The sequence below is a fragment of the Saccharothrix sp. ALI-22-I genome (genome assembly GCF_001984175.1).
In the GTDB taxonomy this organism is placed as follows: Bacteria; Actinomycetota; Actinomycetes; order Mycobacteriales; family Pseudonocardiaceae; genus Actinosynnema.
Genome location: NZ_MTQP01000055.1, coordinates 1 through 57,671 on the forward strand (window position 1 = coordinate 1; position 57,671 = coordinate 57,671).

Sequence of the window (57,671 nt, forward strand, 5' to 3'; positions counted from 1 at the left end):
GGACGTGTCGTTCGAGTCGCAGAACGTCCCCGGCCGGTACATCCGCCACAACGGGACGACCGTCAACCTCACCACCACACCCGACACCGTCGCCCGCGCCGACGCGACCTTCATCCTGGAGTGACGTCCCAAAGTGACACCGCCCCGATCACCGCGCCCAGTGAGAGGAACTCCATGACGTCGACCAAGCGGACACCACGTGTGCGTCGCAGGTGTGCGATGGTCGCCATCGCCGCTGTCGTCGGCCTGATCGGGGCGGTCGGGTGCGGCACGGCCGACACCGGTTCGGCCGGCCGTGTGGTCCGGTTGTCGTTCTGGAGCGGTTACGCCGGTCCGGTCCCGGAGGCGTTCGAGACCATCGTGGCCGAGTTCAACGCGGACAACCCGGACGTCCGGGTCGAGATGAACTTCATGCCCTGGGACGTCTTCTTCGGCAAGCTGCTGCCGGCGTACGGCTCCGGGGGCGGTCCGGACCTCGCCGCCTTCGACAGCACGCACCTGGCCCAGTACGCGAAGAAGGGCGTGCTGGCCCCGGTGGACGACTGGTTCGAGTCCGACCCGGCGTCGAACGTCCTCGTCACGGCCGCCACGGAGGCCGTCACGTACGACGACACCAAGTACGCCGTGCCGATGACGTTCAGCAGCCTCAAGCTGTTCTACAACCGCGCGATGTTCGTGGAGGCCGGTCTCGACCCGGACCGGCCGCCCACCACGTGGGACGAGTGGCGGAACGCGATGGTCAAGTTGACCAAGGACGAGGATCGCGACGGCACGCCCGAACAGCACGGCATGGCGCTGCCCGACCACGACGCGATCCCGGTGTGGCCGATCCTGTTGTGGGGCAACGGCGGGGACGTGCTGGAACCCGACGGCTCGAAGTCCGCGCTCACCCGCCCGGAGACGATCCACGCGGTCCGGAGCTGGATCGACCTCGTGCACAAGAAGAAGGTCTCACCGGTCGGCCTCACGGGTGCGGACGCGGACGAGCTGTTCCAGACCGGCAAGGCCGCGATGACGATCGCCGGCCCGTGGGTGACCACCGGTCTGGACGGCGTCGACTTCGACGTCGCACCGGTTCCGTCCGGCCCCACTCGGCAGGCGACCTTGGGTTCGACCACTTCCGTCGCGCTCAACGCCAAGGTGACCCCGGAGAAGAAGCAGGCCGCGCACCGGTTCCTGTCCTACTGGGTCAGCGAGGAGGCCCAGGAGAACTGGATGAAGGGCTCCGGTCACCCATCGATCCGCGTCGACCAGAACGCGTTGGCGGACAACCCGTTCGTCGCCGAGTTCGCCGCGGACGCGCGCATCGCGCAGCCGCTCATGCCCGGCGTGGTCGAGTTCGACAAGATCTACAACGACGTGTTCGAGTCCGTGATCCAGGACATCGGTGCCGGCGAGGTCGGCGTGGACGAGGGCTTGGCGAACGCGGCCCGCCGGACGGACGAGATCCTCGCCGGGTCACGATGAGCACCGAATCACGATGAGCCCCGGACACCCGGGTTCCACCGTCATCACATCGAGAGGTCGTCAGAAGTGCTGCGCTACCCCTTGCTGCACCCGCCGCTGCTCCACGCCCTGGCCACGGCAGGCCACGGGTCGAAGGTCCTGATCGCGGACTCCAACTACGCGCACCGCACCAACGTCCACCACCGGGCCGAGGTGATCCACCTCAACCTGCGCCCCGGCCTGGTCACGGTGGACGAGGTGCTGGAACCGGTGCTGTCGGCGATCCCGGTCGAGGCCGTGCACACCATGCGGCCGGACGACGGGAGCACCCCGGAGGTCTGGACGGACTACGCCCGCCTCCTCGGCCCGGACCTGCCGTTGCAGCCGTTGGCGCGCCAGGACTTCTACACGGCGTGCCGGGAGCCCGAGCTCGCGGTCTGCGTGGCCACCGGCGACGGCCGGCTCTACGCGAACCTGCTGCTGACCGTCGGTTTCGTGGCCTGACCTGTCGGCTCCGACCCGCACGGACCACGTGCGGGTCGGAGCCGGTCTCACCGCCGTGCGGACTCCGTGGACAGCCACTCCGCGACCAGGTCGGCGATGATGGCTCCACCCCGGTCGCTGAGGTGGATGTGGTCCACCAACAGGTCGAGGCCGTTGCCCCGGGCCACCTCGTCCCAGTCCCGCCCGAACAGGTAGTGCTCGGACGCCGCGCCGAACGCCGGCGCGAAACCGAACCCGAACGGCGTCGGCTCCGTGCGCTGACCCCGCCGGTCCACCGGTTGGTTTTCGCGGCCGTTACCGCTGCTGTTTACCGGGTTTCGTCGGTCGGTGTGATCTCGTCGTCCGTCGGCGACTCGGGGTCGCGCCACTCCTCGGCCCGACTGGGGCCGTTGCCGCGCAGGGTTCCTTGCAGTTCGTGCTTGAGTTCGTCGTCCTTGAGCGGGCCGTGCTTGCTGCTCTCGCGGTGCATGGGCGGGTCCTCCTCCATGCTCCTCGGGGATCTCGGTACTTGCCCGGATGGAGTACCCGTGGGCGGTTCGGCCGAATCACGCTCGGCGGCGGACGCCGTCGTGGACGCAGTGCGTTCACCCGTTCGCCGGAGAGTGAGCCTCCGTGGCCAGGGTACTTCCCAGTGAGACGTCCGGCTAAACGGAAAGGGTGACGTCGTGGTCGAGCGGCTGACGGTGCGGCGGCGGAATCCTTGCCCGGGCACGGAGTCCGGCCCGGGGACGGACCCGGTGGGCGAGATGGACGTGTGGTGGGACCGGATAGGCAAGACGTTGGGGCGGGAGTGGGACCTGACCACCGCCGACGACCGCCCGCTGTTCGTGGACGTCGCGGTGACCGAGCAGGCCTACTTCTTCGCCACGCTGCTGGAGGACGTGCGCCGCGAGGACGTCCGGGTGGAGATCCGCGACCACGACGTGCGTCCCGACGGCACACCGGTCAGACGCGACCGCGTCGGCATCACGGTCCGCCCGACCAAGTCCCTGCGCACTTTCTACTACTGCGCGACCGTCCCGGCCCTGGTGGACGTCGAGCGGATCGACGCCTGGCTGCTCGACGGCATGGTCATCGTCCGCGTGCCGATCTGGTAGGTCGGGGGCCGGGTCGTGTTGTTGTCGCGCGGCGTTTTGCGGCCCTGGTCGCGGGTATCGCACCGACAGCCGAGAGAACTGGAGGAGCCATGGCCTCGACGCTGACTCGGGATCACCTGAAGGAGTGCCTGAAAGAGATCGACTACCCCGCGAGCAAGGAAGACCTGGTCGACGCGGCGATCCGCAAGAGCGATGGCCTTGCGCTCAAGGCGCTGCGGGCCATCCCGCCGGCCGACTACGCGAACCTCGCCGAGGTGTTCGGCGCGGTCAAGTTCGAGGACGACAACAAGCCCGGGTAACGGGACGGCGTCTTCCACCGATGCCGCCGATGCGTCGGACATGCCGGGGAGCACGTCGAGGCCTACCGTGGGGACTCGCCGGTCCGGCTGGGTCCTCGACGTCCCCCGAGGAGGTCATCGACCGATGATGAAGCTCCGGGTCGCTGTCGTGGTGGACAGCGATACATTCGGCGGCGCGGAGGCGTGGTGGCGCAGCTGACCAGGCAGAGGGCCTGGATCTGCTGCTGGAGTCCGTGCGTCACCTGATAGTGGAGGGGTGGCCACTGAGGGTGCTCATCACGGTCAGGCGTCGGTCGTGCCGATCAGCTCCAGCACGTCGTCGCGCACCGGCCCCACCCGCACGTCGGTCAGGAACGACACGTCGTGCGGGCAACGCGGCGCGTCGAGGCCGCTGCAGTCCGCGCCGCACACCGGGCACGCCACCGTGGTGGACACGTGCACCCGGTGCCGTGCCCGGACGAACGGCGCCGCCGTGATCACGTTGCCGATCCAGAACACGCTCACCGTCGGCGTGCCGACCGCCTGCGCCAGGTGACGGGGTCCGCTGTCGTTGGCCAGCAGCACGGCACTGCGCGACAGCACGCCCAGCACACCGGACAACGCCAGCCGCCCGGCCAGCGAGCGGATCGCCGAACGCCGCCCACGAGCCGCCCGCACCACCTCGTCCGCGAGCTCGCCATCGCCCGGCGAACCGAGCACCACCGCACTCGCGCCCGCCGACACCGCCTCGCCCACGACCTCCCCGAATCGAGAAGTGGGCCACCGTCGTCGTGGATCGCGCGCACCGGGGTGCACGGCGAGCACCGGCGGCTCCAGCCCCTCCAGTGCGGCATCCGCGGCGGCCAGGTCGGTCTCGGTCACGTCGAGGGCGGGTAGTCGCCGGGTCGGCGCCGCGCCCGCCTGCCCGACCACCTCCAACGTCCGGAACACCTCGTGCTGGTACAGCTGGTACGGGATGCTCCGGTCCAGCCGCTCGACCCCGTCGGTGTGCGAACCGACCGTGCACCGCGCCCCGAGCCGTCGCACGAACGGGTTGGACCAGCGCCCACCGCCGTGCAGCTGAACGGCGAGGTCGAACCGGCTCTGCCGGGCCCACGAGAAGAACCGCTCCTCCGCGACGGGGTCGGCGGGCGTGTCGGAGGGCTCGTACACCCCCTTGGCCACCGGCAGCACCCGCACCTCGCTCACCGGACCGGGACGGTCCCGGAACAGCTCCTCGTGCGCCTCCGTGCCGAGCAGCACGATGCCGGCGTCCGGATATGCGTCCGACAGCGACCCGATCGCGGGAAGCGTGGAGACCATGTCGCCGATCCCGCCGCCGCGCAGCACCGCGATGCGACGCACGTCGGGTAGCACCTCGCCCAGCGGGCCGAATTCCTCCACCGCACAACCCTTCCGCCCGCCGACCGGTTCTCCCCGTTCCAAGTACCCGCTCTGCCGCCGGGCATCCCCGTCGTTTGCCGGGGTACCGCTCGGGTATCGCCTCAGGTAGCCGGAACCGCGAGCCGCGCTCCGCGCTCCGACCGGAAAGGACAGACGGGACATGACCGGTGAGCGTCACACCCTCACACCGGAGCTGCCGCACCGGCTGGCCGAGGCGGGACCCGAGGTCGTCGTGATCGGGGACGCGATCCTCGACGAGTGGCTGCACGGTGAATGCCACCGGCTGTGCCGGGAGGCGCCCGCCCCGGTCGTGGACGTCAAGGTTCACCGCAACACAGCCGGTGGCGCGGCGAACACGGCCCGCAACCTGGCCGCTCTCGGTGCACGAGTGCGGTTCGTGTCGGTGGTCGGTGAGGACGACGCGGGCTCGACCGTGCTGGACATGTTGGACACGGCAGGCGTGGACACCAGCGGCGTGGTCCGGGACGCGCACCGCAGGACCACCACCAAGCAACGCGTGGTGGCGGGGGAGCAGGTGCTGGTCCGCATCGACGAGGGCGAACACCGTCCGCTGGACGACCTGACCCAGCGTCGTGTCGTGGACGCCCTGCTTGCCGCCGTCGTCGGTTGCGACGCCGTGCTGGTCTGCGACTACCGCGCCGAAGTGCTCGGCCCAGTCGCCCACCGGGCCCTGCTCGACCTCCGCGCGGACCTCCCGTTGCTCCTGGTCGACGCGCACGACCTGTCCCGCTGGGCGGCCGCGGAACCGGACATCGTCACCCCCAGCGCACTGGAGGCGGAGGCGCTGCTCGGCACTCGATTGGGTGAAAACCGGGCCGCCGCCGTCGACCGGCACCGCGCGGAGCTGCGCGCGGCCACCGGCGCTCGGCACGTCGTCGTCACCCTCGACCGGGACGGTGCCGTGCTGCTGCCGGGGGACCAGCCGTCGCACCGCACGTGGGCGCGGCCGGCACCGGAGAACCGCGCCTGCGGCGCCGGTGACACGTTCATGGCCGCGCTGGCGGTCGGCGCGTCGGTCGGCCTGCCGCTCCAGACCGCGGTGGAACTGGCGCAGACGGCGGCCGACGTCGTCGTGCACGAGCCGGGCACCACGGTGTGCGACACGGACCGGCTCGCCGACCGCCTCGGGCGCTACCGCGACTGCGCCCTGCCGGTCGAGGAGCTGGTGCGACGGGCCGAGGAACACCGCGCGGCCGGCAGGCGGATCGTGTTCACCAACGGCTGCTTCGACGTCCTGCACCGCGGCCACGTCGCCTACCTCAACCAGGCCAAGGACCTGGGTGACGTCCTGGTTGTCGCGGTGAACAGCGACGACAGCGTCCGCAGGCTCAAAGGCTCCGACCGCCCGGTGAACCCCGCCGTCGACCGCGCCGCCGTCCTCGCCGCCCTGAGCTGCGTGGACCACGTGACCGTGTTCGACGACGAGACCCCGATCAGGCTGCTGGAGCTGGTGCGCCCCGAGGTCTACGCCAAGGGCGGTGACTACACCCGCGACATGCTCGCCGAGACCCCCGTGGTGGAGGCGGCGGGTGGGCACGTCCGCATCCTCGACTACGTGCCCGACCACTCCACCTCGGGCGTGATCGAACGCATCCGCGCCGGAACGTAGGCGGACGACCCCGTGAGCGCGGACGAACTGCTGGAACACAAGGGGCGCATACCGCGGCGCAAGTGCCGCTTGGAAGAGCGCCGGATGACTTGAGTGGAGGTCCGATCATGAACCGCGAAGACGACAGCCGGGGGACCAAGCACGTGCGCATGCCCGTCCCGCCCGGCGGCGACGCGGACCGCCACCCCGGCAGCCCGCGCATCGGCAGGCCCGACCCCGACCCGGACCCGTCGGAAGGAACCGAGAGCAGCGGCCTCCCCCACGCCGGCCGTCGCCACGAGGTCGAGGACGACGAGCAGTTGCCGGGCGAATGGCAGCAACACCGGGAGATCAAGCCGCCCGAGGAACACTGACCCCCGCCACCTCCACTCGACCCGGTGGCGGCGCCGGCGGTCGGCGTGCACAGGCTGCCGTGCACGCCGATCGCCGCCACTTCCAGCCTGCCGAGCGCTGATGTCCGGGTGCTGGCGGTGCGGGGAGCAGGGGCGCTGTGCCGTCCGGTTCGGCGTTGGCCTTTCGCGGGGAGGTCGGAGCCGTTGGCGTCCCGGAGCCGTTGGCGTCAGCGAAGAACAGTTTTGTCCTTTCCGGCCGCGTCAGCCGCCCGGTCAGCCGTGGTCCACCCACGTGGCCACGTCGACCTCGTTGCCCTCGGCGTCGGCGAGGGTCCACCACCCGGGCGCGTGCGCGTCGCTGACCAGCCGGCCACCGGCCGCGAGCGCCGCCGCGATCCGCGCCTCGGCCCGGTCGTGCGGTACCCAGACGTCGACGTGGATGCGGTTGCGCTGGGGGCGTGGCGCGTCCATCCGCTGAAACCACAGGTTCGCGCCACGGCCGAGCGGGTCGACCAGGTCCTCCGGGCTGTCACCGCGGTCGACGTACCCGAGCACGGCACGCCAGAACGGCATCACCTCGGGGGCGACGAGCGCGTCGATCGAGATCTGGACGGTCTGCACGGCGGACGGGTCGGCGGCGACACCCAGCCCGCGTGCGACCGCCGAGATCCGCCGGGCCGACTGGAGATCGCGCTCGGTCAGCCCCCAGTAGTCGTCCGCGGTCGTGATCAGCCGCACGTACACGCCCTCGCGCCGCACGTCGACGTCGGGCTGGTGGTCGTCCACCCCGGCCGACTCCCCGATCGCCGCCACCAGCCGCGCACCGGCCGCGAACGACCCGGTGCGGAAGTACGCGCACGCCCCTTCACCCAGCACGCGCCAGTCCTCGACACCGTCGGCCTCGTGGAACTGCCGCGGCGAGATCCGTTCAGTCATGCACGCCAACGTACTGCCGGCCGGTCGTTGGACTGCCCGGATGGAAAGGGCGTGCGGGGACCGGACCTCTCCTCTTTGCCCCAGGCGATTCTCCGGCGTGACGGCCCTCGCCTCGCGCCACGTGCGCTACTCGGTCAGAGGCGTTCGAATCGGAACGCGGCCAAGGCGTCGCTCTGGTCCTCGCCCAGTGCCTCGGCCGCCACCAGGTCGCCGGCGTGCACGCTCAGGGTCGCGCCGCTGTGCGACACGGCGAAGTGGAAGTTGGGCAGGTCGACCACCCGTCCCAGGACCGGCAGGCCGTCGCCGGGGATGGGGCGTTCACCCACCCGGACGCTCTCCACGGTCGCGGACCGCATCCCCGGGTAGAGCGCACGGCCCGCTTCGACCACCCGGTCGACCACCGACTGGTCCACGCTGATCTCACCGGTGTCGGACACGTGGGCCGCGTCGTCGACGTCAGGGGTGTGCAGCAGCAGCCGTCCGGCGCCGTCCGGGCGCAGGTGGACGTGCGGTGCGTGGACGACACGGGACACCGAGACCGCGACCGGCGAGGTGTAGATGAGCACACCGAGGGTGTTGCGCATCGGCAGGGCCAGCCCGGCGAGTTCGGCGATTCGGGCGGCCTGTGGCCCCGCGCAGTTGACCACCGCGTCCACGGAGAGCCGCCGCCCCGAGGCGAGCCGAACAGCGCGCACGACGCCCGCGGTCACCTCAAGGTCGGTGACCGCGTCATCGCGAACCAGCTCGGCACCGCGGGAGACCGCGCCGGAGAGCAGGTGACCGATCAGCCGGGTCGGCTCGATCCACCCTTCGCGCGGGAAGTAGGCGATCTCGTCCGCCGGCAGCCCGCCGGGGTTCATGTCGGGTTCGAGGTCCAGCACCTCCGCCCGGCTGAGCCAACGCGCCTCGTACCCGTAGTCCAGGACGCCGGCGACCTTCTTGCGCAGCTCCTGGCGCCCGGCGTCGTCGGCGGCCCACTCCAGGTTGCCGCCCTCGTGGTACCAGTCGCCGTGGGGCACCTCCGCCGCCAGCCGCCGGTGCGCCTCCATGCTCACGACACTGAAATCGTGGTACGCCCGCGGCTGCTTACCGCAGGAGTTGGTCCACGAGAACGTCGCCCCGGAAGTCCCGCCCGCCGGCGCGCCCGCGTCCACGACGGTGACCCGCGCACCCCGCCGCGTCAGCGAGGCGGCCACCGCCGCACCGTAGACCCCGGCACCGACGACGACGACATGCTCCACCATGCTGACCCCGGCTTCCGTTGTCTCGCAAGGACACATCCACGATCTTCGGAGATACCGCTGGATACACCCGAGTCGCGGAAGCCGTCAACCGGCACTCGGTTCAGCGAGTCGGGCGGGAAGCCGTTGGGCGTCAGTACACTCGGCCAGGTGTGCGCGATGCGCACGCCCTGGGACTCGGAGGGGGAATGGTCGAACCGCCGATCGGGCGACGTGAGGACCACGGACCGCACTTCGTGCAGTCGGTGGCGCGGGCGCTGGCCGTCATGCGCTCCTTCACCGCGGCCCGGCCCAGGCAGACCCTCGCCCAGGTCGCGCGGGAGACCGGGCTGGACCGCGCGACCGCGCGCCGGCTGCTGCTCACCCTCGCGGACCTGGGTTACGTGGCGGGCGACTCCCGGGGGTTCGAGCTGACCCCGCGCGTCCTCGAACTCGGCTACGCCTACCTGTCCGGCCTGTCGTTGCCCGAGATCGTGTACCCGCACCTGCGCAAACTCGCCGGCGAGCTGAACGAGACCGCCGCGCTGGCCGTGCTGGACGGCGACGAGATCGTGTACGTCGCACTCGTGCCCAGCACCCGACTGGCCACCGTGCGGATCAACATCGGCACCCGGTTCAAGGCCTACGCCACGTCGATGGGCCGGGTGCTGCTCGCGGGCCTGTCGCCGGCGGAACTGGACGTCTCCCTCTCCAGCCTGCACCTGGAGACCCGCACCGACCGGACGGTCCGCACGGTGGACATGCTCCGCGAGGAGATCGACAAGGCCAGGGCGCAAGGCTGGGCGCTGGTCGACTCCGAGCTGGAGCACGGCCTGCGCGGCGCCGCCGCACCGGTCCGCGACCGGGCGGGCCGGGTCGTCGCGGCGGCGAACGTATCGGTGCACGCGGGCCGCACCACGCCGGAACTCGTGGAACGCGAGTACGTGCCCGCGATCCTGCGCACGGTCCGCATGATCGAGGCCGACATGATGGGCCTGCACTGACCGGCTCAGGCTTATCGCATCATGCTGACCGGCCCGCGCCGACCCAGGCCCGCATCGGCTACGCGGTGACGTCGATCCAGCACTTGCCTGCGGTAGAACGCACTGCGGCGAACGCGTCGGCCGTCGCGGAGAGCGGGAATCCCGGCCTCAGCACCCGGTGTGGGGCGACCGTGCCGTCCTCCAGCGCCGCGATGCTGCCCGCGAAGTCGCCCGGGTGGTCGTAGATCAGCGAGCCGACGAGCTTGAGCTGCCGGTAGACGATCGTCCACAACGTCAGGTCCAACGGCTGCGCGCTGATCCCGATCAGCACCGCCGTGCCGCCGGCCGTGAGCCGGGAGAGCGCGGGCGGCAGGGCGGCGGGCACGCCGGAGGTCTCGAACACGAAGTCCACGTCCTGCACCGCGTCATCGGCGACCACCGACGGGCTGTGCGTGCTCGGGCTGAGGTTCACCGACGACCGGCAGTCACCGCCGGAGCGGTTCGAGACACTGCGGCGGACGCTGGGCGAGGCGTTCGAGGGCATCGAGATCGACTCGTCCCCCGGCAACCCGCACGGCATCCAGCAGCACGCGCACTCGGTGCTGACGGTCGACCTCGTCGACGAGCCCGGACACCCCACCCGGGAAGCGCTGGACCGGGTCCTCACTTTCCTCGGGACACGCCTCAAGTCGTGACCTGCTCCTGCGCCGGCAGCTTCAACACGCCGGCGGCGTGCCCGATCCACGCGGTCAGGTACCGGTCCGCGTCGATGTCACCGGGTGTGTGCCCGATGAGGGCGTTCAGCAGCGGGTGGTAGGTCAGCGATGCGATGAGAACGCTCGACGTCGCTTGGGGATCGGGGACGTCCAGGTCCTGCTCGGCGATCCAGGCGGCGAACCGTTGCCTGCCACACTTGCCGGGTCAGTCGAGCGGCGGGTGCCGACATCGCCGCCGGGCAGGTCACAAACCGGATCCGAGTACACACCACCGGTCGGTGTGAAGATCCGTTTCGTGCGGAGGTGCAACCTCTGAGTGTCCTCGGGAGTCTCCCCCGGTGGAAAGCGCATTCACTTCTGGGGGAGGACACGTGCGTCAAGCACGATGGGTGGTGGTCGCCGCGTTGACCGCCGGGCTGGTGAGCCCGGTGGCGGCGCAGGCGGCCCCGGCGGTCCAGGAACAGGGCCAAGGGCAAGGCCAAGGGCCGCTCCGGGCCATTACGTTGATCACCGGTGACAAGGTGATGGTGGACGAGCAGGGTGCGCTGGTCGGCGTCGAAGGGCGGCCGGGCGCGCAGTTCGTCCGGTACGTCCAGGAAGACCACCAGTACGTCGTACCCGAGGACGCCCTCGACGACCTGGCGCAGGACCGGCTCGACAAGCGGTTCTTCGACGTCACCGCGATGAACGACTTCGGCTACGACGACACGAAGATCGACCGGATTCCGCTGCTCACCAACGGGTTGCGCGCCTCGGCCGCCATCCCGAAGGCCGAGGCCGCACAGCGGTGGGCGCAACGCCAGGTGGGCGTGCAGAGCGCGGACAAGATCTGGCTCGACGGCAAGGCCAGGATCACGCTCGACCAGAGCGTGCCGATGGTCGACGCGCCGGGCGCGTGGCAGGCCGGGTTCGACGGCAGCGGCGTCACCGTGGCCGTGTTGGACACCGGCTACGACCAGGAGCACCCGGAGCTCAAGGACGTCGTGGTGGCGGCCCAGGACTTCACCGGCGAGGGCGTCGTCCAGGACAGCGTCGGCCACGGCACGCACGTCGCGGCCACCGTCGCCGGGCACGGCGCGTACACCGGTGTCGCCAAGGGCGCGAAGCTCGCCATCGGACGGGTCTGCGGCACGTGGGAGTGCCCGGAGAGCGCGGTCATCGCGGGCATGGAGTGGGCCGCCCGCGAGGTCAAGGCCAAGGTCGTCAACATGAGCCTCGGCGGTGACCAGAGCGACGGGTCCGACCCGTTGTCGCAGGCCGTGGACCGGCTCACGGCCGAGACCGGCACGTTGTTCGTGGTGGCGGCGGGCAACGCCTACACCTTCCGCAAGGTGTCGTCGCCGGCTGCGGCGAACGAAGCGCTGGCGGTCGCGAACCTCACCAAGCAGGGGGCGCTCGCCGAGTCGTCCTCACGCGGGCCGAGGTTCGGCGACTACGCGGTCAAGCCCGACATCGCCGCGCCCGGCACGGACATCGTGGCGGCGCGCGCGAAGGGCACGTTGCCGGACGAGGCGGTCGACGAGCTGCACGCGAGGCTCACCGGCACCTCGATGGCCGCGCCGCACGTGGCGGGCGCGGCCGCGATCCTGGCCCAGCGCAACCCCACGTGGACCGCGCGGGAGCTGAAGGCGCACCTGATGGCGTCGGTCAAGCCGGTCGCGGACACGTCGGCAAACGTCGGCACGGGCTTGCTGGACGCGCGGCGCGCGGTCGAGCAGCAGAACGTGCGCGCGGACGTCGGCAGCCTCTCGTTCGGGCTCGTGGCATGGCCGCACACCGCGGTGCACGAGAAGACGATCACCTACCGCAACGACGGCGACCAGCCCGTCACGCTGCAACTCCAGCACGACCTCGGCGCCGATTTCACCGTGCCGTCGAGTGTCACGGTGCCCGCGCACGGCACCGCGCCGGTCGTCGTGCAGCTCGACCCGCGCAAGGGCCTCGGCACGTTCTTCGGGCACGTCAAGGCGACCGCGGAGGGCGTCAGCCTGATCACGTCGGTCGGCGCGTACGTGCAGGAGGAGCGCTACACGCTCACCGTCAAGATGACCGGACGGGACGGCAAGGCGCCGCTCAGCGGGTACGCGCTGCTCGTCGACCTGAAGACCGGCGAGTCCAGCGCGCTCAACGCGAACGCCGAGGGCGTCGGCACGGTCCGGCTGCCGGTCTCCGACTACGCCGTGCTCACCCGCATCAACGAGTACTCCCGGCTGGCGGGCTGGTACACGCCGGTCTCGGTCACCCAGGCCGCGGGCAAGGTGTCGATGACCAAGGACGTCGACGTCGAGCTGAACGCGAAGGACGGCAAGCCGATCACGATCGCGCTCGACGACGGCGCGGTGCGACCGCTGCACCGCGAGATCGACCTGAGCGTGCCCAGGTTGCCGAGCAAGCACGGCGGCGTCAGCGGTTCGATCGAGGGCTCCACGCCGGTGTACGCCTTGCCGTTCGGCGACCCGCTGCCGGAGCTGGACTACTCGACCACGCTCAAGGCCGCGCAGCCGCGGGTGTCGGTGGGCGAGTTCGGTTTCCCGGTGCGCTACACCGACTCCAGCCCGTTCCTCCCGCCGGGCGCGCACAAGTGGCGCACGGCAGCGCGCGACGGTGACGTCAAGGGTGCGCTCGTGGTCGTCGACTCCGGCGACGAAGACCTCTACACGCTGGCGCAGCAGCTGAAGGACGCCGGGGCCGCGGCCGTGCTGCTGCTCGGGCCGCAACCGTTCGGGGGCCCGCCGCAGACCGCGCTGCCGGTGCTGTCCGCGTCCGACCACGGCGCGGTGGAACTGGTGAAGCAGCTCGGCCGCGAGGTCACGATCAACGCGATCGACTCCTCGCCGATCAGCTACAACCTGTTCTACCCCGAACGCGGCACGCTCCCGTCCGGGAAGACGTACCAGGTGAAGAAGGGCGAGCTGGCCGAGGTCAAGGTCCGCTACCGCTCGTCCGGCGCGGACGGCCTGGTCCGCCAGCGCCTGTACCCGATGCTCGACGGCACCGCGGCGGGTCGCATGGCCGTCCTGCTGGACGAGGCGCTGGTCGCGCCCGTCGCCCGCTCCGAGTACTACAGCGCGGGCAACGGCATCGGCTGGTACCAGGAGGGCTTCATCGGCCGCATGTTCGGCGAGGACGCGCGGGACCCGCTGGTCGGCGTCTGGTCGGACCTCGCGCCCGTCACGTTCCAGCCCGGCAAGCAGTACCGGCGTGACTGGGGCGCCGCGGTCGCCGCGCCGCGGCTCAACGGCACCAGCATGGTGCAGTGGGCGCTCGGCGGCGGTGTGACCCGCAGCGGCAACGGCATCCAGGCCGAGGTCTCGCCGTTCGCGACGGCCACCGCGGTCGAGTCGTGGGTGGCCACCGCTTCCGGCAGCATGGAGCTCAAGCGCGACGGCGTCTCGCTCGGCACCGCGTACAGCCCGTGGGAGGGCTGGTGGGAGGCACCGGCCGAGCCGGGCCGCTACGAGCTGTCACTCAACGCGACCCGCAGCGCGCCGCAGCTGGAGCTGTCGTCGGACGTGTCCTCGACGTGGGGCTTCACGAGTGCCGCCACGGCGGAGGGCAAGCTGCCGCTGTTGCAGGTGGACTACGACATCCCGCTCGACATCCGCAACAGCGCCCGGGCCGGGGTGCCGCTGCCGGTGAGGTTCACCGTCGCGCGGCAGGCCGGGGCGGGCACGGCGACCGTGCGTGAGCTGAAGGCTTTCGCGTCGTTCGACCAGGGCGCCACCTGGGTGCCGTTCAAGTCCGTCGTGCCCCGTGGCGGGAAGCCCGGCGGCTACGTCTCGCTCCGAGTCGTCGCCTCCGACACCGAGGGCAACACGATCGACCAGACGGTCCTGAAGGCCTACCGCCTCAGGTGACCATCTCAGGGGGACCGTGGCCGGCACCCGGCCGCGGTCCCCTTGTGGTGTCACAAGCTGCCGGATGCCCTGGTGGGGTCCACCATGGAGCCGCCACCACGCACCGGATCGACCGCTGCACGAGGAGGAGGCGACCATGCTCAACCCGACTGACTCCCGCAACTTCCACCGCACGTTCCAGGCGCTGGCCCTGATCGTGGGGCCGCTGCTGCTGCTGGCCGGGGTCCTGATCGACGCTGCGGTGTTCACCGGGGACAGCGCCGCCGAGCGGCTGCCCCAGATCCGCGAGAACGGCGGCCTCTACCTCACCTCGTCCTGGCTGTTCCTGCTCGCCGGCCTGGTGCTCGTGCCCGGCATCGTGGGTCTGATCCACGTGCTGCACGGGGCCCGCATCACCGTGGGCGAGGTCGGCGGCTGGCTGATGCTGCTGGGCATCATCCTCACCATCGGCTTCTTCGTGGCCAGCATGTTCGAATACACGCTGGCGAACAGCACGGCGGTGCCGGAGGGCACCGCGGTCGCGTTGCTCAACGAGTTCGACAACAGCCCGGCCGGCTTCCTGGTCTTCATCGCGTTCGCGGCGGGTATCGGACTGGGCGCCATCCTGCTGGCCATCGGCGCCTGGCGGCACGGCCTCCTGCCGGTGTGGGCCGCCATCGCGCTCGCGCTCGTCGGGCCGCTGGCCATGGTGCCGGAGGACTGGGGGCCCGTGGGCGCGCTGTCGATCGTGCTGCTGCTGATCGGCTTCGGCATGGCCGGGCTGCGCATGCTGCGCATGCCCGACACCCAGTTCGAGAAGTGGGAGCCGATGCCGGTGGTCAGTCGCACGGCTACCCCCGGACCCGCGTGAAATGCCTGGTCGCGGGGCACAGCCGCGGCGCGGGATGATGCGGGGCCGCGCGAACGTTTGGTTGAGTGGGTATCAACCAGACTTGAGGAGCGGAGCGACCACATGGCTACGGTGACCGAGAGGGCTGTCCTCGCGGGCGGTTGTTTCTGGGGCATGCAGGACCTGTTCCGCCGGCACCCGGGCGTCGTCTCGACCCGGGTGGGTTACACGGGCGGTGACGTCCCCAACGCCACCTACCGCAACCACGGCACCCACGCCGAGGCGATCGAGATCGTCTTCGACCCGGCGCAGCTGAGCTACCGGCAGGTCCTGGAGTTCTTCTTCCAGGTCCACGACCCGACGACGCGCAACCGCCAGGGCAACGACATCGGCACCAGCTACCGCTCGGCGATCTTCTACGACACCGACGAGCAGAAGCAGGTCGCGGAGGCGACGATCGCCGACGTGGACGCGTCCGGCAAGTGGCCGGGCCCGGTCGTCACCGAGGTCGCCCACGCCGGTGACTTCTGGGAGGCCGAGCCGGAGCACCAGGACTACCTGGAGCGCTACCCGAACGGGTACACCTGCCACTACGTCCGGCCGGAATGGCAGCTCGGCGAGCGTTGAGCACGACGGTCGAGATCGTGGCGCTGCACGTCTCGCCCGTGCACGCCTACGACGGACGGCCCGGCGACGGGCCGCGACCTGATCCGGAGCCGGTCTCCCGCGATCACGTCGTGGTCCGGGCCGGTCTCGGCCTGGTGGGCGACCGCTACTCGAATGCGTGCCAGTGCGCCGGGCTTCAGTCGGTGGTGAAGGCCCGCGCGGGAGGTCGGTCACGGCCGGGCGTGTCCTAGGCGGGACGGTTCTGCTGTTCGATGTACTGGCGCAGCACGCTGGTCGGTGCTCCACCGACCGATCCGGCGAAGTAGGACCCAGACCACAGTCGTTGTGCCCGCCAGTAGTGGCGGGCCAGTTCGGGGAACTCCTGTCGCATCCTGCGGGACGAGACGCCCTTGAGGCTGTTGACCAGTTTCGGGACGGCGACCTTGGGTGGGAAGTTGACCAGCAGGTGCACGTGGTCGGCCTCGCCGTTCAACTCGACCAGCTCGCACTCGAAGTCTGCGCACACCGCCCGCATGATCTCCTCCAGCCGGGCCAGGTGCCGATCGCCGAACACCTCGCGCCGATACTTCGTCATGAACACCAAGTGTGCGTGAAGCGCGGAGACACAGTGTCGACCAGCACGAATACCTCATGATCGGCCATGAGACCAACCCTAATAGGATGGGGCGGTGCAGCTGCGGTACAACTTCCGCGTCGAACCGACGCCGAGCCAGCAGCAGTTGCTGGCTCGGGCGTTCGGGTGCGCGCGGGTGGTGTTCAACGACGGGCTGCGCGCACGCCAGGCCGCCCGGGAAGCCGGACTGCCTTACATCCCGGACGGCGAGCTGTCCAAGCAGGTGATCACCTGCGCCAAGGGCACGCCGGAGCGGGCGTGGCTGTCTGAGGTGTCGGCGGTGGTGCTGCAACAGGCCCTGGCCGATCTGAACGTGGCGTACCGCAACTTCTTCGCCGCGATCTCGGGAAGGCGCAAGGGCCGCAAGGTCGCACCGCCGCGGTTCCGGTCCCGCAAGGACAACCGGCAGGCCATCCGGTTCACCGCCAACGCCCGGTTCCGGGTGCTGGACAACGGCAGGCTGCGCCTGCCGAAGATCGGCGACCTCCGCGTGCGCTGGTCACGGGAACTTCCCGCCCCGCCGTCGTCGGCCACGATCATCAGGGACGCGGCGGGCAGGTACTTCGCCTCGTTCGTCGTCCGGGCATCCGACGCCCCGCTGCCCCTGGTCGAGCCGCGGGTGGACATCGACCTGGGCCTGACCCACTTCGCGGTGCTCTCGGACGGCACGAAGGTCGCCGCGCCGCGTTTCCTGCGGCAGGCCGCCCGCAGGCTCCGCACGTTGCAGAAAGCCCTGTCCCGCAAGGCCAAGGGCTCCAACCGTCGCCGCAAGGCCGTCGTCGCGGTGGCCCGTGCCCATGCCAGGGTCGCCGACACGCGCCGGGACTTCCACCACAAGCTGTCGACCACGATCGTCCGCGACAACCAAGCGGTGTACGTGGAAGACCTCGCGGTGGCGGGTCTGGCCCGCACGCGGCTGGCGAAGTCCGCGCACGACGCCGGATGGGCACGGTTCACGGCGATGCTGGAGTACAAAGCCGCCCGCCACGGGCGTGCCTTCGCCCAGGTCGACCGCTGGTTCCCCTCCACCCGCCGGTGCTCGGCGTGCGGGGCGGTCGGCGAGAAGTTGCCGTTGAACGTCCGGTCGTGGACCTGTCCGTGTGGTGTGGTCCACGACCGGGACGTCAACGCGGCACGCAACGTGTTGGCCGCCGGACGGGCGGACAACTCAAACGACCGTGGAGCGCGCGTAAGACCGGCACCCGTGTCGGCAGCGCGCAGGGAAGCGGTAACCCACCCGGACGCCGCGCGGGCCACGCGCAGCGTGGAGGGAATCCCCGTCCTCTAGGACGGAGAGGATGTCAATTCAACCACGCCGCGCACCGCCTGGCCGCCGTCACGGTCTTCGCCGTCGAGGCGCTGGAGGACATCACGGACAGCCTCGGTCTGGCCGCCGTGCCCGATCCGCTGGTCGTGCGGCGCAACATCGTGCTGCGCGGGTTCGACGTGAACGGCCTCGCCCGGCACGACGTCTTCAGCCTGGACTCCGGCGACGGCCCGGTCCGGTTCGAGGCGCACCGGCCGGCGAACCCGTGTGCGTGGATGAACGCCGTGATCGCCCCTGGAGCGTTCAAGGCGCTGCGCGGTCGCGGGGGAGTGCGGTGCGTCCCCGTGGACGACGGGCTGCTGCGCCTCGGCCCTGCGACCCTGGTTGCGTAACGCTGCGTGCCGCGGGGTGAGAACGGGACTCCCGCGCGACGGGAGGTCAGGCGTTCTGCGGGGGGCACCCGGTTTCGGGTGGGCGTCCGTCCTCGATCCGCAGGACTGCCGTGCCGACGAGGTGCTGTAGCGCGGTCCTGAACGTCGCCCGCGACGGGCCGTCGAGGTCGGCGAGCAGGTTGTCCTCGATCATCGCGATGTCGTCGCGGGTGGCTTCGAGGGCGAGGCGTCCCTGCGGGGTGACCTCGATGATGCGGGCTCTGCGGTCGGCCGGGTCGGGCCGACGGACGACCAGGCCGGCGCTCTCCAGTTCGTCGAGGATCAGCACCAGCTTGCTCTTGTCGACCGACACCGCCTGGGCGAGGGCGAGCTGGTTGCGGGCGGGGGAGTCGACGATCGCCATCAGCACGGTGTAGCCCCAGTGGCTCAACCCGTGTCGCTCCACCACCCCGGCCTCCGCGGTGGCGAGTCCCTGCTTCAGGCGGGCGAACACCCAGTGCAGGTCCTCGTGCAGCCGACTGCCGTGGGCGCTCTCGGGGGTGCGAGAGGCGGTCATGGGCTCATGATAGCAAGATCAAAATATCTTCTTGACTTGAGATTGTCTAATCTTAAACTGGTGGTGATTCAAGACTATCTGGGCATGGGGGTATTTCACGTGGACACCGGACTGAAGGGTCGCGTCGTGCTGGTCACCGGCGCGACGACCGGGATCGGCGCCGCGACGGCTCGTGCCTACGGGCGGGAGGGGGCGCGGGTGGCGATCACCTACCGGAACAACGCCGAGAAGGCCGAGAAGGTGGCCGCCGAGGTGGAGGCGGAGGGAGGGCAGGCGTTCGTCGTCCGGCTCGACCTCGAAGACCTGTCGAGCATCGGTGAGGCCGCCGCGACGGTGGTCGAGCGGTGGGGCGGAATCGACGTCCTCGTCGCCAACGCCGTCCGGTGGGGCGGTGACGGGCCGCCGGACCCCGGTGTCCGCTTCGAGGACGTGCCGCTGGAGGAGTGGCAGGCGATGATCAACGCCAACCTGGTGGGTGCCGTCGCATCCGTGCGCGCGGTCCTGCCGGGTATGCGCGCCAAGGGCTGGGGGCGGATCGTGCTGATCTCCTCGGGTGTCGCGGAGGAAGGACTGCCCGGCCCCGGTCCCTACGGAACCGCCAAATCCGGCCTGTACGGGCTCGCCCGCAGCCTCGCCTGGGAGGGCGGACGGGACGGAATCCTGGTCAACGTGGTGGCACCCGGCTTCACCCTGACCGACAACCGGCCGGACATCCCGGAGTTCGTGGTCAGCGCCCTCGCCTCGGCCACACCCACCCGCAGGCTCTCGGACTCCGACGACGTGGCCAGGATCGTGGTGTTCCTCGGCTCGGCCGCCAACGGCAACCTCACCGGTGAGCTGATCCGGGACGGCTCTTCCGCGGCGCGCGCACCACACATCGGCGGGTAGCCGACCACTGCCCGCGAACCGGTGCCCGCGACGGTGGCAGGGGTACGTGCCGGGTTCGGGAGTCGGTTCAACGGGTGCATCGAGACGCAGCGACCCGCGCTTGCGAGGGGTGCGCTAGCCCAGTTCCCAGGCCCTGATGGAGGTCTGCTCCGAGGTGTTGCCGGCGGCGTCGGCCGTGCGGGTTCGCACCGATACGTGGCCGGCCCCCGGCGGCGGCGTGAGCACTGTGCGCCAACCGTCGTGAGCGGGGGTGACCCGGGCAGGCTGCCACGACACACCGTCGTCGTAGGAGACGTCCACGGCCAGTTCGGTCAGCCCGGTCGCGGGTACCGCCCAGCGCTGGTCCACCCGGATGGGGACGACCAGTTGTCGCCCGGCCGACGCCCGGTTGTGCGCGTCCAGCTCCGGGGTCGGCCACACGTTCGCGGCCGGCAGCAGGCCCTCGCCGGCGGGTGTGTAGCCGGAGGTGAACGTCCACGCCGCACGGAACTCCAGGGCGGGCAAGGGCGCGCCGCCGAGATCGACGAACCGGCATCCGCCCCGGTCACCTCGAAAGCGGCCGGCTCGGCCAGGTCACCGGCACCCGCGGACAGCGACGCGTCGCGCGGGATCACGTAGTGCCGCCCACCGACCCGGTAACCGGCGACGGTGATCCGCTCCCGGTCGGGGCCCGGCCGCACCACCGATCCGCGGGCGGTGGCCAGGACCTGGTCACCGGTCGGCAGGGTCGCGGTGTGCGGCCGGATGTCACCGGCGACCGCTGTGTCGGGGACGTCCGCGCCCACGTCGGCAACCGGCACCAGGCCGAGTAAGAGCAGGGTGACGCCGACGATTCGCTTTCGGTACAAGGGGGTTCGCCTTCGGCTCAGGTGAGTGGTTGGGAAGTCCAGGTGGACTTGTCGCTTGGTGTCGGGACCATCCGCACGGTCCGGGCGATGGTGAGCAGGGCGTCACTCGGACCCCGGACGTCGATGGCGAACTCGTCGGTGAACCCGAAGATGATCACGCTCTCGCCGTCGACCTTCGCCGGGTGACCGTCCACGGTCTGGTTCGCGCCGAGGTGCTGGGCCATCTTGGAGCCGTTCTCGACGGCCACCGAGACGGCGCCGACCTCCCGGTCCGGATCGGAGGGGTCCTCGGTGGCGAAGACGAGCCCGGTCCGCACGAACGGGTTGTCGGGTGGGCGGATCTGAGTGGTGGCGCCGATCAGGCGGTGGGGCGTGGGCAAGGGGGGCGTGGGCAGGGGGAGCGTGAACGGCATGGTGACCGGTTCGCCGACGCCGACGCGCACGGCCTGCGCGATCCGGCGCATGGTGTCCCGATCCGCCTCGCTGTCCGTACCCGCGTCGCCGCCGGCCCCGGCGTACTCGACGGTGAGTAACGCCCAGGCCCCGTCGGTCCACTGCCAGGCGAGCAGCTCACCGTTTTCCCGACCGACCCAGTAGGCGGGGCGGCCGCCGATCGGCTCGGCCGGCGTTCCGGTCTCCGGCCGTATGACGCCCTGGCCGTCCGTGGCCTGTCGGCCCGGGGCGTACACGGTCGCCAACCCGAACCCGGTCTCCCCGATCTTCAGCATGATCCGTTGCCACCGCCGCGCGGTCGTGTAGGACTCGGGAGTCGCTCCCGGCACGTCGGCAACCGTGACCACCCGCCGCATCGGATCGAAGTCCTCGATGCCGACGGCCGACCCCGGCTGGGTGGCCGGGCCTACGGACGAACCGCCACCGCCCGGCAACCCGAGGACGGGGACCAGGAACGCCACCGCGGCCACCACCGCCGCCGTGCCGACCCACCGCGCCCGGACCTGCCGCCGCCCGGCCACGATCGCCCGGTCGATGTCCACTTCGGACGGCGGGAGCGGGTCCTCGTCGCGCAACGGGTCGAAGAGTCGTTCCATGATCAGGCCTCCTTCGCGGCGGTGGGCAGCGGGCTCTCGTCGAGCAGCCGCCGCATGGTCGCCAGCCCTCGGGCGGTCTGGCTCTTGACCGTGCCGGGGCTGCAATCGAGCACTCCGGCGACGTCGTCGACCGACATGTCGAACAGGAACCGCAGCACCAGCACCGCGCACAACCGGCGCGGCAGCCGGTCCAGCGCGGCCCGCAGCGTGGCCCGGTCCTCGGCCCGCAGGTCCGGCTCGACGGCGACGTCGGGCGCGGAGGAGAACAACGAGACCCCCGCCCAACGCAGCCGGCGCTCGTCGAGGAACACGCGGACCAGGATTCGCTGGACGTAGGCGTCGGTGTTGTCGGCCGCCCGAGCCCGCCGCCAGTTCACGTAGAGCTTGGTGATCGCCTGCTGCACGAGGTCGTCGCCGCGGTGCGGATCGCCGCACAACCGGTACGCGGACTGGCGCAGCCAACTCAGACTGGTCCGCACGTAGTCGACGTACTCCCGCTCCAACGCCGCCTGCATCGCGCTCCTTTCGGCGTCCCTACCCTCACGACGGGCTCGGGGCACCGGATGGTTCTCGACGGGGCGGCCGGGAGCGCTCCCGGCCTCCGCGCGGTCGATCCGCCGCATCGACCTTTGGCGATCACAGAGTCGCCATCAGGTAAAACACCTGTGAGTAGTGCGTTACGTCATATTCGCCACACACGTGGACTATGGCGCTCGCGCGCGCCATCCCGCACGCTTCCCTCCGCAAAACAGCGGTGAGTCGCAACGGGGGGAAGCACATGGCCCAATCGGAGTCCTCGCGCGTCGTCAGACCGGTGGGCCGTGCGCTCGCGGCGGCGCTCGTGCTCGTCATGACGGCCTCGACGATCAACGCGATCGAGCCGGCCCGGGCGGTCGCCGCACCGCGGCCCGCGCAGAGCGGGCAGACCGAGCAGTTGCCGGCGAAGAACGAGGCCGCGGACATCCCGTCGGCCCGCGCGACCGCGGCCCTGCACAAGATCCGCGTCGAGGCGCTGAGCGAACGCACCGAGAACTCCTCGACCTTCGTCAACGCGGACGGCAAGCTCACCACCGACCTGCACGCGGGACCGGTGCGCACCAAGCGCGGTGACGCCTGGGTGCCGGTCGACCTGACGCTGGAGAAGCGCGCGGACGGCACGATCGCGCCCAAAGCGCACCCGCGCGACCTGGTGATCGCCGGACCCGGCGGCAAGGCGGGTGAGAGCCGTGACCTGGCCGTGGTGCGCCACGGCGACGCCGAGGTCGCGTTGCAGTGGACCGGCGCGCTGCCCGAGCCGAAGCTGGAGGGCCGCAAGGCCACCTACCCCGACGTGCGGCCCGGCGCCGACCTCGTGGTCGAGGCGACCCGCACCGGGTTCGAGCAGTTCCTGGTCCTCAAGCAGCGCCCGAAGGGCCCGGTCGAGCTGACGCTCCCGCTGCGCACCAGGAACGCCACCCCGAAGCACAAGGACGACGGCAACACCGACCTGCTCGACGCGGCGGGCACCGTCGTCGGCTCCATCCCCAAGCCCGAGATGTGGGACGACAAGCGGCACGAGAAGACCGGCGAGCCGCTCAAGCGGGTGCCGCTCGGCCTGGACGTCAAGCCGGCCACCGCCGCGCGCTCGGCCCAGCCGGACAAGCAGGCCGCCACCGAGCTCAAGCTCACCGCGGACGCCGGTTTCCTGGCCGCCGAGGACACCCGGTACCCGGTGGTGATCGACCCGGTCGTCGACCTCGGCCCGGTCTACGACAAGTACGTCCAGACCGGCACGACGGCGGACACCGGCGGCTCGACCGAGTTGCGCCTGGGCACGTTCGACGGCGGCGCGACGGTGGCCCGTTCGTACTTCAACTTCGACCTGTCCCAGTTCCGCGGCAGGCGCATCCACAGCGCGCGGCTGAACCTGTACGAGTGGCACGCGTGGTCGTGCGACGCGCGTGACTGGCAGATCTGGGACACCGGCCTGATCGGGTCCGGCACCAACTGGAACGCCCAGCCGCCGTGGTACACGCACTGGTCCACCACCAGCGAGACGAAGGGCTACTCGGCGTCCTGCAACGACGGCTGGGTCAGCGGCGACATCCGCGGGCTGGTGCAGTTGGCGGCGGACAACGGTTCCGGCATGGTCGGCGTGATGGCCAAGGCCGCCAACGAGAGCGACAACTACAGCTGGAAGAAGTTCGACTCGGCGCAGGCGGGCGGGGTCCCGCACATCACCGTCGACTACAACTCCCGCCCCGACCCGGCGACCGGCTTGGACGTGTCCGACCGCGGCGACTCCAACGGCCAGACCTTCACCCGCTCCACCACGCCCACTCTGTCGTTCCGCCCGAGCGACCCGGACGGCGGCACGGTGCGGGCCGCATTCTTCGTCTACGAAGGCGACCGGATGATCCAGGACCACTGGCTCACCGGTGTGCCGTCGGGCAGTGTCGTCACCTGGAAGGTCCCGGCAGGCATTCTCCAGTCGGGTAAGAGCTACCGGTTCCGGGCGACCACTGTGGATGACCACGACTGGGCCGACGACGCCTGGGTGACCATCCGCTCGGTCGGCTCGAACCAGAACATGGACCTGCCGAACTGCACGTCCGAGAACGGCAGGCAGTTCATCCAGTGGCCCGCCAACGGCAGCGACTGCCAGCGGTTCGCGCTGTACAACACCGGTGACGGGCATTACGCGATTCCGACGATGGCCACGCTCAAGGCGCTGGACCTGCGCAATTGCGACAGCGCCGACGGCGCTGCGGTGCAGCAGTGGCCCTACAACGGCAACCCCTGCCAGCGGTGGCGGCTGGACCACGTCGGCAACGGCGAGTACAAGCTCATCTCCCAGGCCAGCGGCAAGGCGCTGGACGTGCCGGGCTGCACGCAGAACCAGGGCAACGGCCTGTGGACGTGGACGTCCTTCGACACCGCGTGCCAGCGGTGGCGCCTGGACGTGTCGCCTGCGCGTGGCGCGCAGGTGCAGTGGCGGCAGTTCACCGTGGACACCCAGGATCCCGGTGCGCCGTTCGTGTCCTCGGTGGACTACCCGAACGACAACAAGTGGCACAAGGCGGCGGGGCAGGCGGGCACGTTCACCTTCACCCCGCCGGCGGGCACCGCTGACGTGCACTCCTACCTGTGGGCGTTGGACGCCGTGCCCACGACGGAGGTGGTGGCCGGCGCGGACGGCAAGGCCACGCCCGCGATCACACCGGCCACGGACGGCCAGCACACGCTCAACGTCCGCACCAAGGACCGGTCCGGCCGGTTGTCCGGGATCAGCTCGTACACCTTCCACGTGGGCCGGGCCGGGTTGTTGCGGCCGGCGGAGGCCACCCGGGTGCCGCGGCGGCTCCAGTTGCAGGTGGACGGCGAGCCGGCGTTCACGCACGTCAAGTTCGCGTGGCGACGTGGTCCGGGCGCGGCGGTCGAGGCCGACATCCCGTCCGCGAACCTGACCAGGGCGAACGGGGCGTCGTTGGGCGCGGGGTTCGTGCCGCTGTCCTCGTTCGGCGAGTTCGCGGTGTGGAACGCGGTCGACACCCTGGGCGAGGCCGCCGGCGTGGTGCAGGTGAAGGCCGTGCTGGCCACCGACGCCGCCGGCACCGGCGCGTACTCGACCGCGTGGCGCACCGCGGTGGTCGACCCGAGCGCGGAGAACGCGGCCGGGACGTCGATCGGCCCCGGCTCGGTGAACCTGCTGACCGGTGACTACTCGATCGGCTCGACCGACGCCGAGGAGTTCGGCCTGTCGGTGTCGCGCACGTCGTCCTCACGCGACCCGCGGGCCGGCTTCCAGCTGCAACGGCAGCGGCTGACCGCCAACCAGCAGAAGGTCTCCGCGGACACGGCCGGGTTCCTCCCGGGCACCGCCACGATCGCCCGCAACACCGAACGCGGCCACGACAGCACCGACTCGCTGGAGGTCATCCCCACCGGGAACACCCAGTGGGGCAACGACACGTTCGCCACTGTCGAAGGCGACATGAACGGCGGTATGCGCCTGGGCATGAAGGCGGGCCGCACGTACCGCGTGAGCGGGTGGATCTACGTGCCCGCGGCCACCGGCCTGAACACCGAGCACTACCGCGGCCTGAGGATCACCGCGTTCGCGCGGACCCCGGCGGGGTACCCGGAGTGGTCCACGAAGCGGCCGACGGCCGTGGACGCGTGGCAGCAGCTCACGCTCGACTTCACCGTCCCGAACGACGCGACCGAGGCGTTCATCCGCCTGTACAACGGTTTCGCGCCGGGCAGCGGCAAGAAGGTGTACTTCGACGACCTGTCCCTGCGCGAGATCACCGCGCCGTTCGGGCCGCACTGGGAGACCGGCGCGGAGGTCGACTCGGCGCAGATCGACTACACCCGCCTGACGTTCCCGCACCAGGACACCGTGCAGGTCGAGCAGGCCGACGGCTCCTCGATCTGGTTCACCGGCACCCCGGACGGCCGGTTCTGGCCGGAGCCGGGCGCGGAGGACCTGGCGCTCACCAAGCAGGGTGACGCCTACCGGCTGTCCGAACTGGACGGCACGGTGACCACGTTCGCCAAGCCCGCGGGCACGGACACGTACCTGGTGGACAGCGCGACACCGCCCGCGCAGGCCAACGTCACCCGCTACACCTACGAGAACATCGACGACCAGCTGCGGATCAAGCGGGTGATCGCGCCCCAGGAGCCGGGCATCGGCGACTGCACCGCGACCACGCCCGCCCGCGGCTGCGAGGTGCTGGAGTACGAGTACGCCACCTCCACCACCGCGACCACCACCGCGCTCGGCGACATCACCGGCCAGATCCGGGCCATCGCGGCGTGGAGCACCGACCCGGCCACGGGCGCGGTGTCCAAGGCCGACGTCGTCCGCTACACCTACGACGACCGCGGCCGGTTGCGCGAGGTGTGGGACCCGAGGCTGGCCCAGCCGCTCAAGACGAGCTACGCCTACGACGACGCCGGGCACATCACCGAGATCGGTCAGCCGGGTGACCTGCCGTGGCGGTTCGACTTCGGCCGGGCCGGGTCGGGCGACGACAACACCGGGCGGCTGCTGAAGGTGCGCCGTGCGGCGCTGCGGGCGGGCACCAAGGACCAGTTGGACGGCGAGATCGCCACGACCGTGGTCTACGGCGTGCCGCTGACCCGTGCCGCCGGCGGCCCGTACGACCTGGACGGCGGCGCGATCGCGACGTGGGCGCAGGCCGACGCGCCGACCGACGCGGTGGCGGTGTTCGGCCCGGAGGACCCGGCGTCGGTGCACACCGCGACCGGGCAGACACCCGGCGCGGACGGCTACCGGGCGGCCACGGTGCACTACCTCAACGCCTCTGGCCGTGAGGTCAACACCGCGACGCCCGGCGGGCACATCGACACCAGCGAGTACGACCGGTTCGGCAACGTGGTGCGGCAGTTGGAGTCCGCCAACCGGGCCCTGGCCCTGGGCCAGTACCCGGACGGCGACACGCACCTGTCGACGTTGGGCCTGGCGCAGTACGACAGCAAAACCAGGGCCACCTGGCTGGACACCCGCAGCACCTACAGCACCGACGGCCTGGACCTGGTCGAGTCGCTGGGCCCGCTGCACCGGATCGCCCTGGCCAACGACGCGACCAGGCTGGTCAACGCCCGTGCCGTCACCCGCACCACCTACGACGAGGGCAAACCGGACGGCGTGGCCTACCACCTGCCCACCACCGAGCGCGCCGGCGCGCGGGTGGTCGGGGTGGACGGCGACCAGGACGTCCGGGTGAACAAGAACGAGTACGGCCCGCAGTACGGCGGGGCGTCCGGCTGGACGCTGCGCAAGGCCACCAAGGTCATCACCGCCGCGGAGACCACCGACCCGCTCGAAGCGGCCACCAAGTACGACGACCAGGGCAGGGCGCGGGAGTCGCGCAAGATCGGCTCGAACGGCGCCGACGCGGGCACCACCCGTTCCGTCTTCTACACGGCCGGCGCGAACCCCGACGACGCGGCGTGCGGCAACCGACCCGAGTGGGCCGGCCAGGCGTGCGTGGTGCGGGCGGTGGGTGCGATCACCGGGCACGACGCGGCGCGGATGGTCGGCGAGATGCCGGTGCGCCGGGTGGAGTCCTACACCCGGTTCGGCGAGCCGGACCGCATCGTCGAGACCGTGGCGGGCCGGACCCGCACCACGGTCAACACCTACGACGCCGCCGACCGGCTGGTCGGCACCCGCATCACCGGTGACCTCGGCGAGCCGATCCAGCAGGTCGGCACCGACTACGACCCGGTCTCCGGTGACGCGCTGACCACCAAGTTCACCGACGGCACGACCGTGAGCGCGACCGTGTCGCGCGAGTTCGACCGGTTGGGCCGGCTGGTGCGCTACGCCGATGCCGACGGCGCCTGGACCACGACGGAGTTCGACCGGTTCGGCAAGCCGGCGAAGATCACCGACTCGTTGGGCACCAACCAGACCTTCACCTACGACCGCGCCGCCGAGCCACGTGGGTTCGTCACGTCCGTCGCCGACAGCGTCGGTGGCTCCATCAACGCCCACTACGGTCCGGACGGCCAGATCACCAGCCTTGACCTGCCCGGCGGCGTGCGGATGGACCAGCAGTTCGACCCGGCGGGCGTGCCGGTGGCGCGCACCTACCGCAAGGACGGCACGGTCATCGCCGCCAGCGCGGTGGTCGAGAACGCCCAGGGCCAGTGGCTGCGGCACACCGGCCCCGGCTCGGACAAGCGGTACTCCTACGACGACCTGGGCCGGTTGACCAGGGTCGAGGACACCTCCGCCGCCACCAGCGCGTGCACCGTGCGCACCTACGCGTTCGACCGGCGGACCAACCGCACCGGCAAGACGACCCGGGTCGGCACCACCGCGGGCGTGTGCCCGGGTGACTCGGAGCCGGCGCAAACCGAGTCCCACACCTACGACTCGGCCGACCGGCTCACCGACGCCGGCTGGGTGTACGACGCGTTCGGCCGCATCACCGCCACCCCGGCGGGAGTGCAGAACAGCTACTACGTCAACGACCTGGTGCGCTCGCAGCAGACCGCCGACACGCGGATGACGTGGACGCTGGACCCGGCGCTGCGGCAGCGGGCGTTCACCAGCGAGAAGCTGGTCAACGGCGCGTGGGCGAACGCGGTCACCAAGGTCAACCACTACGCCGACGACTCCGACGAACCGCGCTGGATCGCCGAGGACGTCACCCAGAACAACAACGTCACCCGCAACATCTCCTCACCCGAGGGCGACCTGGCGCTGACCACGTCGCTGTCCGGTGACGTCAAGCTCCAGCTGACCAACCTGCACGGCGACGTGATGGCCACCGTCCCGGTCGTGTCCGGGCAGCTCGGCGCGGTCACCGTGCTCGACTACGACGAGTACGGCACGCCCGCCGAAGGCTCCACCGCCCGCTACGGCTGGTTGGGCGGCAAGCAGCGGTCCGCCGAGGCACTGGGCGGCGTGGTCCTCATGGGTGTGCGGCTCTACCACCCGGGCACCGGCCGGTTCTGGCAGGTCGACCCCGAGGACGGCGGCAACGCCACGGCCTACGACTACTGCGCGGGCGATCCGGTCAACTGCACCGACCTCGACGGCAGGTGGGGCTGGCTGAAGAAGGTCGCGAACGTGGTGGCCAAGGTCGCCGAGGTCGTGTCCTACATCCCGGGCCCGATCGGCGCCGTGGCGGGTGCGGTGTCGGCGGTGGCCTACGCCTCGACCGGCAACTACCGCAAGGCCGCCGAGATGGCCGTCACCGCGGCGGCCAACCTGGTCGGCGCGGGTGCGGCGGTCAAGGGCGGCATCGCGGCGGTCAAGGCCGCATCGAGAACCGTGCCGAAGGCGGCGTCCCGCGCGGTCAAGGCGGTCAGGTCCACGGCGACACGAGGCCGAGCGGGGTGCAACTCGTTCACCCCCGACACACCGGTGGTGATGGCGGACGGCACCGGGAAGGCGATCGGCGAGATAGAGCCGGGCGACCTGGTGGCGGCCCGCAACCCGGAGACCGGCGAGGTCACCACCCAGCCGGTGCTGGACGTCATCGTCGGCTACGGCGACAAGTACCTGGTCGACCTGGACCTCGACCCGAGCACACCTCGGGCGCTCACCGCCACCGCCAACCACCCGATCTGGGTGGACGGCCGCGGCTGGGTAGACGCCAAGGACGTCCGCGTCGGCGACCTGGTGGTCGGCTCCGATGGCGCCCCCACGGCTGTCCTGGCCGTGGTCGACCACGGCCTGCAGCGCGACACACTGGTCTACAACCTCAACGTGGCCAACGCGCACACGTTCCTGGTCGTCACCGACGGATTCGACCTCACCGTCCACAACGCGACCACCAGTTGCCCGGTGTGGGCCGGCCACACGAGGCACGGGCTGAACCAGTCGATCGGGCGCAACGACGGCCGAGGGGTGAACCTGCGTGCCATGCGCGACGCGGTGCGCAATCCGAAGAAGGTCGTTCAGCAGGAGGGGGGCACGGTCAGGTACGTCGGCCGCAACGCCCAGGTCGTCCTCAACCGGGACCGGCAGATCGTCACGGCGTTCGGAAAGTCCCGCGGACCGAAGCCGGACGTTCGGCGATCGGCGCAAGGCAACGGCAACAAGGCAAAACGGCGTGCCGGGCGGTCCCTCAACTAGAAGTGGTGAATCCTGGGGTGATGCAAGGTGAAATCCCGGACTGGTTCTCGGCAGGACGGCAACACTGGGAGCTGCTGAACGCCGTGCTCGCCACGCACGGCGTCCCGGTTCAGTGGAGCCCGGACCGACCTGAGCCGGCCACCGTGGAGGCGGTCCTCGACGTGCTCGGCTCGGAGCTGGCCGACACCGGATTCGACGAGGCCGACAAGGCAACGCCGCGCGGCCGGATGCTGGAGGAGTTGGTGGACGTATTCAGCGAGTGGCATCCCGACTACCGATGAGCGCTGTTCACAAGGGCTGATCCACCCGCACCGCTCTCCCCACCGGGGCCTACGCCGGTGGGGAGAGCGGTGCGGACCGAGTCCCGCACCTACGACTCGGCGACCGTCACGGACGGGGCGTGGAGTCGAGGGTCGGCTCCACCCACGCCCGTGCCGCTCGAAACGGCTAGGCGACCAGCACCGACTGGTAGTCGGGTGCAAGGGCTTGGCGGCAGCGGTGGTGGAAGCACTGGAAGCCGCCTCGGCGGCGGAGTGCGAGGACTGGTTGCGCGAGAACGTCACCACCGAGCTGAACCGCGCCGACTCGTCTACTGTAGACAGACCGGTGGCGGGGACGCGCCTGCACGCCGTGCGCCGTGCCGACGAGATGGCGGCGGCGACGGAGATGCTGGGGGAGCTGGGCGTGGAACCGGCCATCGCACGGGCGAGCCGGGACCTGCTCGCCCGACTCGCCGCCGCGAACGCGGTGCGAATCTCGGTCGCGGCGCCGCCCGAAGGCGAATAACTTCTGCGTTGAGCAGAGGAGAACCGTGGAGCAGATCAACAAGCGCCTGATGAACTGGGCGTCCATCCTCGACCCCGGCACCCGCGAGCAGGCCGAGAAGACGTCGAGGATGCCGTTCATCTTCCCGCACCTGGCGCTCATGCCCGACGCACACCTCGGGAAGGGCGCCACGGTCGGCAGCGTCATCCCCACCCTGGGCGCGATCATCCCCGCCGCGGTCGGTGTCGACATCGGCTGCGGCATGATCGCCGTGCGCACCCAGTTCACCCGGGACGACTTCCGGCCGCGCCCGCTCGCCCCCCTGCGCGAGGCGATCGAGAAGGCCGTGCCGCTGTCGGCCGGGAAGTACAACAACCACCTGACCGGCACGGCGCGCGCGCGGGTCGAGCTGCTCGCCGACAGCGCGGAGAAGTCCGGCTTCGACCCCGGCTCCTACGTCGGCAACTGGCAGCTCCAGCTCGGCAGCCTCGGCAGCGGCAACCACTTCATCGAGGTCACGCTGGACGAGACCGGGCAGGTGTGGCTGTTCCTGCACTCCGGATCGCGCGGTGTGGGGAACAAGATCGCCCAGAAGCACATCCGGATCGCCCGCGATCAGTGCGAACGCCGGTGGATCAGCCTGCCGGACCCGGACCTGGCCTACCTGGTCGAGGGCGAGGACGAGTTCTGGAGCTACATCCGGGAAATGCGCTGGGCCCAGGAATTCGCGTGGCTCAACCGCGAGGAGATGATGGACCGGGTGGTCGACTGCGTCTCCGACTGGATGGGTCGCGAGGTGGAACGGCAGGAGACGGTGAATTGCCATCACAATTACACGGAACAGGAAACCCACTTCGGTAAGAAGGTGTGGTTGTCCCGCAAGGGCGCCATCAATGCCGAGGAGGGCCGGCCGGGTCTCATCCCCGGTTCGATGGGCACCGCGTCGTACGTGGTGGTCGGCAAGGGCAACCGGGTCGGCCTGAACTCCTCGCCGCACGGCGCCGGCCGTGAGTACTCCCGTACGGCCGCTCGCAAGGCGTTCAACCGGGAGGACCTGCGCCGGGCGATGGTCGGCATCGAGTACCGCGACACCGACGCGTTCATCGACGAGATCCCGGCCGCGTACAAGGACATCGACATCGTGATGCACGACGCGCGGGACCTGGTCGACGTGCGCCACACGTTGCGGCAGATCGTCAACGTAAAGGGTGATTGACCAACTCGGCGGCGGTGTGTATCGGCACGCCGCCGCCGAGTGGGCACAGGGCCTGTGCGAATAGATCTGCCGGCTATGTAACGAACTCCCGTCGAACAGCCGATCACCACGTATGTTGGTCAGCTTGACGCGGCTGGGCGCCGCCCGGCAGAGGTTCGACAAGGCATTCGCGGTGCTGGGTGTCGAACCGAACGCGATGGCGCGGACGTTCGCCACGGCCGATCTGCGCATTGGCGACACCCGGCTGCACATCGCCCCGCTTGAGGGCTCGCCGGGCCTGTTCACGATCGGTGTTCCGCTGTCGTGGCTGGGCAGCAGACCGGCCCGGGACGACCTGTTCACCGCGTTGGCCCACGTGGTGCGCCGGCTGTCCCAAATCGCGGGGAGAGCGGGCGGCGTCCTCGTGCCACCGGGGATCGCGACGACCAGGCAGGCCGGGATGCCCGGCGGTGACGTGCACACGATCGAGGTGTTGTCACCGGTGGAGCAGGAAGTGCTGTGCAACGTGTTGCGCAGCCGGGTCCCGGCGCTCATCGCGATGACCGGGCGCGGTGTCACCGCGAGCGGGCAACCCCTGGACCGGACGGGTTCGCGGTGGCTGGCCTCGTCACGGTCGCACCTCGCCGCCAGGTTCCTCGCCTCGACCACGCACGAGCACCTGGACCGGGTCAAAGCGGAGCTGCGGCGTCGTGACGGCGTCGCACAGCTCGACCGGATGGACGTTTCCCCCGGCGAAGAACCGGACGGCACCCTCACCGTCGTGGTCCGCTGCGTGGACTCCGCGGCCACCTTGGCGGCCGCCCGCGCACACGCCCTGGTACTCGCCGCACTGGCCATGCAGGTGCGCCGGATGGTGCGCGACGGCAGGCGGGCGGGACACGAACCCCAGCGCCTGCTGGAGGAGAACCGCGCCCGAGCGGTCGCGGACGGGCTGCGCGCCCGGCTGGCCGTGGAGGATCGCAGACCGGCGCAGCGAGGGCAGGGCAACGGTCGCGCCGCGCCCGCCGAGCCACGCAGACGTCCGGCGCGGGATGTGGTGCGCCACCTGGTGAACGACGCCGCCGTCGAGTTCCGCAACCTGGACGCGGGGGTGGACGAGCTGGCGCCGGTCCTGCTCGCCCTCGACCTGCCGGATCTCGGCGTGAAGCACGGATCGACCGAAGCCGACCTGCTGGCGCACTGGGCGAGCGGTGGCGATGCCGAACTGCTCGGCCGCTGCCTCGACGCGATGACCGACGCCTCCCCGGGCGGGCCGCTGCTGGCCGTGCTCGACCAGTCGTTCCCAGGCCGGGTGTCGGTGGTGATGGGCACCTGGCGGACGCGATTCGCCGAGGCTGAACCGGCGAAGCCGGCCAAGCCGCCACAACGCCCGAACCGCCAGACCGCTCGGCGCGGCGGCAACGGCAGGAGCGGCGGCGACGGCAGGCGTGACGGCGACGGCAGGCGTGACGGGAACCGGCAGCGCGGCGACAGGAGGGCCGGCAGGTGAGCGGCGAGGTCGAACTCGTGCTGGACGTGCGCGGACTGCGCAACGCGCCCACGTCACCCGACGGTTTCGCGGAGCTGTGGGACGCCGTGGAACCGGTGCTGGTGGGCCGTGACCTCGGGCAACGCCCGGTGCACGAGCTGCACAGCCCCGACGGCCTGGTGCGGTTGGAGGTCGCCCGCCTGCCGGGTGGCGTGCGGGTCGTCGACGGGAACACCAGGTTCGCCATCGTCGCGGTGCGCGAACGGGCCCGCCTGCGCTACCGGTGCCGGCACTGCACGGCGGAGGGTGAAGCCACCTACGCCCCGTTCGTCTGCACGTCGTGCCCACCGGGTGACTCCGACAACCGGGTGTGCGACCGGCACGTCGTGATCCTGGACGGCGCGCTGGTGGCGAACTGCCAGGACCACCACCCGACGTGCCAGGCGTGTTCGGCTCCGGCCGTGTTCCGCTGCGCGGGCCGTGTCTGTCGGCGTGAACGGGCCTGGTGCGCCGACCACCGCAAGCCGCACCCCCGTGATCCGGACGTGGACTACTGCCCGTCCTGCTACGACGACGTGTTCCCGCGTTGCGAGAACCGGTCGTGCACGGACATCGGCACGGTCCGCTGCGAGCACGTGTCGAGGGATCTGCGCCGCTGCGACCACCGGATCTGCACCCGGCACGCCCGCCGCTGGCAGGTGTTCGGCGGTGAGCGGATGGGCCTGGGCCGGTGTGAGCAGCACGGTGGGATGCGGGGCGTCAGCCCGGACGAGCTGATGTTCCAGATCGTCGTCGGAGCGGCGGCGCGCAAGCGCAAGGAACGGTTGCCGAGCCTGCAGGGGTTCGCGCACAACCTGCGCAACAGCGGCCACCGGGACCTGGCGCTGGACTACGACCGCATCCACCGGCTGCTCGGCGTGCTCGGCCGCGAAGTGGCCCGGGACCGTTCGGCGTCGAACGCGATGTCGGAGATGCGCCCGGTGTGGGATCGTCAGCTCGCGGCCTTGGCCACCACCTCCCAGGAGGGCATGAGGTTGGTCGAACGCCTCAAACGCCTGGTCATCGCGAACGACAGGCAGTTCGGTGCGGATATCGCGGCGGGGATCGAACTGGCCGAGTACAAACCGCCGCTCCAGCGCGACGGGGGCGTCGGCAGGCCGGCCAGGCTCTTCGTGAAGGTGCCCGAGCACCTGCGCGGCAGGTTCATCGGGCCGGGCGGGCAGAGCATCCGGGCCTACCGGGAGGGGCTCGGTGTGGAGGTGCAGATCGAAGGGGGCAGGCGCAAATGACGCGCGTAGCGGACTCGACGTCGCACCGCTTGGCGGTCGTACCCGGTGGTGGCCCGATCGCGGGTAACCGCATCGGGTTGGCCGCCGGTGACGGCAGTGGCCCCTGTTTGATGAGCGTCCGCTCCACGACCGGGTGGCTGCGGACCGCGGTGTTCGCCGCGGAGTCGGACGCGGTGCCGCCGGGGCAGGTCGCGGTGGACGACGAACTGGCCGTGGCGTGGGACGTGGACGCCTCGGACCGCCCGGACTGGCTGCTCGACCGGATGACTCCCGTCCCGATCCGCCGCCTGGTCCTGGAACTGCCGACCGAGCGCGACCCCGCCGACGCCGCCCGCGACATCGCCAAGGCCGGTCTGGTGGGCACGCTGCTGTGGATTCCCGCCGGTGACGTGGACGTGTCACTGCCGATCGACGGTGTGCCGCACCGGGTCCGCGAGATCGATCTCGGTGGCCGGACGGACGTCGTGGCGAGCCTGACCCGCGACACGGTCGTCGAGCTGCACGCGTCCGCGGTGCGTGCGGGTGTCGACATCGTGGTCCTGGCCGACTCCAGCAACTCCATGTCCGTGGACGACCTGCCGGTGGGCGTCGAATCGCGTCGGTTCTTCGGTTCCAGCCAGCGGTGGATCACGCGGATGGAGGCCCTCAAGCGCTCGCTGCAGGAGTTGCTCGACATCCGGTTGCAGATCTCCGGCCGGGTGTCCCGGTTGGCGCTGCTGGAGTTCAACCACCAGGTGCGGCACCGGTTCCCCCGCCAGGGCGGGATGGCGCAGCTGGACGGGAGTTCCCCGGAGTCGCTGGTGCAGGACTTCCGCCACGCCGTGGCGCTGCTGCGCCCCAACGGCGGCACCAACATCGGCAACGCCCTGCACGAAGCGGCCAACCTGCTGTACCAGCACGGAAGACCGGGCAACGAGAAGCTCATCGTGCTGGTGAGCGACGGCGCGAACTGGACGCCGAGGGGTGATCAGGGCATCGGCGAGGTCGTGCACACCGTGGAGGAACCGGTGAGCCTGGTGGCGCACCTGCACCGCGACGTCGGCATCCGGTTGCACGCCATCGGGATCAGCACCGCCGAGCTGTTCCACCGCCGCGGCCAGTACCAGCCCAACGAGACCATCGTGCCCAACCACGCCCTCCTGGAGGAACTGGTCAAGGTCGGCGGTGGCGACCCGACCACGGTCGGCGGCCTGGACGTGTTGGCCGACTACTTCGCCGGGCTCGGCGGCGGCATCATCCACCGGGTCGGTGAACGCCTCGGCGAGCCGGCCAGACCGGGGCCGCTGCCGGAGCGCACCCGACTCGCCCTCGATCGCCTGCGTTCCGTCGGGACCATCGACTGGGACCAACGGCGTGCCGAACTGAGCGGCCGGATCTCCGAGCTGGTGGGCCGGTGTGACACCGAGTCCCAGCGGGTGCTGGGCAGCCCGGCGTGGAGCGATGTGGACATCATGAGGTTGTCCACACGGGACCTCGGCAGGCTGGCGTCGGGGGACGGCGAACTGGTGCGGTTCCTCACCGGCCTGTCCGGGGGTCTGCGTCCCGGGCACGACTCGCCGCACTTCGGCGCGTTGCGTGCCGTGCTGGACGAGCTGTCCGCGATCGCCGGGCGTCGGGCGGCCGACTACCCGAGGCTGAGCGAGGTGTCCGGCATCGCGGTCGACTCGCCCTCCAGTGCCCAGGTCGCGGTCATGCAGCGGGTGCACGATCTCCTGGTGGACCTGCACCGGACGATGGCCGGCGCCCAGCCGCACGTCGTGATCCCGGCGAACCCGGTGCCGGACGAGGCGCCCGCCCCGGCTCGCTCACGGTTCACCTACCGTGAGTGAGCCGGCGTTCCGGGACGGGGGCGGCACCGCGCCGTCCCGGTTCTACGTCGGTCCGCTGGACGACCCGGACCAGTACCGGCTCGAAGAGCGGATCGGCCGTGGCGGCGAGGGCGAGGTGTGGCTGGCGACGACCGCGCGCCGTGACGGCAGTAGCAGGCACCGGTGGGCGGTGAAGGTGCTGCACGCCGAGCACCTGCCGGCCGACCACGAGGAATCCGCGGCGCAAGCGTTGGCGCGGTGGCACGTGCGGGCGCTGGACGCGTTGCGCGAGGCGAACCAGTTGCAGCGCGGTGTGACCGGGGTGGTCGGCGCCTCGGAAATCTTCATCGGTGCGCAACCACACCCGGCCGGACGGGAAGGCGACGTCCGCACGCTCTACGTCGTCTCACCGTGGATCGAAGGCGAGGACCTGGTCCGCTGGCTCAAGCGGCGGCCGGCGTTCGAGCAGGTGTGCGATGTCGTCTCACGGCTGGCCGAGGCCGTGGACGGCATCGCCGACGGCCCGCTCGCGGTCAGCCACCGGGACATCTCGCCGACCAACGTGATGGTCGAGCCGTCGGGGGCCGTGTGCCTCATCGACTTCACCTTCGCCGTGCCCACCCGCAGCGGCCCGGTCACCGCGATCCAGAACCGGGGTTACACCGCTCCCGAAGCGCGCACCGGAAGGGGCAGCGCCGCGGCGGACCGGTATTCGTTCGGCGCCGTGGTCCACTACCTGCTCACCGGCCGACCACCGGACGAGTCGGACGCCGAGGCGGACAGCCGCGCGATGCTGCTGCGGGCCAACTTCCCGACCGCCGTGGCCGACCACGTGGCCGCACTGCTGTCGGCCGACCCGGCCCGACGGCCGACCTCGCTGGTGCGCTGGGCAGCCGAGCTGGGCAGCAAGGGTGCCGTGGAGCCGGGCACCCTGCGCTACGGCGACCTCGACCTGGCCGTCGACGGTTCCGGCACCACCGTCGTCACCGCGGTCGGCACGACGGTGCTGTCCCAGGCCCGGTTGGGCGCCGGCGCGATGTGGGCCCTGGTCCCGGACGACAGTGCCCCGTTGGCCCCGGTGGCCGTCCGGTCGGTGACCGACGGCACGGGCACGACGGTGTGCTTCATGGTGGACAAGGCGGATCGGCTCTGGGTCGGTCGTGCGGGGGAGTGGCGGGAAGCCGGCGGCGCGAAGCTGGGCGGCGGCATCGCGGCGGTGCGGCTGCCCGGCGGTTCGACCGCGGCGTTCACCGCGGACCCGGACACCGACCGGCTGACCACGGTCGAGTTCGGCCTCGACGGCTCGCTGCGGCGCACGACCGCCGGACCGCACGTCCGGCGCGTGCTGGCCGCGGCGAACGACCACGACGGCGAACCGGTGATCGCGGCCGTGTCACCTGCCGGCGAACTCGTCGGGGTGGACGCGCACGACCTGCGGCGACTCGGCCCGACCGGCGTGCTCACCGCCGACCTCTGCCTGAACACCTGGGGCGAACTCCAGTGCTTCGGCGTGCTCGCGGACACCCGGCAGGTGATCACCTTCGACCAGTTGTCCGGTATCTGGACGCCCGCCGGCGAGATCCGGACACCGGGGCGGGTCGCGGACCTGGCCTGCATCGGCTATCGCGGCGGTGTGACGATCGCGGTGGCCTGCGATGAAGGGCTGTGGGTGGCGACCCAGTCCGATGACGGCCTGTCCGCGTGGCAGCAGCTCACCGACCAGCCGTGTCACCGGGTGACCCTCGGCGTCGGGGCGGCGTGGCGGCTGCGCTTGGCTGTGATCGTCGACGGTCGCGTGGCGGTGTCGACCGAGGACTTCACCGGACGGTGGTCCACGGCGCTCAAAACACTCTGATGCGGAGCGATCTTGTACCAGGAGTACGTCTACCTCTCGGACGCCAAGGTGCGCCAGTTCATCCCGACCGCGGCACCGTGGTGGCGGAAGATGCGCGCGAAGAAGCTGGCGGGCGGCGCGAAGATCGGCGGCGTCGAGGCGTCGCTGGAGCTGGAGCCCTCGGAGGTGGCGCGCAAGTCCGAACTGTTGGACCAACTGGTGGACCACATCACCCTGGCCGGCCGGTGGTACACCGAGCCCGACCTGGTGCCCGGTGAATGGGTCTTCTTCGAGGGGCGGATCGGCTACCAGGTCACCGAGCACGACCCGGCGCGCGGCGCGGTGCTGTTCTGCGAAGCGGGGGAGGTCGCCGGCGCCGCACCGCGCATCGTGTTGCACGGCTCCGCCAAGCACCTGGTCGGGGGCTCCGGCCCGGTTCGCACACCCGCTCCGACAGAGCTCAACCGGTTCTCCGACCCGCAGAACGCCGGGGCCGTGGTGGATGCCGCGCACAGGTCCGCGCTGTCGCTGCCCGAACGGACGTTCTGGCGGCTGTTCGACCGGTCGACCGCTCAGGGCGAGGCCCTGCCACGGCACTTGGAGGTGCTGTTCCGGGAGATCGCCGGTACCGACGAGTACCTGGCCGCGGCACCGTTCCTGGGCGGGTGCGCGAAGGTGACCAGGGTGGTCCGATCGGCACGGTTGCCGTTCCCCGTGGTGGTGGCCTCGCCGCTGTACGTGCGGCACGAACGGCCGTAGAAGTCTGACCCAACCGGGTGCCTACCACCCTGCGTGACCGGTGGGCGCTCCGGTTCCTTGCGGCCAAGCGATACCTAGCAGTACTATGCCTTGTACATCTAGGGTACGGGTTAGTGGAGGTCGCGTGAAAGTCACCAAGGATCTCGTGGCCGCCTCGGCGACACCGATGGTGCTGGGCATCCTGGCCGAGGCGGACAGCTACGGCTACGCCATCCTCAGGCGGATCAACGAGCTGTCCGGTGGGGAGTTGGACTGGACCGAGGGCCTGCTCTACCCGTTGCTGCACCGGCTGGAACGCCTCGGACACGTCGAGTCCAGTTGGCAGGCGGTCGCCGGGGAGCGACGGCGCAAGTACTACCGGATCACCGAGAGCGGTCTGGCCGAGCTCGCCGATCAACGTCGTCAGTGGGACACGGTCGTGGAGGCGCTCAAGGAGATCTGGCACGGCGGCCACGGTGATTCCCGGCCGTTGATCGCGATCCCGTTGGGGGGCCACGCATGACCGACGACCTGGAAGCGCAGTTCGCCCAGTGGCGCCACTACGTGCAGCGCCGCCGGGAGCTGAGCCGGCCCGACGCCGAGGAGCTCGAAGACCACCTCCGGGGTTCCGTCGACGAGCTCGTCGCCGCCGGCCTCCACGCCGACGAGGCGTTCCTGGTCGCGGTCAAGCGCATGGGCAGCCTGGACGACCTGTCCCGCGAGTTCGCCCGGGAGCACTCGGAACGGCTGTGGAAGCAACTGGTGCTGACCGGTGCGGCCGACAGCCCGGTGGCGGACACCCGGGCGCGGCGTGACCTGCTCGCGATGGCCGTCTGCGCGGCGGGCGCGGCGGCGTCCGTCAAGGCGCCGGAGCTGTTCGGCCTGAACTTCGAAGAGGACGCCGCGTTCTACGGGCCCAACGTGGGCCTGTTCGTGCTGCCCTGGCTGGCGGGCTTCCTGGCCTGGCGCCGTCAGGCCACCAAAGCGCTGGTCGGTGTGCTGCTGGCGTTGTTCGCGCTCGGTGCCGTGGCGGCCAACATCTATTCGCTCGCGGAAGACTCCCAGTCGGTGGTCCTGACCGCCATCCACCTCCCCATCGCACTGTGGTTCGTGGTCGGTCTGGCCTATGTGGCCGACGATGTGCGCGCGCCGCGCCGACGCATGGACTTCATCCGCTTCACCGGCGAGTGGTTCGTCTACTACGTCCTCATCGCGCTCGGTGGCGGTGTGCTGACCGCGTTCATGTTCGGGACGTTCGAGGCCATCGGGATCTCCCCGGAAGGCTTCATCTCGCAGTGGCTCATGCCCTGCGGCGCCGCGGCCGCGGTGGTGGTGGCCGGGTGGCTCGTCGAGGCGAAGCAGAGCGTCGTCGAGAACATCGCCCCGGTACTCACGAAACTGTTCACCCCGCTGTTCACCGCGGCACTGCTGGCCTTCCTGGTCACCCTCGGTTTCACCAGCGGCGGCATCGACGTCGAGCGGGAAGCGCTGATCCTGTTCGACCTGCTGTTGGTCGTGGTGCTGGCGTTGCTGCTCTACTCGATCTCGGCCCGCGATCCGCTGGCCCCGCCCGGTCTGTTCGACAAGTTGCAGCTCGCGCTCGTGGTCAGCGCCCTGGTCATCGATGTGTTGGTACTGCTGGAAATCACCGGCCGCATCACCGAGTACGGCACGACACCCAACAAGGCGGCGGCACTCGGGGAGAACATCATCCTGCTGGCCAACCTCGCCTGGTCGGCGTGGTTGGTGCTGGGTCTCGTCCGCCGACGCGCACCGTTCGCGGCGCTCGAACGCTGGCAGACCACCTACCTCCCGGTCTACGCCGTGTGGGCCTGGATCGTGGTCCTGGTCTTCCCCCCGCTGTTCAACTACCTCTGACTACCTCTGACCCCAGGCTAGATCGGGTGGAGCGGGGAAGGGTGGTCGTGCTACTCCTACCCAGGCGGCTCCGCCCCGGTGACCAGGCGATGCCCGTGCCACAAAACGGCCGTGGACCGCAGGGGCGATCCCTGCGGTCCACGGCCTCGCGCTTAGACGGGAGGCTGTCCGTCGCCCCACGGCTGGGCGATGAACGCGCCGATCTCCTCGTTGGCCAGTCGCGTCCAGATGCCGGGGTAGCCGGTGGAACCGCAGCCCATGCCGCGGGACGTCACGCCCAGCTGGATGAAGGCCTGCCGGCCCGGCACCTTGACGAACAGCGGCCCGCCGGAGTCACCCTGGCAGGCGTCCTTGCCGGTACGGCCCGCGCACACGTCCAGCGCCGGGTCGATGGCGTCGTCGCCGAACTCGCCGTACGACACGGCGCACTCGGTGGCGGACACGATCGGCAGTTCGACCTCCTGCAACCGGTCCGGACCCTGCCACGCGCCCGAGTTCGGGAACGGGTCCTGCTGCACGAGGTTGCCCCAGCCGGTCGTGGTGACCTGGCGGCCGGGCCGCTCCAGCGCGTCGGTGCCGGGCGTCACCAGCTGGATCGGGGTCACGTCGGTCACCGGGGTGTCGAGGATCAGCACCGCCGTGTCGTAGCCCCCGTTGTCCTTGTACTTCGGGTGCACGTAGATGTTCTTGATCGAGCGCGACTGACCCCGGGTGTCATCGGTGAGCTGGGTCCGCCCGACGATCACGTTCCAGTCGACGACCCGGTCGGGGGTGATGGTCGCGACGCAGTGCGCGGCGGTCAGCACCGCGCTCGGGCCGATCAGCGAACCGCCGCAGTAGTGGCGGTCGTAGCCGGTGGCACCCCAGGGCTTGTACTGCAACGTGGCCATGAAGGGGTACGCACCGTCCGGCACCTCGGTGCCACCGATGATGTCCGGCGTCATGGACGGGGGAGCGGCGGCAGCGGTGCCCGCGATCGTCGAGAGGCCGAGGGCGATCGCGAGCCCTACTGCCGCGACGCGTTTGGTGAACAAGGGAGCATCTCCTCTTGCAGGGGAGCGGTCCGGGGAGTCGGACGACGGTCGTCGGGCATCTCCCCGTCACGCCGGAACGGGTCGAGGCCTGCGGTAGCCGATTGTGCGGAATCCACGCGCAGACCGCGCGTAGTCGATCTTGGCGGTCCGGTGCCGACGGGACCATCCGCTATACGAGGAAAGGAACATCCGCTATACGCGGAATCGGTCGCGATGTCGGCGCTGAAGAACAAACCGAGCCGAGATCGGCGACACGGCGGCGACGTCACGTCGGCGATCCCGGCTCGGGGTTCGTCCAGGTCCGGTTACGCGGGGAACTCCGGTGTCTTGTCGATGCGGACGATCTCGCCGCTACCCTTCTCCGCGACGACCTCGCCGCCTCCGCTTGACCAGCCGGATGGGCCGGATGCGCTATTCCGAGCTCGCCGCGCGGATTGCCGGGGTGAGCCAGAAGATGCTGACCCAGACGGTGCGAGGTCTCGAACGAGACGGTCTGTTGACCCGCACGGTGACCCCATCGGTGCCCGTCCGCGTCGACTACGAACTCACGCCGCTGGGCCAGTCGCTCCTGGAGCCGATCCGCCACCTCAAGGAGTGGGCGGAAGCCCACACGTCCGAGGTCGATTCCGCACGGGCCGCGTACGACCGGAATCACGCTTGACCCACCGCCCGGGAATCGCACCGGGCGTGGACATCGCTAGGGCTCGTTGGGCTTGTAGCAGTCCTTGAAGCCGTCCGGCTTGGGCTGGTTGCCCGCAAACGCGGTCACGACGTCCTGCTGCTTGAGGTTCTCCGGGTAGCCGGGCCAGTCCGGTTCCTGGCCGTTGACGTGCAGCTCGTCCAGCCAGTAACCGGACTGGCCGGACACCTTCGCGAACTCCAGGTCGCAGCCCTTGACCCGGACCGTCACCTCAAGGACCTTCTGCGACGACTTGACGGTCCGCTTGCCGACCTTCTTGCTCTTCTTCTCGGACTCGCTGCGCGGCTCGCCGATGGTGCTGAAGCCCGCGGCCTTCAACTCCTCGACGAACTTGTCGTCACTGCTGGAGCACCCCACCAGGGATGCGGTGCAACCCAGGGCCAGCAGCACGGACATGACCTTCGTGTTCATGTCGCAAAGCAAACATGCGCGACCGGACCCCGTGCACCGGGCCGGCCAACCGTTATCGCGCTGTGACGTTGTCAGATGTGTCAGACGTGCAGGTGGCATGGGCACTGCACGAACTTCCGGGTCTCGACGTCCCCGCTGCGGTAAGGGCGCAGGACCACCACAACCCCTTCACCCGGGGCCGCGAACATCTGCACGCCCATGCCCGATGATCGCACCTGACCCGCTGGACGCTACGCAAACCGGCGGGGTCTTGCGCGACGGTGTTCGGATCAGGCTGCGGCGGGGGCGAGTCCGCTTGGCAGGGCGTCCTTCTTGACGCTGTTGCGCAGGAGGCAGGCGATCAGCCAGAGTTCCGCGACGACCGCGGGCACCAGCACGAACGGGGACAGGGTCGGCGCCAGGTCGGGTAGCAGGAACTTGGCCACCAGGTCCGCCAGGTAGCCGAAGCACCCGACCACCAGCAGGACGCCGAGCGACCGGGGGAACCAGCCCGAGTCGCGGACCAGGTAGCCGAGCGGGAGGAGCCACAGGCCGAAGAAGACCTGGGCGATCAGGTAGCCGTTGCGGTGCAGGTCGAGGAACATCAGCACCAGGGCGTCGGAGCCGTCGGGGCCGAAGGATGTCGCGAAGGACGCGTCGGTGGCGATCATCAGCGCGGCGAAGTGGTTGAGCAGGTTCGCACACATCAGCGCGACGGCGACGGCAGAGAAGACGACCATGGCGGCGGCGGCGTTCTTGCTGACGTGCCGGAGCAACTGGTGCAGGGCCATGGCCACGAAGAGCAGGCAGGCGATGCCCACGAGGTCGGCCACGAAGCCGAGGCGGAACAGCGTGGCGTGCGCGACCACGTTGTCGGCCGTGGCAGCCGCGTCGCCGCGCTCGACGATCGTGGCGCGCACGTACATCTCGGCCACGCCGTTGAGCACGGCGAGGAGGAGGTAGAGGGCGCCCGCGACTCTCGCCGCGCGCTTGGGTGAGTTCATGACTTCCCCTTGCTCCATGTACAACATCTTTGACATGGTCAAGGTAAAGCGATGCTGACATCGTGTCAAGTTTTCTTGACTTCGTCGCCACGTCGAGGACCACGATCGACCGAAGCCCGGTCGGCATGACGTCCACCCGCGCGGGGGCGGAGCGTCATGCCGACCGGGCTTCGTCCTCAGACCGTTTCCACTGCCTCCACCACCTTGGGCGGCACGGCGCGGCGGCGGCCGCGCAGTGCGCTCACCGCGATCACCACCGCCGCGACGAGCAGGCTCAGCAGCAGCTGCGACCGGGCGCCGGCGTCGAACAACATCCCCACCAGCAGGCCGACCATGCCGACGATCGTCGCCCACGTCAGGTACGGGTAGCCCCACATGCGCAGCGTGAGCCGACCCGGCGCCTCCTGCTCCATGCGGCGGCGCATCCGCAACTGGGACACCGCGATGGCCAGCCACACGAAGACCGCCACCGCGCCCGAGGAGTTCACCAGGAAGAGGAACACGGTGTCCGGCGAGACGTAGTTCAACACCACCGTCACGAAACCGACCACAGTGGACGCCAGCACGGCGGCGGTCGGCACCCCGCGACGGGACACACGACCCAGCACCGCAGGCGCCTCGCCGCGCCGTGCGAGCGAGAACACCATCCGGGACGCGGTGAACAGGCCGGAGTTCAGGCAGGACAGCACGGAGGTCAACACGACCACGTCCATGACCACGGCGGCGGACGGCAGCCCGATGGCGTCCAGCACCGCGACGTACGGGCTCTTGGCGACACTCGCGTCGTTCCACGGGATCAGCGTGACGACGACGGCGATGGAGCCGATGTAGAACAGGAGGATGCGCCACACCACGGACCGGACGGCGGTGCGGACGGCCTGGCCGGGGTTCTCCGATTCACCCGCCGCGATGGTGGCGATCTCCGCGCCGAAGAAGGAGAACACCACGACGAGCATGGCGGCGAAGATCGGCCCCGAGCCGTTGGGCAGGAACCCGCCGTGCCCGGTGAGGTTGGACAGTCCGGGCGCGGCGACGTTCGGCAGCATGCCGAAGATCGCGAGACCGCCGAGGACCAGGAAGATCGTGATGGCGGCGACCTTGATACCGGCGAACCAGAACTCGAACTCACCGAAGGCGCGCACCGAGTACAGGTTGGTCAGCACGAGCAGGATGGTCAGCACCAGCGCCCAGGTCCACTGTGGAACCGCAGGTACCCACCGGTGCACGATGGCCGCGCCCGCCGTCGCCTCGATGCCCACCACGACGACCCAGAACCACCAGTACAGCCAGCCCACCGTGAAGCCCGCCCAAGGGCCGATCGCACGTTCGGCGTACGCGGAGAAGCTGCCGGTGTCCGGGTTGGCCGCGGACATCTCGCCCAGCATCCGCATCACCAGCACGACGAGCAGTCCGGCAACGGCGTAGGAGATCAGCACACCTGGTCCCGCCGTGCCGATCGCCGCGCCGCTGCCGACGAACAGCCCGGCGCCGATGACCCCGGCGATGGCGATCATGCTGAGGTGCCGCTTGCGCAATGAGGGTTGCAGGTCCTGCGACATCGGCCCTCCTTCCTGCGTTGAGAGCTGCCGGTTGGTTGCGCACCAGTCTGGGAGCGGCCGCTGCCGAGGTGACAGTGGACATTCCGGCGTAGTCGCGCGACGGCGTTGTACGGAATGGCCAGTTCCGCGCCGAAGAGGTCAAACCCGTGTTTCCGGCAGGTCACCAGGCTCGTTCGCGGCTTGGTCGAGCAGGTGCAGGGCGAACCAGAACTCCGCCCGGGCGCCGGGCGAATCCAGGTCCCGGCCGGTGAGTTCGGCGATCTTGCCGATGCGGTTGCGCAGCGTGTGCCGGTGGACCCCGAGGCGGGCCGCCGCCGGATCCCACTGGCCGTGCCGCCGGAGCCATTCGGTGAGCGACACGATCAGGTCGCCACGGCCGTTCCGGTCGTGCTCCAACACCGGCCCCAGCAACGACCGCGCGTAGGCGTGGGCGTCCTCGACGTGCAGCAGGCCCAGCATCCCGGCGCCCGCCACGTCACCGAACCGCACCAGTTCACCGGGGTGCGCGGATTCGGCGGCCCGGACGGCGTGCCGGTGCGCACGACCGAAGTCCGGGTAGTCGACGGGCTCGGACACACCACCGCGCAGCCCCGCCACGGCCTCCGGCCCCGGCCCCGGCCCCAGGGCCACGAGCCGGTCGTCGAGTTCGGCGCAGAAGACGTCACTGCTCTCCAGCAGCTCCAGCCCCCGTGCGCGGTGCGTGGTGGGTCCGGTGAACACGTGCACCTCGACCGGCTCGTCGGGCAGCGGCGACACCTCGGCGGCGAGCTCGTGGTGACCGGCCAGCAGCAGGCGCAGTGCCGCGCCGCGCAGCCGACGCCGGGCGGTGTCGAGGTCGCCGGCGCGGGCGATGGTCAGGGTGAGCACCGACGCGGCGGCGGTCAGGATCTGCTGCCCCACCCGGTCCAACGGCGAGGAGCGCCCGACGACCAGGAAACCGCGGCTGCCCAGGACGTGCACGGCGATGTGGTCCTCGCCGAGGGCGAAACCGGCACTGGCCACGCGGCGGCGCAGCCGGTCCAACTCGACCGACAACGCCGGGACCCGCTGCACGGCGGCGGCAGGGGAGGCGGCCAGCACCGTGCCGGACTGCTCCAGCAGCAGCACCCAGCCGGCGAGCAGCCGGGACAGTCGCCGCACCACCCGTTCCGGACCGGCCAGCGCCGCGGCCGTCAACTCGCGCTGCGCCGCGTTGGTCGCCGTGACCTCCGCATAGGAGTCCGCGGCCACGGCGCCGGACACGGCCTTGCTGATGGCGATGAACGGCGTCCGCTTCGGCACTTCGAGCAGCGGCAACCCGGCCTCGTCGGCCGCCGTGACCAGCGTCGGCGGAACGGTGTCGTGGCCGAGCCCGGTGCCGAAGCCCAGCCCGGCGACGCCGCGGTCGACCAGCAGTGCCACGAAGGCCCGGAAGTCGGTGTCCGCGTCCACCCGCAGGCCGGTGGTCAGCAGCAGTTCGCCGCCTTCGAGGAACGGGGTCGGGTCGTCCAGTTCGCTGACGTGGACCCAGTCGACGGGGCGGTCCAGCCGGTCGTGACCGGCCAGCACGCGCAGGCGCAGCGCAGGCTCCTGCCGGAGCCTGGCGAGGGTCATGGGCATCCGCACCACCCGCCGATCCGGCCAGATTGGAGTGCTCAATCTAGCCGATTCGGTCATTGGGGCCACCGGTCGCGTGGGCCGATCCTGGGCACATGACCACGACCACCTCCGCGAACCGGCTGCGCACCGAAATCCCGGGGCCCGCGTCACGCGCCCTCCAGGCCCGCCGCTCGGACGCGGTCGCGGCCGGGGTCTCCAGCACGTTGCCCGCCTTCGTCGACCGCGGCGGCGACGGGCTGCTCATCGACGTGGACGGCAACGAGCTGATCGACCTGGGGTCCGGCATCGCGGTCACCTCGGTCGGCAACCCGGCGCCCGAGGTGGTCGACGCCGTGCGGCGGCAGGTGGAGCGCTTCACGCACACCTGCTTCATGGTGACGCCGTACGAGGAGTACGTGGCGGTGTGCGAGCAGCTCAACGCACTCACCCCCGGCGACCACGCCAAGCGGTCGGCGCTGTTCAACTCCGGCGCCGAAGCGGTGGAGAACGCGGTGAAGATCGCCCGGCACGCGACCGGCAGGCCCGCGGTCGTGGTGTTCGACCACGCCTACCACGGGCGCACCAACCTGACGATGGCCATGACGGCGAAGAACATGCCGTACAAGCACCGGTTCGGCCCGTTCGCGGGCGAGGTGCACCGCGTGCCGATGTCCTACCCGTTCCGCGACCCGGCCGGGCTGACCGGGCCGCAGGCGGCGGCGCGGGCGACGGACCGGATCGAGAAGCACGTCGGCGCGGACAACGTCGCGGCCGTGCTGATCGAACCCATCCAGGGCGAGGGCGGGTTCGTGGTGCCCGCGCCGGGTTTCCTGCGCGCGCTGGCCGACTGGTGCGCGGCCAACGACGTGCTGCTGGTGGCCGACGAGATCCAGACCGGGTTCTGCCGCACCGGCGCGTGGTTCGCCGCCGAGCACGAGGACGTCGTCCCGGACCTGGTCACCACCGCGAAGGGCATGGCGGGCGGGCTCCCGCTGGCCGCCGTGACCGGTCGCGCCGAGGTGATGGACGCCGTGCACGCGGGCGGCCTGGGCGGCACGTACGGCGGCAACCCCGTCGCCGCCGTGGCCGCGCTGGCGGCGATCGACACCATGCGCTCCCGTGACCTCGCGGGCGCCGCACGACGGATCGAGGCGTCCGTGCTGCCCAGGCTGCGCGCGCTCGCGGACGCCACCGGCGTCATCGGCGACGTGCGGGGTCGTGGCGCGATGCTGGCGGTCGAATTCGTCCGACCGGGCACGACCGAGCCGGACCCCGGGCTCACCGCACGCGTGGCCGCCGCCTGCCACCGCGCCGGGGTGGTCGTGCTCACCTGCGGCACCGACGGGAACGTGATCAGGCTGCTGCCGCCGCTGGTGATCCCGGACGCGCTGCTGGACGAAGGACTTGCTGTGCTGGAACGGGCCGTGTCGGCGGAATCGCGACTCTGAACAAACTCTTACCGGCCGGGGTTTGTTCGGCGGGGTGCTGGAATTCCGGAGAATGCGGATGGAGGACGGCGCGCGTTGAGCTTCGACGACAAGTGGTGTTGATCATGTTCGGCACCTCTTCGCCGTCGTGGTGTCACAAAACGGTGGGCTCCGGAGCCTTGTGGGTGAGACACGATCCAGAGTGGAGAGACAGGAGCCACCATGAGCGAGGACGGCCGTCCGGACCCCGCCACTGACGCGTTCGTCACCCACCGCAACCTGCTCTTCACCGTCACCCGGCATCGTCCGCCTCGGGCGGCGGGATTCTGGGCAGGCGGCGAAATCCAGGTGCGGGTGCGGGGGAGGGCGGGTGTACTCCCCCCATGGTCGAATACCGCCAGCGCCACACCGACGAGTGGCTCGCACACTTCGCCCGTCGCGGCCACAGCGCCCCGAGCACCCTCGCCGCCGGCGTCGAGGGCGCCGTCTACCGACTCGACGAGGGCCTCGTCGCCAAGGTGTGGAGCGGCCGGCCGCCGACTGATCTCGATCTCTCCCGCCGGGTCTACGCGGACATCGCCCGCCACCCGCTGCCCTTCGCCACGCCGGAGATCCTCGACACCGAGGTCCACGACGGCGTTTTCGTCACCTACGAGCGCGAGCTGACCGGATCGCCCTTCCGCTCCGAGCCCGTGATGACCTCCTCCGAACGCGACCTGCCCGCCACCGAGACCACCGCGCTCCTGACGGTCCTGCGCGCCCTCGCCGCCGTCCCGGGCACCGAGGCCATGCGCGGCCTCACCGTCCAGGGCGACGACCGCCCCCTCTGGCGGGGCCACACGCGCTTCCCCGACGCGCTCGCCGCCCTCGTCCGGCGCGCCGCCCGCCGTCATGGCGACGTGCTCGCCGCCCACGTTCCGGGTCTTTCCGCTGCGGTGGAACGGGTCGTCGCCTCTCTCACAGCCCTGCCCGACTCACCGGTCACCGCCATCCACGGGGACCTCGCCCCGCCCAACATCCACGTGGACGACACCGGCCGTCCCACCGCCGTCCTCGACTTCGGCTTCTTCACCACCGCCGGCGATCCCGCGTTCGAGGCCGCTGTCACCGCCGCCGTCTGGGACATGTACGGACCACACGCCGAACACCACGCCGCCACCCTCACCGGCCTGTTCGCCGGGGAGCTCGGTTACCCGGCCGACACCCTCGCGCTCTACCAGGCCGTCTACGCCCTCACCACCTACGACCTGTTCTCCTCGGACGGCAGCGACGGCCACTTCCACTGGTGTGCCGCCCTTCTCCGGAGAAATCGGGTGGCGTGCGCTTAGCACTCCGGTTGCGGCTTCGCGATCTTGCGTGGAGACCCGGCAGGGAATCGGGTGCGGCCACCTGGGCCGGCTCTCAAGCGTCGAGCGGAAGAACTGCTGGTGTCTTGCCGAACAGGCCGGCCCGGCCCGGCCCGATGCAGCGCCTGCTGCGATACGCGCGCACTGGACCCCCTGCAAGCCGGCGAGACCAGCCTCGCCACCCTCGCCGCCGACCTGGGCTTCGCCGACCAACCACACCTGTCCCGCACCATGCGGGACCACCTGGGCCACACCCCACCGCACTCCGCCGGCTGCTCACCTGACCGACACGACGCCCACAGACCCCCGCCGAGCAGGTGGCGTTCGACTCGACGTCGTACCGACAACGCCCTGATCCGTTGGAGGAACGCGTCGCCGACCGCCGCCACGACCCGTGGTGCGGCCGGGCACGAGCTGTTCCGCCGACGGTGAGCCGGTGCCGGCGCGACCCGGTCGACAGGTCGCCGCCGGCACCGGTGCTCAGCGGAGGCGCTTGATCTCGCCGCGGGTGCGGTAGAACGACCCGCCGGCCGAGGTGACCACCTCCGTGACCAGGTACCGGGCGCCCGGCACCCGGATGTTCTTGGGGAACTGCACGCCCCAGGTGCGGTCGTACCCGTCCGAGACGACGTGCACCCTGATCCGGCCGCCCTCCCGCACGCATTCGACGACGACGCCCTCGCCCGGGGCGACGTGCGAGACGACCTCGACCTCGGCGGTCGCCTCGACGCGGTCGATGCTGCCGGCCTTGATGTCCTGGCGCGGCGGGAGCTGCCCCTGCTCGGCCGCGTGCACGGCGGCCGGACTGGCGTCGAGGCAGGCGAGCGAACCGTCCGTCGTCACCAGGTAGAGCCGCTCGTCGCGGTACTGCATGGAGAACGCCGAGCCGCACCCGGTGGCGAGTTTCCACAGCCGGGTCCCGTCGGCGGCGAAGCAGTACACCGAGGACTGGTTGTCGCCCGCGAAGACGAACTCGCCGTCGGGCGAGGTCGCGCAGGAGAACACGGGTGCGTCGCAGCGGTAGTTGCCCGTCTCGCGCCCGTCCGACTTGGCGAACCGGTGCACCCGGCCCCGACTGGTGCCCGCGAAGACCTCGGTGCGCTCCTGCCAGCCGAACAGCACCTGTCCGACGGTGTCGGCGTGCCACGCTTGGTGACCGCGGCTGGTGTAGTGGGTGACGCCCCGGGAGTGGCCGTGGAAGACGCCTTCCTGCGAGCAGCGGACCATCCAGGCGCTGTCGCCGGTGGCCGGGCGCGACCACTGGAACTCGTCCTCGTGGTCCACCACGGTCACCCGACCTTGCCGGTCGGACACGCCGAGCACGCCGTCGTGGATGTCGAGCCAATAGATGTCGACGTCGTCGGCGATCTCGTAGGCCACCCGGGGCACCTTGGCGCCGAGGTCGTACACCTGGCCGTCGTCACACCCCGCGTAGATCCAGAAGTCGTCGGCCACGATGCACTTGACGGCGTCGGGCAACCCGAACCGCCCGGTGACCCGGCCGTCGTGGGTGAGGGTGTAGACATCGCCCTTCTCGTTGCCGACCCAGGCGTGGTCCTCGCCGATGAAGATCCCGAACGCCGGAGCCCCGGAGGCGAACCGCCACAGCACCGGTGCCTGGTGGGCGGTCGAGCGGGTGCTGACGATCTGCCGCCGGCTCACCGACCGGCGCTGACGCGCACCCTTGACGGCGGGGGCGTAACCCTTGCGCACCTTCTCGCCGATCTTCTTCTCGGCCGCCTTGAGCGCCTTGGCGTGGTCGGCGAAGGTCGCGCTCCTGACCTGCCCCTGTTCCCCGATGCGCCCGTAGGTGATGGTGACCTCGGTGTCGTTGACCAGCACCTCGTAGAACTTGTGCGCACCACCGTCGGCTTCGGACAGCTCCAGGTACGTCGTGGCGGACATGCGTTCGCTCCCCCTTCACGTGAACTGCGCGCACGCTATCGAGGGACACCGACAGTTCCGGGCGTCGCGCCCGACGACCAGGGGATTCGAGGGACCAGCGCCCTCCACGCGCAGGACTTCCGCCGGGGCCGCGGTCGCGTGGGCGATGACGTCGAGGATGGTGTCCGGGTGCGGGCCGCTGAACCGGGCGGGGATATGTTCGGTCACCAAGTGCGGAATTCGCCGTTCAGGCTGTTCCGCATCGCGGGAGAGGAGCAGGGGCGTGGACCCTTCGTTGCTACCCCGGGTGCCGCCGGGTGCCTCGGATGGTGAACTCGTGGTGATCTGTGCCGCCGTAGCCGAGCACGGGGCCGCGTTGTGCCGTGTCTTCGGCACGCCGGAGCAGGTCGCCTGGGTGGACGGGGCGCTCGACCTCGTCTGGGCGGCGGCCTCGGGCGAGGCGGTCGAGGACGAGTGCGCCGAGGCGTTGGACGAGGTGGAGCTCGCCATCGACGAGGAGGAGGCCGACACGGAGGACCCGGCCTTCTTCGCCGACCAATCCGTCGCCCTGGTCGGTCTCGCGCTCGAATCCGTGTTGCGGCCGTCCGTCGACAAGGCGGAAGACGCCTTGGAAGAGCTCAGGTCATCGCTGTCCAGTTTCGACTTCAAGCTGTCGGGAGCCCAGGTGGTGGTCGTGAAGTACGGGCAACCACGTCCGCCGCCGGGGCCGCTTGAGCAGTCGGAGATCACGGCGCAGCGCGACGTGCTCGCCCAGCTCGCCTCGACGGTGGACGAGTCACGACGAGGCGTCGTTCCCCCGTCGGTTGTGGCGCGGATCCGTGAGTCGGCGGAGGCGTTCGCGGCGGAACTGGCCGGCTCCGTCGAGCAGGCCGCGGTGCTGCTGCGCGACTGGGAGGCGTGAGTCAGGCCGGCTCTGAGCGCCGCCGCACTACGACGCGCGTACGGCCTGACCCGGTGGCGCTGAAGGTCGACTTCGGCGATCTTCACCGTGATCGCTTCTCCGACCCGTTCGAACGCCCAGGCCGGACCTGGGCCGCTCCTGACGGGACAGGCCCACCACCGGTCGCGGTGGTGGGCCTGTCCCGTCTTGCGGTTCTCAGAGTTGGTACTTCAGTTCCGCCGCGATGGTCCGCATCCGGGTCCGGACCCCTTCGTCGCGCACTTGGGCCGCCAGGCGCCCGAGGTTGTCCAGCATGGGGGCGGCGGCCTGGGGCAGGCCCGCCGCCTGGGCGGTCTCGGCGAGGGTCAGGTGCAGCTGGGCGAGCAGGGACACGATCGGGTTGATCCGGCCCGCCTTCTCGAAGTCCACGACCTCCGCCCTGGCCTGCGAGTAGGTCAACGGCTGGACCGCCAGCGTCCACACCTCGCTCCAGACGAGGTTGACGCTCTGGGCGCGGTACTCGACCGTGTGGCTGCCCTTGCCGACCGTGACCGGGCCCTGGTACTTCGTCCACGCCCCGCCGTCGACCCGGTGCTCGACGGCCGCCACGCCCTGGCCGCCCGTCAGCGTGACCGTGCCGAGGCTCACCGCCGTCGTGATCGGGCCGCCGGTGTAGGTCAGCGGCTCGACGCTCTCCAACGTCGGCACGACCTTCCGGATCGAGCCGTCGGGCTCGAAGTGCAGCCGGTCGATCGTGGTCTCCCGGTGCATGCCGTCCCCGCCGGGGATGGCGAACCGGTGGTAGGCGATGTACCAGTCGTCGGTCCCCGGCACCTGGACGATCGAGTGGTGGCCGGTCCCGAGGATGCCGTTGCCCGTGTCCTTGGTGAGGATCTCGCCGCGCGAGGTCCACGGGCCGGTCGGGCTCGGGCCGGTGGCGTAGCCGACCCGGTAGTTCTCACTGCGGGTGTCGTCGACGGACCAGGACAGGTAGTAGACCCCGGCCCGCTTGTTCAGGAACAGGCCCTCGCGGAAGTCGGTCAGCCCGCTGAAGGTCTTCTCGGTGCTCTTGTCCAGCGACACCATGTCCGCGTTCAGCTGGGCGATGCGCGGGGTTCCGTTGCCCCACAACAGGTAGCTGCGGCCGTCGTCGTCGGTGAACACCGCCGGGTCGATCTGCTGGGCGTTGTTGTAGTCGGCCTTGTTGACCAACGGCCGGCCCAACGGCTCGGTGAACGGCCCGAGGGGCGAGTCGGCCACCGCGACGCCGATGTTCTGGTCGGCGGAGAAGTAGAAGTAGTACTTGCCGTCCTTCTCGATCGCGGTCGGCGCCCACGCCCGGGAGTCGGCCCAGGACACGTCCGGTCCCAGGTCGAGGATCGTGCCGTGCTCGGTCCAGTCGAGCAGGTTCTTCGACGACCACACCTTGAACGACGAGCTGCTCCAGCCGGGGAACCCGTCGGTCGTGGCGTAGATGTAGTACGTGTCGCCGAACCGCACGATGTTCGGGTCGGCGTTGAAACCGGGCAGCACGGGGGAGCGCATCACCAGCGCCCGCACGGCCCACTGGCGTGACGTGCCGTCCTTCGCGGTGACCGTCACCGTGACCGGCTTGGAGTAGTCCTGAGGGCCGGACGGCGTGACCGTCGACCCCGACGCCACGACGAACGCGGGGTCGAGCGCCTTCAGATCGGTGCCGGGGCGGACCGGCAGCACCACGGTGCCCGCGGCCGAGTCGATCCGCGCGTCGACCTTCAGGCTCTCCAACCGGACCCCGATGACCCCGGTGGTGTTGTCGCTGAGCTCCGCCACGTCCTCGGCCGACAACGCCCTGGCGTACAGGGAGAAGTCGCGCACCTGGCCCTTGAGGTACTTGTCGGCGGAGTACAGGGACCGGCCGATGAAGTTGGCCGCCGTCCGGCCGCCGCCGATGTCGCCCGGATCGACGGTGACCCCGGTCTTGGTGCCGACGAGCACGCCGTCGAGGTAGACCTTGGCGGTGTCCGCCTTGTCCAGCGTGTAGGTCAGGTTCCGCCAGCCGCCGCGGGGGACGTCCGCCCCTGAGGTGACGGTCTGCTCACCGGTCCAGTTGCCCAGCGAGATGGACGACCGGTAGTTGTTTCCGGTGGTGAACAGGTAGCCGTCACCCGCGTTGTTGGTCGTGTTGCCCAGGCCCCAGATGAAGTAGGGCGTCGGCTGCGTGGGGTCGATGTTGACGTCCAGCGAGACGGTGATCTCGTCCAGCCCGGTCATGATGTTGTCCGGCAGGCGCACGTGGCCGTTGGAACCGCCCAGCCGCAGCGCGCCGTCCGACCAGGTGGCGTCCCCGGACAGGGTGCCGTTGTAGCCGTTGCCGGACGTGTCGGTCACCTGGGTGCCGCTGGTCTGGTCGAGGTCGTAGTGGGCGACCAGGCCGTTGGCGTCACGCTTGACCGGCTCCGGCGGGATCGGGCCGTTGAGCGCCTTGAGCAGCGCGGTGTGCTCGGTCGCGGTGACCGGCACGACGGTGCCGTGCCGCGGGCTGGCGGGCAGGTCGAACGCGGCCGGGACGCGCCAGTTGGGCGCCTCCAGGTCCGCCGTGCCCAACGGGATGTAGCCGCGGCCGCCGTACTCGTCCACGAACAGGTAGTACGGGGAGCCGGACTTGTCGCCCGGGTTGGCCTTGAACACCGTCGGGCCCTCTACGGCGGAAGTCCCCGCGTCCCGGCCGATGCAGCCCTTCTGGAACGCCCACGCCGGCGCGCCGGGCAGGTCGACCGCGGTCAGCGAGGTCGCCTTCTCCTGGATGATGTCCGAGCAGCCGGTGCCGCTCGCGCCCTCGTCCTTGGTGAACCGGTAGTAGATCCCGTTGTCCTTGATCACCGTGGAGTCGATGCGCGAGGACCCGCGGTCCTGCCAGATCTTCGGCTCGCTGAACGTCGTGAAGTCGCGCGTGGTGGCGTAGAGCATCCGGTTGTACACGTTGCCGGTGTGCTGCGGGTCGTTCTCCGCGTACAGCTTGGACGCCCAGAACACCACGTACTGCTTGATGGTGTCGTCCCAGTACGCCTCGGGCGCCCACGTGTTGCCGGCCGTGGGCGGGGAGATCTTCACGTGCCGCTGCTCGGACCAGTTCACCAGGTCCGTGGACTCCCACACCTCCAGGTACAGGCTGCCCTGGCGCTGCGCCCGGTCCCAGTCGCCGTCACGGCCGATGGACAGGTCGGTGGCGATGAGGAAGAACCGGTCGCCCTCGGGCGAGCGGATCAGGAACGGGTCCCGCAGGCCCTGCGTGCCCTTCGTGGACGTCAGCACCGGGGCGCCGTTGTTGAGCTCGTCCCACTGCAGGGCGTTGTTGCCGCGGCTGGCGGCGAAGTAGATCTTCTCGCCGCTGACGGAGTTGCCGGTGAAATAGGCGAACGCGTAGCCCGCGTAGGGCTCGGCCTTGGGCAGTTGGCGCACGGTCAGGTCGAACGTCCTGCTCACCGTCGCGGTGCCGACGGTGACGGTCGCGGTGAGGCGGACCGCCGCGTCACCCGCGCCGGTGGCGGGCCGCGCCACGACCCCGTCCGGCGCGACCACGGCGGGCGCCGACGACGACCACGCCACGGTCGCGTTGTTCAGGCCCGTGGTCGGCAGGGTGAGGTGCCCGCGCACGTCATCGGCGTGCGCCACGCTCAGCGCGGCGGCGGCCTCCTCCGCCCTGGACCGGTCGCCGGGCAGGGGGAGCACGGTGGCCTGGAAGGACTTCTGCGCGGTCGAGCCACCGCGGGTCAGCGTCGCCGTGAGCGTGACCCGGGCCGGGTCGGCATCCGCCGCGGGCCGCGTGACCTTGCCGCTCGGCGCGATCACGGCGGTGTTGTCGGACGCCCAGGTGATCGTCGAACCGTAGGCGGCCTTGCCGGGCAGTGCCAGGTCGGCGGTGACGGCGGAGAGGTCGCCGAGCGCGAGACCGGTGACGTCGGCCTGCAACCGCTCGGCGTCGCTCAGCGCGATCGTGGCGACTTCGGCGTCGTCCAGCGCCCGGTTGTAGATCCGGAAGTTCTTGACCTTGCCGCGCAGGGTGTTGTCGGCGGCGTAGTTCGACTCGCCGAGCACGTTGACGGTCGTCGTGCCGTTGCCGATCTGCCCGGGCTGGGTCGTCACCGAGGTGTTGCGCCCGACGGCGACGCCGTCCTCGTAGAGGGTTCCGGTCGTGCCCGTCTGGGTGTAGGTCACCGACTTCCACACGCCCCGGTCGAGCCTGCCGCCGGAGGACCGTGCGGTCACCTGCTCGCCGGACCAGTTGGTCTTCGACGCGGCGGCCCGGAAGTTGTCACCGCTGGCGAACAGGTACCCGTTGCCCGAGGAGGACGTCGCCGGGTTGCCCAGACCCCAGATGAAGTACGGCGTGGCCTGCGCGGGGTCGACCAGCACGTCCACCGAGACGGTGATCGACGACAGTCCGGCGGCGATGTTGTTCGGGATCTTGACGTGGTCGTCCACGCCGTCGAGCGCGAGTCCTTCGGAGCCGGACCACGTGCCGCCGGCCAGGGTGCCGTTCCGGCCGTTGCCGGAACTGTCCGCGACCACCGAACCCGAAGCCTGGTCCAGGTCGTAGCGCAGGACGAGGCCGTCGGTGACGTCATCCGACGCGCCGACGGCCTGCTGCGGTATGGCCGCTATGCCCAAGCACAACGTGACGGCCACGCCCGTGGCCAGTCGTCGGAACGTCGGTCTCTCACGGGCAAAGCGCAGCATGCGGTCCTCGCTACATTGCGATGGTGTTAGCGCTAACACGAGGAGTGTGAGAGGACCTA

General features: G+C 70.7%; 49 protein-coding genes. 31 read left to right on the plus strand and 18 right to left on the minus strand.

Translation table 11 applies throughout. The annotated features are described in order from the left end of the window. Window positions 1-4 precede the first annotated feature (4 nt). The 3 genes from ALI22I_RS55585 to ALI22I_RS14290 all read left to right on the plus strand — a co-directional run bounded on the left by ALI22I_RS55585 (window position 5) and on the right by ALI22I_RS14290 (window position 1,950). A complete protein-coding gene (locus ALI22I_RS55585; RefSeq protein WP_443216939.1) occupies window positions 5-124 on the plus strand; it encodes an AbfB domain-containing protein in 120 nt (39 codons plus the stop codon). A 95-nt stretch (window positions 125-219) separates the two neighbouring features. Continuing rightward, complete coding sequence (locus ALI22I_RS14285) at window positions 220-1,467, plus strand: ABC transporter substrate-binding protein (protein ID WP_077005983.1); 1,248 nt, start codon at window positions 220-222, stop codon at window positions 1,465-1,467. Window positions 1,468-1,533: 66 nt separating this feature from the next. Further along, window positions 1,534-1,950, plus strand: a complete 417-nt coding sequence (locus ALI22I_RS14290; RefSeq protein ID WP_077005984.1) for an RbsD/FucU domain-containing protein — start codon at window positions 1,534-1,536, stop codon at window positions 1,948-1,950. Between the two features lie 47 nt (window positions 1,951-1,997). On the opposite strand, the gene ALI22I_RS14295 is transcribed toward ALI22I_RS14290, so the two are convergent. Together ALI22I_RS14295 and ALI22I_RS14300 are read right to left on the minus strand one after the other, a co-directional pair. Beyond that, complete coding sequence (locus ALI22I_RS14295) at window positions 1,998-2,225, minus strand: hypothetical protein (protein WP_077005985.1); 228 nt, start codon at window positions 2,223-2,225, stop codon at window positions 1,998-2,000. 32 nt (window positions 2,226-2,257) lie between these two features. Then, complete coding sequence (locus tag ALI22I_RS14300; protein ID WP_179118230.1) at window positions 2,258-2,419, minus strand: hypothetical protein; 162 nt, start codon at window positions 2,417-2,419, stop codon at window positions 2,258-2,260. 196 nt (window positions 2,420-2,615) lie between these two features. Between ALI22I_RS14300 and ALI22I_RS14305 the strand changes: the two genes are divergently transcribed. Next, on the plus strand, window positions 2,616-3,047 hold the full coding sequence (locus tag ALI22I_RS14305) for an Hsp20 family protein (RefSeq protein WP_077005987.1): 432 nt from the start codon (window positions 2,616-2,618) through the stop codon (window positions 3,045-3,047). A gap of 89 nt (window positions 3,048-3,136) precedes the next feature. Then, window positions 3,137-3,346 carry a DUF2795 domain-containing protein gene (locus ALI22I_RS14310; RefSeq protein ID WP_077005988.1) on the plus strand — a complete coding sequence of 70 codons (210 nt, stop codon included), beginning with the start codon at window positions 3,137-3,139 and terminating at the stop codon, window positions 3,344-3,346. 282 nt (window positions 3,347-3,628) lie between these two features. Here ALI22I_RS14310 and ALI22I_RS14315 read toward each other — a convergent pair whose 3' ends face one another. After that, a complete protein-coding gene (locus ALI22I_RS14315; protein WP_077005989.1) occupies window positions 3,629-4,729 on the minus strand; it encodes a glycosyltransferase family 9 protein in 1,101 nt (366 codons plus the stop codon). Window positions 4,730-4,889: 160 nt separating this feature from the next. Between ALI22I_RS14315 and rfaE2 the strand changes: the two genes are divergently transcribed. Together rfaE2 and ALI22I_RS14325 are read left to right on the plus strand one after the other, a co-directional pair. Beyond that, entirely contained in the window at window positions 4,890-6,359 is a 1,470-nt protein-coding gene (gene rfaE2, locus ALI22I_RS14320; RefSeq protein WP_077005990.1) for a D-glycero-beta-D-manno-heptose 1-phosphate adenylyltransferase, read from the plus strand. Window positions 6,360-6,466: 107 nt separating this feature from the next. After that, window positions 6,467-6,712 carry a hypothetical protein gene (locus ALI22I_RS14325; RefSeq protein WP_077005991.1) on the plus strand — a complete coding sequence of 82 codons (246 nt, stop codon included), beginning with the start codon at window positions 6,467-6,469 and terminating at the stop codon, window positions 6,710-6,712. 252 nt (window positions 6,713-6,964) lie between these two features. Here the strand turns inward: ALI22I_RS14325 and ALI22I_RS14330 are convergent, their stop codons facing one another. Both ALI22I_RS14330 and ALI22I_RS14335 read right to left on the minus strand, forming a co-directional pair. Further along, complete coding sequence (locus ALI22I_RS14330) at window positions 6,965-7,627, minus strand: VOC family protein (protein WP_077005992.1); 663 nt, start codon at window positions 7,625-7,627, stop codon at window positions 6,965-6,967. 134 nt (window positions 7,628-7,761) lie between these two features. Next, window positions 7,762-8,871 (minus strand): NAD(P)/FAD-dependent oxidoreductase, encoded by a 1,110-nt coding sequence (locus tag ALI22I_RS14335; RefSeq protein ID WP_077005993.1) that lies wholly within the window; start codon window positions 8,869-8,871, stop codon window positions 7,762-7,764. A 185-nt stretch (window positions 8,872-9,056) separates the two neighbouring features. Between ALI22I_RS14335 and ALI22I_RS14340 the strand changes: the two genes are divergently transcribed. Continuing rightward, on the plus strand, window positions 9,057-9,851 hold the full coding sequence (locus ALI22I_RS14340) for an IclR family transcriptional regulator domain-containing protein (RefSeq protein WP_077005994.1): 795 nt from the start codon (window positions 9,057-9,059) through the stop codon (window positions 9,849-9,851). A gap of 58 nt (window positions 9,852-9,909) precedes the next feature. On the opposite strand, the gene ALI22I_RS14345 is transcribed toward ALI22I_RS14340, so the two are convergent. After that, entirely contained in the window at window positions 9,910-10,269 is a 360-nt protein-coding gene (locus ALI22I_RS14345; protein ID WP_202970966.1) for a zinc-binding dehydrogenase, read from the minus strand. Between the two features lie 13 nt (window positions 10,270-10,282). Between ALI22I_RS14345 and ALI22I_RS14350 the strand changes: the two genes are divergently transcribed. The 5 genes from ALI22I_RS14350 (at window position 10,283) to ALI22I_RS14370 (ending at window position 16,089) form a co-directional block, all read left to right on the plus strand. Beyond that, entirely contained in the window at window positions 10,283-10,525 is a 243-nt protein-coding gene (locus tag ALI22I_RS14350) for a hypothetical protein (protein WP_202970967.1), read from the plus strand. A 392-nt stretch (window positions 10,526-10,917) separates the two neighbouring features. Then, window positions 10,918-14,403, plus strand: a complete 3,486-nt coding sequence (locus ALI22I_RS14355) for a S8 family serine peptidase (protein WP_143532197.1) — start codon at window positions 10,918-10,920, stop codon at window positions 14,401-14,403. A 136-nt stretch (window positions 14,404-14,539) separates the two neighbouring features. Further along, complete coding sequence (locus ALI22I_RS14360) at window positions 14,540-15,253, plus strand: DUF4386 family protein (protein ID WP_077005997.1); 714 nt, start codon at window positions 14,540-14,542, stop codon at window positions 15,251-15,253. 102 nt (window positions 15,254-15,355) lie between these two features. Further along, entirely contained in the window at window positions 15,356-15,859 is a 504-nt protein-coding gene (gene msrA, locus ALI22I_RS14365; protein ID WP_077005998.1) for a peptide-methionine (S)-S-oxide reductase MsrA, read from the plus strand. Next, window positions 15,838-16,089: a hypothetical protein gene (locus ALI22I_RS14370; protein ID WP_238598356.1), complete on the plus strand. Its 252-nt coding sequence runs from the start codon at window positions 15,838-15,840 to the stop codon at window positions 16,087-16,089. The genes msrA and ALI22I_RS14370 overlap by 22 nt, the downstream gene beginning before the upstream one ends. On the opposite strand, the gene tnpA is transcribed toward ALI22I_RS14370, so the two are convergent. Further along, a complete protein-coding gene (gene tnpA / locus ALI22I_RS14375) occupies window positions 16,086-16,484 on the minus strand; it encodes an IS200/IS605 family transposase (protein WP_077006000.1) in 399 nt (132 codons plus the stop codon). The two genes, ALI22I_RS14370 and tnpA, sit on opposite strands and share 4 nt — an antisense overlap. Window positions 16,485-16,527: 43 nt before the next feature. On the opposite strand from tnpA, the gene ALI22I_RS14380 reads away from it, so the two are divergent. Together ALI22I_RS14380 and ALI22I_RS14385 are read left to right on the plus strand one after the other, a co-directional pair. Next, window positions 16,528-17,760 carry an RNA-guided endonuclease InsQ/TnpB family protein gene (locus ALI22I_RS14380; protein ID WP_077006001.1) on the plus strand — a complete coding sequence of 411 codons (1,233 nt, stop codon included), beginning with the start codon at window positions 16,528-16,530 and terminating at the stop codon, window positions 17,758-17,760. A 38-nt stretch (window positions 17,761-17,798) separates the two neighbouring features. Then, on the plus strand, window positions 17,799-18,131 hold the full coding sequence (locus ALI22I_RS14385) for an MOSC domain-containing protein (RefSeq protein ID WP_443216940.1): 333 nt from the start codon (window positions 17,799-17,801) through the stop codon (window positions 18,129-18,131). A 46-nt stretch (window positions 18,132-18,177) separates the two neighbouring features. Here ALI22I_RS14385 and ALI22I_RS14390 read toward each other — a convergent pair whose 3' ends face one another. Next, a complete protein-coding gene (locus tag ALI22I_RS14390; RefSeq protein ID WP_077006002.1) occupies window positions 18,178-18,687 on the minus strand; it encodes a MarR family winged helix-turn-helix transcriptional regulator in 510 nt (169 codons plus the stop codon). Window positions 18,688-18,786: 99 nt separating this feature from the next. Between ALI22I_RS14390 and ALI22I_RS14395 the strand changes: the two genes are divergently transcribed. Then, window positions 18,787-19,575, plus strand: coding sequence for an SDR family NAD(P)-dependent oxidoreductase (locus ALI22I_RS14395; protein WP_077006003.1), 789 nt, complete (start codon window positions 18,787-18,789; stop codon window positions 19,573-19,575). Window positions 19,576-19,689: 114 nt separating this feature from the next. Here the strand turns inward: ALI22I_RS14395 and ALI22I_RS14400 are convergent, their stop codons facing one another. From ALI22I_RS14400 to ALI22I_RS14415, 3 genes are all read right to left on the minus strand, one after another. Continuing rightward, complete coding sequence (locus ALI22I_RS14400; RefSeq protein ID WP_077006004.1) at window positions 19,690-20,079, minus strand: hypothetical protein; 390 nt, start codon at window positions 20,077-20,079, stop codon at window positions 19,690-19,692. 361 nt (window positions 20,080-20,440) lie between these two features. Beyond that, window positions 20,441-21,472, minus strand: a complete 1,032-nt coding sequence (locus tag ALI22I_RS14410) for a hypothetical protein (protein ID WP_077006006.1) — start codon at window positions 21,470-21,472, stop codon at window positions 20,441-20,443. A 2-nt stretch (window positions 21,473-21,474) separates the two neighbouring features. Beyond that, a complete protein-coding gene (locus ALI22I_RS14415) occupies window positions 21,475-21,987 on the minus strand; it encodes a SigE family RNA polymerase sigma factor (protein ID WP_077006007.1) in 513 nt (170 codons plus the stop codon). Window positions 21,988-22,250: 263 nt separating this feature from the next. Between ALI22I_RS14415 and ALI22I_RS14420 the strand changes: the two genes are divergently transcribed. The 11 genes from ALI22I_RS14420 (at window position 22,251) to ALI22I_RS14470 (ending at window position 41,070) form a co-directional block, all read left to right on the plus strand. Then, entirely contained in the window at window positions 22,251-30,074 is a 7,824-nt protein-coding gene (locus ALI22I_RS14420; RefSeq protein ID WP_143532198.1) for an RICIN domain-containing protein, read from the plus strand. A 20-nt stretch (window positions 30,075-30,094) separates the two neighbouring features. Next, complete coding sequence (locus tag ALI22I_RS53635) at window positions 30,095-30,355, plus strand: hypothetical protein (RefSeq protein ID WP_077006009.1); 261 nt, start codon at window positions 30,095-30,097, stop codon at window positions 30,353-30,355. Window positions 30,356-30,560: 205 nt separating this feature from the next. Then, window positions 30,561-30,860: a DUF1932 domain-containing protein gene (locus tag ALI22I_RS53640; RefSeq protein ID WP_238598358.1), complete on the plus strand. Its 300-nt coding sequence runs from the start codon at window positions 30,561-30,563 to the stop codon at window positions 30,858-30,860. 25 nt (window positions 30,861-30,885) lie between these two features. Continuing rightward, window positions 30,886-32,055: an RtcB family protein gene (locus ALI22I_RS14435; RefSeq protein ID WP_077006011.1), complete on the plus strand. Its 1,170-nt coding sequence runs from the start codon at window positions 30,886-30,888 to the stop codon at window positions 32,053-32,055. A 124-nt stretch (window positions 32,056-32,179) separates the two neighbouring features. Beyond that, window positions 32,180-33,544, plus strand: a complete 1,365-nt coding sequence (locus tag ALI22I_RS14440; protein WP_143532199.1) for a hypothetical protein — start codon at window positions 32,180-32,182, stop codon at window positions 33,542-33,544. Continuing rightward, the gene (locus ALI22I_RS14445; protein WP_077006013.1) at window positions 33,541-34,812 is read left to right on the plus strand and encodes a KH domain-containing protein; all 1,272 of its coding nucleotides are present in this window, start codon (window positions 33,541-33,543) and stop codon (window positions 34,810-34,812) included. Before ALI22I_RS14440 ends, ALI22I_RS14445 begins: the two co-directional genes overlap by 4 nt. Continuing rightward, a complete protein-coding gene (locus ALI22I_RS14450; RefSeq protein ID WP_077006014.1) occupies window positions 34,809-36,641 on the plus strand; it encodes a vWA domain-containing protein in 1,833 nt (610 codons plus the stop codon). The genes ALI22I_RS14445 and ALI22I_RS14450 overlap by 4 nt, the downstream gene beginning before the upstream one ends. Then, window positions 36,634-38,475 (plus strand): protein kinase domain-containing protein, encoded by a 1,842-nt coding sequence (locus tag ALI22I_RS14455; RefSeq protein WP_077006015.1) that lies wholly within the window; start codon window positions 36,634-36,636, stop codon window positions 38,473-38,475. The genes ALI22I_RS14450 and ALI22I_RS14455 overlap by 8 nt, the downstream gene beginning before the upstream one ends. A gap of 12 nt (window positions 38,476-38,487) precedes the next feature. Further along, window positions 38,488-39,213, plus strand: a complete 726-nt coding sequence (locus tag ALI22I_RS14460; protein WP_077006016.1) for an SAVMC3_10250 family protein — start codon at window positions 38,488-38,490, stop codon at window positions 39,211-39,213. A 124-nt stretch (window positions 39,214-39,337) separates the two neighbouring features. Beyond that, window positions 39,338-39,715 (plus strand): PadR family transcriptional regulator, encoded by a 378-nt coding sequence (locus ALI22I_RS14465; RefSeq protein WP_077006017.1) that lies wholly within the window; start codon window positions 39,338-39,340, stop codon window positions 39,713-39,715. Further along, complete coding sequence (locus tag ALI22I_RS14470) at window positions 39,712-41,070, plus strand: permease prefix domain 1-containing protein (RefSeq protein WP_077006018.1); 1,359 nt, start codon at window positions 39,712-39,714, stop codon at window positions 41,068-41,070. Before ALI22I_RS14465 ends, ALI22I_RS14470 begins: the two co-directional genes overlap by 4 nt. A gap of 152 nt (window positions 41,071-41,222) precedes the next feature. Here ALI22I_RS14470 and ALI22I_RS14475 read toward each other — a convergent pair whose 3' ends face one another. Further along, a complete protein-coding gene (locus tag ALI22I_RS14475; RefSeq protein WP_077006019.1) occupies window positions 41,223-42,104 on the minus strand; it encodes a S1 family peptidase in 882 nt (293 codons plus the stop codon). 406 nt (window positions 42,105-42,510) lie between these two features. Between ALI22I_RS14475 and ALI22I_RS14480 the strand changes: the two genes are divergently transcribed. Continuing rightward, window positions 42,511-42,765 (plus strand): winged helix-turn-helix transcriptional regulator, encoded by a 255-nt coding sequence (locus ALI22I_RS14480; RefSeq protein ID WP_238598359.1) that lies wholly within the window; start codon window positions 42,511-42,513, stop codon window positions 42,763-42,765. A gap of 36 nt (window positions 42,766-42,801) precedes the next feature. On the opposite strand, the gene ALI22I_RS14485 is transcribed toward ALI22I_RS14480, so the two are convergent. The 4 genes from ALI22I_RS14485 to ALI22I_RS14500 form a co-directional block, all read right to left on the minus strand. Continuing rightward, window positions 42,802-43,215 (minus strand): hypothetical protein, encoded by a 414-nt coding sequence (locus ALI22I_RS14485; protein ID WP_077006020.1) that lies wholly within the window; start codon window positions 43,213-43,215, stop codon window positions 42,802-42,804. A gap of 269 nt (window positions 43,216-43,484) precedes the next feature. Then, window positions 43,485-44,198, minus strand: coding sequence for a DUF4386 domain-containing protein (locus tag ALI22I_RS14490; protein ID WP_077006126.1), 714 nt, complete (start codon window positions 44,196-44,198; stop codon window positions 43,485-43,487). 176 nt (window positions 44,199-44,374) lie between these two features. Continuing rightward, window positions 44,375-45,757, minus strand: coding sequence for an amino acid permease (locus ALI22I_RS14495; protein ID WP_077006021.1), 1,383 nt, complete (start codon window positions 45,755-45,757; stop codon window positions 44,375-44,377). A gap of 138 nt (window positions 45,758-45,895) precedes the next feature. Continuing rightward, window positions 45,896-47,356 carry a PucR family transcriptional regulator gene (locus ALI22I_RS14500; protein WP_077006127.1) on the minus strand — a complete coding sequence of 487 codons (1,461 nt, stop codon included), beginning with the start codon at window positions 47,354-47,356 and terminating at the stop codon, window positions 45,896-45,898. Window positions 47,357-47,448: 92 nt separating this feature from the next. Between ALI22I_RS14500 and gabT the strand changes: the two genes are divergently transcribed. Together gabT and ALI22I_RS14510 are read left to right on the plus strand one after the other, a co-directional pair. Further along, window positions 47,449-48,783, plus strand: a complete 1,335-nt coding sequence (gene gabT / locus ALI22I_RS14505; RefSeq protein WP_077006022.1) for a 4-aminobutyrate--2-oxoglutarate transaminase — start codon at window positions 47,449-47,451, stop codon at window positions 48,781-48,783. Window positions 48,784-49,145: 362 nt separating this feature from the next. Beyond that, on the plus strand, window positions 49,146-50,090 hold the full coding sequence (locus ALI22I_RS14510; RefSeq protein ID WP_077006023.1) for a phosphotransferase family protein: 945 nt from the start codon (window positions 49,146-49,148) through the stop codon (window positions 50,088-50,090). 498 nt (window positions 50,091-50,588) lie between these two features. On the opposite strand, the gene ALI22I_RS14520 is transcribed toward ALI22I_RS14510, so the two are convergent. Continuing rightward, a complete protein-coding gene (locus ALI22I_RS14520) occupies window positions 50,589-52,013 on the minus strand; it encodes a WGR domain-containing protein (protein WP_077006024.1) in 1,425 nt (474 codons plus the stop codon). Window positions 52,014-52,275: 262 nt separating this feature from the next. On the opposite strand from ALI22I_RS14520, the gene ALI22I_RS50820 reads away from it, so the two are divergent. Beyond that, the gene (locus ALI22I_RS50820) at window positions 52,276-52,914 is read left to right on the plus strand and encodes a hypothetical protein (RefSeq protein WP_179118232.1); all 639 of its coding nucleotides are present in this window, start codon (window positions 52,276-52,278) and stop codon (window positions 52,912-52,914) included. Between the two features lie 195 nt (window positions 52,915-53,109). Here the strand turns inward: ALI22I_RS50820 and ALI22I_RS14535 are convergent, their stop codons facing one another. Further along, window positions 53,110-57,612 (minus strand): family 43 glycosylhydrolase, encoded by a 4,503-nt coding sequence (locus ALI22I_RS14535; RefSeq protein WP_083751722.1) that lies wholly within the window; start codon window positions 57,610-57,612, stop codon window positions 53,110-53,112. Between the last annotated feature and the right edge of the window lie 59 nt (window positions 57,613-57,671).

What these genes read in the sequence shown, in the direction of transcription:
- ALI22I_RS14520 (WP_077006024.1), bottom strand. Translation starts at nt 52,013, where the DNA reads ATGTCCGCCACGACGTACCTGGAGCTGTCCGAAGCCGACGGTGGTGCG.
- ALI22I_RS14370 (WP_238598356.1), top strand. Translation starts at nt 15,838, where the DNA reads ATGGCAGCTCGGCGAGCGTTGAGCACGACGGTCGAGATCGTGGCGCTG.
- ALI22I_RS14500 (WP_077006127.1), bottom strand. Translation starts at nt 47,356, where the DNA reads ATGCCCATGACCCTCGCCAGGCTCCGGCAGGAGCCTGCGCTGCGCCTG.
- ALI22I_RS53635 (WP_077006009.1), top strand. Translation starts at nt 30,095, where the DNA reads ATGCAAGGTGAAATCCCGGACTGGTTCTCGGCAGGACGGCAACACTGG.
- ALI22I_RS14325 (WP_077005991.1), top strand. Translation starts at nt 6,467, where the DNA reads ATGAACCGCGAAGACGACAGCCGGGGGACCAAGCACGTGCGCATGCCC.
- ALI22I_RS14485 (WP_077006020.1), bottom strand. Translation starts at nt 43,215, where the DNA reads ATGAACACGAAGGTCATGTCCGTGCTGCTGGCCCTGGGTTGCACCGCA.
- ALI22I_RS14510 (WP_077006023.1), top strand. Translation starts at nt 49,146, where the DNA reads ATGGTCGAATACCGCCAGCGCCACACCGACGAGTGGCTCGCACACTTC.
- ALI22I_RS14490 (WP_077006126.1), bottom strand. Translation starts at nt 44,198, where the DNA reads ATGAACTCACCCAAGCGCGCGGCGAGAGTCGCGGGCGCCCTCTACCTC.
- ALI22I_RS14410 (WP_077006006.1), bottom strand. Translation starts at nt 21,472, where the DNA reads ATGGAACGACTCTTCGACCCGTTGCGCGACGAGGACCCGCTCCCGCCG.
- ALI22I_RS14535 (WP_083751722.1), bottom strand. Translation starts at nt 57,612, where the DNA reads ATGCTGCGCTTTGCCCGTGAGAGACCGACGTTCCGACGACTGGCCACG.
- ALI22I_RS14390 (WP_077006002.1), bottom strand. Translation starts at nt 18,687, where the DNA reads ATGACCGCCTCTCGCACCCCCGAGAGCGCCCACGGCAGTCGGCTGCAC.
- ALI22I_RS14340 (WP_077005994.1), top strand. Translation starts at nt 9,057, where the DNA reads ATGGTCGAACCGCCGATCGGGCGACGTGAGGACCACGGACCGCACTTC.
- ALI22I_RS14335 (WP_077005993.1), bottom strand. Translation starts at nt 8,871, where the DNA reads ATGGTGGAGCATGTCGTCGTCGTCGGTGCCGGGGTCTACGGTGCGGCG.
- gabT (WP_077006022.1), top strand. Translation starts at nt 47,449, where the DNA reads ATGACCACGACCACCTCCGCGAACCGGCTGCGCACCGAAATCCCGGGG.
- ALI22I_RS14300 (WP_179118230.1), bottom strand. Translation starts at nt 2,419, where the DNA reads ATGCACCGCGAGAGCAGCAAGCACGGCCCGCTCAAGGACGACGAACTC.
- ALI22I_RS14450 (WP_077006014.1), top strand. Translation starts at nt 34,809, where the DNA reads ATGACGCGCGTAGCGGACTCGACGTCGCACCGCTTGGCGGTCGTACCC.
- ALI22I_RS14415 (WP_077006007.1), bottom strand. Translation starts at nt 21,987, where the DNA reads ATGCAGGCGGCGTTGGAGCGGGAGTACGTCGACTACGTGCGGACCAGT.
- ALI22I_RS14495 (WP_077006021.1), bottom strand. Translation starts at nt 45,757, where the DNA reads ATGTCGCAGGACCTGCAACCCTCATTGCGCAAGCGGCACCTCAGCATG.
- ALI22I_RS14420 (WP_143532198.1), top strand. Translation starts at nt 22,251, where the DNA reads ATGGCCCAATCGGAGTCCTCGCGCGTCGTCAGACCGGTGGGCCGTGCG.
- ALI22I_RS14360 (WP_077005997.1), top strand. Translation starts at nt 14,540, where the DNA reads ATGCTCAACCCGACTGACTCCCGCAACTTCCACCGCACGTTCCAGGCG.
- ALI22I_RS14480 (WP_238598359.1), top strand. Translation starts at nt 42,511, where the DNA reads ATGCGCTATTCCGAGCTCGCCGCGCGGATTGCCGGGGTGAGCCAGAAG.
- msrA (WP_077005998.1), top strand. Translation starts at nt 15,356, where the DNA reads ATGGCTACGGTGACCGAGAGGGCTGTCCTCGCGGGCGGTTGTTTCTGG.
- ALI22I_RS14330 (WP_077005992.1), bottom strand. Translation starts at nt 7,627, where the DNA reads ATGACTGAACGGATCTCGCCGCGGCAGTTCCACGAGGCCGACGGTGTC.
- ALI22I_RS14310 (WP_077005988.1), top strand. Translation starts at nt 3,137, where the DNA reads ATGGCCTCGACGCTGACTCGGGATCACCTGAAGGAGTGCCTGAAAGAG.
- rfaE2 (WP_077005990.1), top strand. Translation starts at nt 4,890, where the DNA reads ATGACCGGTGAGCGTCACACCCTCACACCGGAGCTGCCGCACCGGCTG.
- ALI22I_RS14285 (WP_077005983.1), top strand. Translation starts at nt 220, where the DNA reads ATGGTCGCCATCGCCGCTGTCGTCGGCCTGATCGGGGCGGTCGGGTGC.
- ALI22I_RS14470 (WP_077006018.1), top strand. Translation starts at nt 39,712, where the DNA reads ATGACCGACGACCTGGAAGCGCAGTTCGCCCAGTGGCGCCACTACGTG.